Origin of the sequence: Pseudovibrio sp. Alg231-02 (genome assembly GCF_900143565.1) — a bacterium.
In the GTDB taxonomy this organism is placed as follows: Bacteria; Pseudomonadota; Alphaproteobacteria; order Rhizobiales; family Stappiaceae; genus Pseudovibrio.
The window spans coordinates 288,358-346,028 of the sequence record NZ_FREX01000007.1; the positions used below are offsets into that span (position 1 = coordinate 288,358).

Consider the following 57,671-nt stretch of genomic DNA (forward strand, 5'->3'; position numbering starts at 1 on the left):
CCTGATCCCCGTCACTACATCGCAACCCGCTGGTCGCAGGATCCTTACACAAAAGGTGCTTTCTCTTACGCCAAAGTTGGCTGTAATCCCTATGATTTCAACGTGTTATCCGAACCTGTCAGCAGGTGCCTGACCCTAGCCGGAGAACACACAAATTTCCAGTACCACGGAACCGTTCACGGCGCTCACCTAAGCGGTAAGAAGGCAGCAAAAATCGCAATGGAAACAATGATGTAGAGGAATGCTGTTTTCTGACAATCTTGAGTCTAAACGCAAAAAAAGCCGCAGGAGAGCAATCCCGCGGCTTTATCTTTTTCAAAAATTACATTGTTAATACAGTGCCTTACGCCTTCGCGTCAATCTCCTCGAGCACGTCCAGAAGCTGGTGCGGAAGGCCAATTGTGTAATCCGGCTCTTCATCCGCATTTGCTGGCTCTGTCGGATAGCGCGGTGTCCAGTTGATCCAGACAGATGTCATCCCCAGGCGGTTGGCGCCGGCCACATCACGCTCAAGGTTATTCCCTACCATGACGCAGCCTGCGTGGTCCGCTTCTTCCAGCCCCAAAAGCTTGACCGCTTCAAGGAACATCCGCGGATCCGGCTTGTGGCAACCAACGGCTTCTGAGATCGACCGCGCATCGAATTTATGCCAGAAGTCCATAGCCTTATGGACATTCTCAAAGCTCTCCACCAGACCGTCAGCAACCAGCGCAACCATGTAGCCGCGCTCCTTGAGCCAGTCCACCAGCTTATCCCCGCCCGGGATAGGTTCCGCAGAGAGCACTAATTCCCCCTCAACGAAAATCTGGGAGCCCTCGTCGATCAAAGTATCCCCGCTGTCGAGGAACACAGCCTTCACGCCTCTCGCCTCTTTTCGCAGCTGAGCCAGAACAGAGCGAACCCGAGACGGAACAGAAGCCTTCAACTCTTCCCAGGGCATCATCTCAACAGAGCGCAGATCGAAGATCTGGTCGAAATGATAAGACGGTTTGAACGCCTTAGATTCCATATACTTACGAGCGACATGATGATCATAAGGCTTCAGGTCAGCCAGCTCTGCAGCAAACATATCCTGCACAAGAATGGTGCCTGATCCCGCCCGCTCACCACAGCAGATGCAAGTCACCGCAAAGTTCGCCCGCAGCGCTTCAGAACTCGCTGCAAAGGCGTGTTTTCCCGGTTCAGAATAAAGGGTTATCCGCCCTTCTTGCAGCGGCACCTGATGATCCCAGGAGCTCAATTCTCCCGCACAGCCATGCGCACTGCCTTCAACACGCATCACCTCACCAGCTTCGGAAAGGTACACCCAGATGTGCTCCAGCTCATACAGGTGTTGGATATCCCAGTCCCACCAGATGGCATATTCGATCGCAAGCACAGCGCCATTTAGCTTTATTTTATGGGCACTTGAGACGGATATGCCGTCCTGATCATAGAGCGTATACCCCAGTGCTGACGGGAGGAAAGGTTCTTTGTCGTCAAACCGAATAACAGGCGCATGCTGCTTCACCAGCTCTGCAATATCTGCCGATGTTGCCTCAGAAAAAGACAGAGGGGCTGCGGAAATATTCAATTGAAACTCCTTGTTCTTCTTGTCCTGCAAGAAAGTTGGCGCCTTACGCAGCACCTTTAGAAAGAGGAAGAGAACCCTTACGGGGATGGGAAACGGAACGCCGCTGTTTCAGCTCAACCGGCTTGGTCTCATGCAAACGCTTGCTGGAAGGATTGCGTATCTTTTCAATGATATAGCGGGCGGCAGACGCGCCCATTTCAGCAATCGGTTGCTGGATAGTGGAAAGCTGCGGTGAGGTGATGCTGCTAATCGGGATGCCATCGTACCCGAGAATGGAAATGTCCTCTGGCACACGCAAACCACGGTCAAAGCACGCATGCATCGCACCAATGGCTGCAGTATCCGTAATCGCAAAAAGCGCAGTAATCTCAGGGTTTTGGTCCAGCAATTCATTGGCTGTCGCATACCCCAGATCATAACGCTTACGCTCATTAGGCTCTGGCAGGTAGACAGACTTCTCAATCTGATATTCGCGGGCAACTTCCAGTATGCCGCGCATACGTAAGTTACCAACGCTCTCGCGGCGCGGATCATGATCGGCTTTGGTTGCAAGCACGCCGATATGTTTATGCCCCAGTGCAACGAGGTAGCGCATGCCAATCCGGCCACCCTCGGTGTTGTCGCAAACCACAAAGGATTCAGAGCGGCGCCCCGGAAGAATGTCCACGTAGACCGTCGGAATATCATTGGCTTGCAAGCGCTTAACGTTCTTCAGTGTCTCAGCTGCCGAGTTGGACGGGCGAACGATTGCACCTGCCACCTGCATCTCGATCATGGTCTGGGTGTACTTGCGCTCCCGCTCCGCTTCTCCCCGTGTGCAACAGGAGAGGACCTTGAAGCCTTCATCATGCAGCGTCTTCTCAATGGAGGCATAAAGCATGGTTGCGAACGGGGATTTCTGGTTCTCCAGGAACAACGCCACGAGATTGGAATCCTGCCGGCGCAAAGAAGTTGCCAGACGGTTGGGGCGATACCCCAACTCATCAATGACAGCTTGAATCTTTGCGCGGGTTTCATCCTTTACCCGCTCATCCTTGTTCAACACACGAGAGACGGTTGCCGTTGAAACACCTGCTTTTTCTGCTACATCCCGGATACTTGCCATCAGTGCTACCCCGCCATCGCTTCAAGCTGGTCTACTGGCGTATTTTGCACCACATCGGGATGATGGCAAGCAAGCAGATGGTCCGTGCTGATCTCACCAAGTGATGGATCAGAACTCTCGCAAATACTTGTGGCATAACGACATCTTGGCGCGAATGGGCATCCCTTTGGCAAGTTGGCCGGGTCCGGTACATTGCCTTCCAGACGGATGCGCGTGTCATCCGCGTGGGCATTCGGCACCGGTTCCAGAATCGCACTCATCAACGCTTCGGTATATGGATGCCTTGACGCGTTGAAGATCGTCTCCGTTTCTGCCAGCTCCACAATCCGCCCTGCATACATCACAGCAACACGGTCACTGATATGGGCGACAACGCTGAGATCATGGCTGATGAACAGGTAGGTAAGGTTCAACTCTTCCTGAAGGTCTTTCAGCAGGTTGAGGATCTGCGCCTGTACGGAAACATCCAGTGCAGAAACCGCTTCATCCGCAATAATAACCTTCGGATAAGGAGCCAAAGCACGTGCAATACCAATACGTTGACGCTGACCACCACTGAAAGCATGCGGGTAGCGTTTGAGGAACTCTTTTGAGAAGCCAATTTTATCAAGCACCTCAAGAACACGATGCTCAATGTCCTTTGAGCTCTTCAGCTCCTGTCCAACCCGCAGCACTTCAGCAATGATATCATAAACCGCCATGCGAGGGTTGAGTGAGGAGTTCGGGTCCTGAAACACCATCCGAATATCCGCCCAGTATGGACGCAACTGACTGTCCGTTTTGCCAGTCAGCTCAACGTCTTCCTCGTTTGGACGGAACACCACCTTGCCCGTGGTCGCCTTGTGCAGGCCGATAATCGTCTGACCCAATGTGGACTTGCCGCAGCCAGATTCCCCAACAAGACCAAGGGTTTCACCACGCCAGATGTTGAGCGAAACATCATTCAGCGAGCGCACTGTTCCCGTTTGACGGTTGAAGAAGCCTGAGCGGATCGGGAAGTGTTTGCTCACGTTCTGTAGTTCAAGGATTGGCGCAGCTGTGCGGTCTACCGGGTTTGGGACATGCAGGCAGTCATCAACTTGGGAGGTCGACGCATGTAGTGGGACAAGTTCTGCCTGTGCCCCAAACCCGTGACAGCGGACGCTTTGCACCCCACTGATCGCGGTGAGCTCTGGTAGTTTTTCGTTACAAAGACCGGTGACAAAGTGGTCACAACGCTCCTGAAATGGACAGCCCTTGGGCCGGTTCTGAAGGCTTGGCACAACGCCCGGAATAGCATTGAGACGTGCACGGCGTTTGCCATCTGTGTGAGGCAGGGAGGCCAAAAGACCTTTTGTATAAGGGTGTTGCGGGTTGGTGAGAATCTGCTCAACAGGCCCCTGCTCCACCACATTGCCCAGATACATGATCACCACCTCATCGGCGATATCTGCCACCACCCCAAGATCATGGGTGATGAACAGCATGGACATATTGCGGGTCTTCTGCAGATCACGCATCAGGTCCAGAATAATAGCCTGCGTGGTCACATCCAGCGCGGTGGTTGGCTCATCGGCAATGAGAAGGCGTGGGTTACAGATCAGGGCCATTGCAATCATGGCACGTTGGCGCATACCACCAGACAGTTCAAAGGTGTAGCTGTCGAACCGGTCAGCAGCAGAAGGAATGCCCACCAGCCGCAACATCTCAATCGCCTGAAACTTGGCTTCTTCCTTGCTCAGATTCGTATGCCAGCGCAGCACTTCTACGATCTGGTTGCCAATGGTGTAGAGCGGAGACAGCGAGGTCATCGGCTCCTGATAGATCATGGAGATCTCGTTGCCCTGAATGGCGCGAATATGCTTTGCTTTTGCAGGACCTTGGGCAAGATCAAGCTGATCACCACTCGCACGCTGGTACTCTATGCTGCCGCTTTCAATGGCAGCGTGGTTGTCCAGAATACGCAGCAGCGCCTTTGCGGTGACAGACTTTCCGCAGCCGGACTCCCCCACCAGACACACAGTTTTCCCCTCGGGAATGGAAAAACTGATGTTGTCCAGCGCGGTTACTTTCCCATCATCTCCTGAGAAGGAAACACTGAGATCCGTGACGTTAATCATGGGTTTCATGGTTTCAATCCTCACTTGGAATACGGGTCGGCAGCATCACGCAAGCCGTCACCAAAGAAATTGAGTGCAAGCACAGCGATCACGACCATCACGCCCGGCCAAAACAACCATGGAGCATTAGCAATAGAGCGGATGTTCTGCGCTTCCTGCAGCAGAACACCCCAGCTGACCACAGGCTGGCGCAGGCCAATCCCCAGGAAGGACAAAGACGTTTCAGCAACAATCATGCCCGGAATGGCAAGCGTCACCACCGCAATGATATGACTGATGAAACTTGGTACCATATGGCCTACCAGAACACGCGGAACAGAACATCCGTCCAAACGAGCGGCTTTTACGAAGTCCTCCGATTTAAGAGAGATAAACTTGCCGCGCACCACGCGGGCCAACCCTGTCCAACCGATGATCGACAGGATTACCGTGATCAGCAAGTAGGTCTGCAAAGGTGGAGTATCCGGCGGAATCGCAGCGGCGAGGCCGATCCAGAGCGGGATACTTGGTAAAGATTGGAGGAACTCAACAACACGCTGCGTGACCGTATCCACCCAGCCCCCGAAGTAGCCGGAAAGACCGCCGATCAGCACACCCAGCACGAGGCTCAAGGCTACGCCTACAAGACCGATGGTCATGGATACGCGCGTGCCATGGATGGTGCGGCTCAGCACATCACGGCCAAGACGGTCCGCTCCCAGCAAAAACATGCGATCACGTTTCTTGACCGGGCCAAACAGGCGGCGCTCAGCAGGGATGAAACCAAACAGATTGTAAGGCTTACCTTTGACGAAAAAGCCTAGCTTCACAACACGGCGCGGGTCTTCAACAAAGGTGCGGCGACCTGAGTTGTAGTCAATCTTGGAGCGGTATCCCAACACATGCGGCTGAAACACTTTACCGTCCTTTGTCTCCAGCAACCAATGAATGCTCTGCGGCGGTGCGTAGGTATTGCGCACGCTGAAATCATTTGGATCATGAGGCGCAAGAAACTCCACGAACACGGCGATCAGATAGATCAGGAGTGTGATGATGCCACCCAGCATGCCGAGTTTATGTTTGCGGAAACGGCGCCACATCAGGCGCCATTGGCCCTCATAAGCGCGTGAACTTGTTGGTGCACCAGCGAAATCAGTAGCGCTCATTACAGCCCCCCATTGTTGAACTGACGGCGGATACGCGGATCAAGCCAGGCAAGTAGAATGTCGGAGAACAATGTTCCAATCACAGTCAGGAAACTGAGGAACATGATAAGGGCAGCAGCCAGGTACATATCCTCCTGACGCAACGCATCAAACAACAACGGGCCTGTGGTTTGCAAACCAAGCACAATGGAAACAATGGTGGAGCCAGACACGATCTGCACAAACAGTTCGTTGAGACTGGACACGAACGGGTTTAACGCATGACGAACCGGATACTTGGTGAGCACCCAGTGCTCCGGCATGCCTTTGGCGCGGGCGGTGACCACATAAGGACGGTGCAACTCGTCCAGCAAGTTTGCTCTGATGGTGCGGATCACGCTTGCAGTTCCAGCAGTCCCTAAAACGATCATGGGAATCCAGATGTGGGCCATCAAGTCACCAACACGCGCGAAGGACCACGGCGCATTGACGTAATCCGGTGAGAACAGTCCACCGACATTTTGACCAAAATAGCGGAACGAAACATACATCAGCACAAGCGCCAGCAGAAAATTTGGCACAGCGAGGCCGATAAAACCAAGGAAGGTGGCGACATAGTCACCAAGGGAATATTTGCGAACAGCGGAGAAAATGCCAACGGGAATGGCGACAGTCCAGATGAAGACCATGGAGCAAATCGAAAGCAGCGTCGTCATGCCCAGACGGTCCCAGATCAGCTCTTCAACCGGCAACTCATAACTGAAAGAGCGCCCGAGGTCTCCATGCACTACCATCTTCCAGACCCAGTCAAAGTACTGGGCCAGAACAGATTTATCCAATCCATATATCTTCCGCAGACCTTCGGCTTCAGCAGCAGTGATGTAATCTCCATCCAACGATGCTTCCAAAACCAATCGGTCAATATAGTCTCCAGGTGGCAGCGTGATCACCAAAAACGCGACGAGCGAAATCGCGAGCAAGGTTGGGATCATCAGCAGGACTCGTTTGACAACAAACATTCCCATTTAAAGCAGATATCCTAGTTGCAAGGCTCTGCCCCTCCACACAGGGAGAGGCAGATTGGTTCGGGCGATCGATTACTTCTTGGAAGGATCGATGTAGAAGCTGGAGAAGTTCACGGGTGCAGGACCCGGATACAGCCAGCCTTCCAACAGCGTGTCAGGCACATTGCGCAGTTTGTTGCTGATGGAGCGGAAACCGCCGCCCGGCAACGCAATACCCATGGACAGGAAGTTGTCTGCAGAAAGCTGCATAAACTCTTCCATCAGCGCCGTTTGCTCATCACCCACCTTGGTTGGTACCAGGTCAGTAATTTCATACATGCGCTTCACGCCGGCAGGTGGCTCGGTTGGCACAACGCCTTCACGAACGGTTGCGTTGGCATCCTTTTTCAGGTCATGCCATGCATCCCAGCCTTCCCAGTTGCCGTGCTCTTTGAAGTTGGTCAGGCGCTCAAGGTTCACCAGCGGGAACTGGCCGCAGCCATTCTCACCCACCCAGATGGTGATCTCTTTGTCAGCACGACCCAATGTTGCCATGTGGATCTCATCACTGGCCACGCTCACCACAACCTCAAGACCCTGCTCCTGCCAGTCTTTCGCGATGATCTGCATCATATCCACCCAGTCCGGACGGAAGCCTTCGTTCACATGAATAATGAACTTGAATGGCTTGCCATCAGGACCAACACGTTTTCCGTCCGGGCCCATTGGCAGAATCTTATCGAGATGCACTGCTGCCAGTTCAGGATCGAACTCAGTGTACTGACGCGCCAGCTGATCATTGTAATACGGCGATTCAGGACGCGGACTGACCTGATATGGCTCCCCTTGCCCCAGATACACGGCATCAATGATCAGGTCCCGGTCCACTGCAAGAGACAGACCGATACGAAAGTCTTTGCTTTGGAATACCTGCGCCTTGATCGGGTCAGGATGGTTCATGGCGAACATGAACTGCGCATTGTTGTAGTTACAGCTGTTCGCCGTCACGAGGCGATAGTCACCCCGCTCTTTATTATCGAAGAAGACAGAGCGGTTTGGCGGCGTTGAGATGTTGCGCGGAGAGATGTCAATCTCACCCTGAACGGTTTTCAGCAGCGCAACTTCCGGATCTTTCGCCAGCACCCATGTGCGTTTATCGATGTAAGGCAACTGGTTACAGGAGCTGTCGACTTTCCAGTAATACGGGTTGCGCTCAAAGGTGAAACGCTCTTTGCCAAGAACTGCTTCAGTCGGACGCCATGCCAGCATGGTTGGGCGGTTGGGATCGTTGTGCTCAGCATTTTTGCCGTAAGTTCCAATACGGCCAAGCCACCATTTTCCGAAGTCAGCTTCACCTGAATCTGCCATCATCTTGGCAACGCCGTCCGGGTTCAGGTCTTTCATGAAGTCTTTGACGTAATGCTCAGCAAACTGGACGACACGCTGACCGTAGGGTGAAGCCATATCCAGCATGAAGACACCGTTTGGCTGGCTCCAGGAGAAGCGCACTGTCGTGTCGTCCAGCGCTTCGACTTTCGCTTCTTCACCATTGACGATGAACATCTTGCGAGGACCCTTGGGGTTGATCTCACGGTTGGTTTCAATGTGATCCCACCAGAACTGGATGTCCTTAGCAGAAAACGGCTTGCCATCAGACCATTTCAGGCCTTCGCGCAGTTTGAAGGTGTAGGTGGTCGCATCCGCCGAGATGTCCCAGCTCTCGGCAATGTTGGGCAGAACCTCGGAACCATCCGGGCTCCAGCGCACCAACGGGTCGTATCCATAACGACGATAGTCACCGATACGGGACCCGGCATATACATCGGTCATCTCACCGCCATAGGTACCGATACCCTCAACCCCTTCAACAACGAGTGGATTAACCGGCAGGCGATCCGCGACGGCTGGCAGGCCGGACATCTGATCCAGAAGTGGTGCCTGATGATACACTGAACATTGATTGGCAGAAGCTGCTGCTGTGGCTGCCACAAGGGCCAGCGCGCTGACTGCTCCGCCCAAAACCATCTGCCGACTACGTTTCAAACTCATTGCAAAATTCCTCCGCAAGCTTTGTGTAAAGACTACCAGCAATCGGAATCACTGTAATCCTTTTCACTTTTTTGCTTCTACACATGACACTCATATGACGAATCGGCGTCTTATATTGAAGCTTGCCAGCAGGTCTCCTCCCATACCGACACCCCTAGGTGATCTACATTATTCGCAGAATTGCAACAGTTGTGAGTTTCAATTTCACTTGTTACGCCCCGAAAATTAGTATAAACCCATAAATCACAGTCATGAAACATCAAAGTGTAACGTTTACATGTTTTTGGTCGTATTTTTACATTACTGTTTTATGAAACTCTGATTCATAGAGACCCGCTCCCACACTCTTATGAGTGTTACATAATAATATATTTTCACGAGGACTTTTTTGGCATGACAGATATTCGTCGTGTAGCTGAGGTAGCAGGCGTATCCACGGCCACGGTGTCGCGGGTCGTCAACAACACTGGCCTAGTGAATGCCAAAACCCGCGAAAAAGTTCAGCATGCCATTCTTGAGTTGGATTATCGGCCCAACAAGATGGCAAGCAGTTTGCGGCAAAAAGAGACCCGCATCGTCGGTATTTTGCAAACCGACCACAGCACACATTTCAGCTCAATATTCGCAGATGCTACGGAAGATACGCTCTTCAATCATGGCTTTACTACGATTATGAGCAACACCTATGGTGAGCGGGCAATGGAAAAGGAGCAGATTGAATTTCTGCTCGACATGCGCGTGGGCGGTATTTTACTGCGTCCGTTTAAGGACACTTCGCACATCCCCTCTCTTATCCATCGTCTTGAACAGGCGAATGTGGCCTGCGTGCTGGTGGAAAGCTATCCTGTCGATCCGCTGCAGTTTCATGCCAATCTCAACAATGTGCAAGGCGGACACATCGCTATCCAGCACTTGCTCAAACTGGGCCACCGGTCCATAGGCATGTTGCTGCCGTTTGAACCGTGGCATACGGAAGGCCCGCATGACTTACGCCTGGCAGCCGTTCAGCGCGCAATAGCTCAGTTTCCAGAGCCTGTTGAGCTTCACATCAGACGGGATAATGCGAAAGATCAGGTCGCTTTTGGATTTGAAGCAACGCGTGCACTGCTACAGACTTCACCTGACATCACTGCAATTTTCGGGACAACTGACCTACTCGCTGCCGGAGCTCTTCATGCAGCCCAGGAGATGCACCTGTCTGTCCCCTCAGATCTTTCAATCATTGGCTATGACGACAGCTATGTCGCCTCATCCATGCACCCCCGCCTGACCACGGTTTCCCAACCCATTGATGCGCTTGGAGAAGCGACGGGGAAACTGCTGCTTTCAATCATTGAAGACCCCACAATCCCACCCCGCTCCGTTTCCATTTCCAACATTTTGAAGGTTCGCGACAGCACCGGACCTGCCCGTACTTCATAGGACATTTCATCGTGATTACAGACTTCTTTCCAAACGCTGATCCCGCTCATACGCTCTGGTACGATACACCTGCTGCCCACTGGAACGAGGCCTTACCACTCGGAAATGGCCGTCTTGGCGCGATGGTCTATGGCAGCCCAATAAACACCCGCATTCACCTCAACGAAGATACGCTTTATTCGGGTGAACCAACTCGTATTTATCCGGTGCCGGAAATAGCAAATCAAATTGCGCATGCAGAAAAGCTTTTGAGAGACGGAAAGCTCTTTGAAGCGCAAGAGTTCGTGCGCAAGAACTGGACGGGACGACAAGGGCAAGCCTACCAACCAGTCGGCAATCTATTCATCACAATGGCAGACCAAGGCGAAACATCAAACTACTGCCGCGCGCTGGATATTCGTCATTCTTTGCATCATGAGAGCTATGAGCAAGGGGGCGTGAAATACGAGCGCACCACCTTTGCCAGCTATCCGGATAATGTCATTGTCGTTCGCCTGACAACAGACAAGCCGGGCACACTCTCCCTCAGTCTGCATTATGACAGCCCGCACCCGACATGCCGTACAACGCAGGAAGCTGACAACACGCGCTTGCATCTTCGCGGCCAAGCACCCGCCTTTACCAGCAGCCGTGTGATTGAGCACATCGAGCATGATCAGGAACAGGCCCGGAATCCCGAGATTTTTGGCGCAGACGGCAAACTCCGTCCCTTTGCTGAGAATGAGCAGGACGGACATCGCGGCGGTATTGTTTACAGCGAAGATGGCCTGGGGGAAGGCACGTATTTTGAGGCCGGCCTTTCTGTTGAGTTGGAAGGTGGGAATATTCGCCCAGAACGCGGTGAACTGCATGTTGAAGGCGCAACAACCGTTACCCTTCGTATTGCGATGGCAACCAGCTTCAACGGACCGGACAAAAGCCCAAGTCGTGAAGGAAAAGACCCCGCTCCTATCGTAAGAGAGGCGTTGGAAGCTGCAGGCTCTATTCCTTATGAGGGCATGCTGCAAAAACACATGGATGATGTGTTGAAGCTGTTTGACCGTGTATCGCTCAAACTAGGCATTGATCCCATTCCCGATCTGCCAACCAGCACGCGTCTGGAGCAGTTTCAGGACAAAGGCGATCCAGCGCTTGCCGCATTGCAGTTCCAGTATGGCCGTTATCTGTTGATTTCGTCTTCTCGTTCAGGCAGTCAGCCACCAAACCTGCAAGGCATCTGGAACAACCTACGCCGGCCGCAGTGGTCCTCCAATTATACGATGAACATCAATCTGGAGATGAACTACTGGCCTGCCGAGATCACAGGCCTTTCCGAACTGCATGAGCCGCTCTTCATGCTAATTGAAGAACTGGCAATCTCAGGAGCTCGCACAGCCAGGAAAATGTTCAATGCTCCTGGATGGTGTGCGTTCCACAACACCACCATCTGGCGTGACAGTGTACCATCTCCGTGTGACCCAGCCTCTGCGTTTTGGCCCATGGCAGCAGGCTGGTTGCTCTCTCATATGTGGGAGCACTTTCTTTACACTGGCGACAAAGAATTCCTCAAGAACCGCGCTTACCCTTTGATGAAATCTGCAGCGGCATTCTACGAATGGTGGCTCTGTGAGAACAAGGATGGTTATCTGGTTCCGAAGGTCAGCACCAGTCCGGAAAACCGGTATCTGGACGAGGATGGGCACGTCATCACAGTCGATCAGGGCAGCACCATGGACTGCGCCATTATTCGGGAGACCTTCACCAACACCGCCGCTGCGGCCCGACTACTGGGACTTGATGACGTTCTTGCAGAGACATTAGAGACAAAGGCTGCACGGTTGTTGCCTTACCAGATCGGAGCACAAGGTCAGGTGCTGGAATGGTCTCAGGACTTTAAAGAGTTCATGCCAACGCATCGCCACTTGTCTCACCTCTATGGCTTGTTCCCTTGTGATCAAATCGGCAAAGACACACCAGAATTGCTGAAAGCTTCCGTACGCTCTCTTGAGATCCGCGGAGATCTGGCAACCGGGTGGAGCATGGGGTGGAAGATTTGCCTCTGGGCCCGTGTCGGTGACGGTGATCATGCTTACAAGATCATCCATAACATGTTCAACCGCGTGGAGAATGAAGCACCGAAGAGTGAAGACGGAGGCCTTTATGGCAACCTCATGATCGCGCATCCGCCATTTCAGATCGACGGCAACTTTGGTTACACGCGCGGCGTTGCCGAGATGCTGATGAACACGACCCACAACGGCATTGAGCTCTTGCCTGCTTTGCCAAGCGTGTGGCCGAAAGGAGAAGTTCGTGGTCTGCGTGCCCGCGGCGGTTTCGAGATCGATCTTATCTGGGAAGATAACAAGCCCACTCAGGCCCAAGTCATCAGTCATCAGGGAGGCGATCTGACTGTGCTTTGTAAGACGCCATTTGGGGGATCTACTTTTGATCAGACCCTACAACTTTATGTGGCGAAACAAAAAACTGTCGCGGGAGAAACGTTGGCACTGGCCTTTGACGAAGCCCTACTGGCCTCCTAGTCCGTAAAATCTGCTAGAAAATGAAGTGACTAATTGTAGAATTCGACTGAGAACTTCGCGTTACTTAGACGGATTCTACAGTTCGCAGTAAATCGGTTGCACTGCAACAAATGTTTCGGTGAATTTCTTGATATTTCATTGGCATTTCATACCAAAGTTGAAGCAGAGTTGAAGTCAACCGCGTTCTGCGGTCCCAAGACGCGATAGCATCGCACCTACAAAAATGAACAAGTCCGCAGTCTTTCTCGCAATGGGGAAGGCCCTTTCCATATCTTCGTTTTGTCTGGTCCTCAGGCAAGACACTCCACATCTATCGGAATACGCCAATGATTAAGACCATTGTCTGGGGCGAAAACGTCCACGAGCAAAAGAACAAAGTTGTTGCCGACATCTATCCTGATGGGATGCACAATCACATTGCTGCTGCTTTGAACAATGATCCAGAAATTTCTGCAACCTCCGCAACTTTGCAAGATCCAGAGCACGGCCTGACCGAAGAACGTCTTGCAGACACAGATGTTCTGATCTGGTGGGGCCATGCAGCGCACGGAGACGTTTCTGACGAAATCGTTGAACGTGTGTGTGAACGTGTCTGGTCTGGCATGGGCATGATCTTCCTCCACTCTGCGCACTTTGCAAAACCTTTCAAGCGTTTGATGGGCGCACCTTGTAACCTGACATGGCGCGAAGCTGGCGAGCGTGAGCGTCTTTGGGTTACATCCCGCAACCACCCAATCACTGCAGGCATTCCAGACAGCTTTGAGCTGGAAAATGAAGAAATGTATGGCGAGCCATTTGGTGTGCCGGAGCCGCTGGAAACCGTCTTCATCAGCTGGTTCCAGGGCGGTGAAGTCTTCCGTTCCGGCCTGACCTACAAGCGTGGCGCAGGTAATATTTTCTATTTCCGCCCAGGCCATGAGACTTATCCAACATACCACAACGAAACCGTACAGCGCGTCATCGCCAACGGCGTGAAGTGGGCCTACAACCCGCAACCACGCATTGCTGACCCGAATGCGGCTCCAAATGTGCCAGTAGATGAAGCTCCGGAGAAAATTGAAGAACGCGGACCACGTCTGCACGAAGCAGGCGAGGAAGGGTATCGTTGATGCGTCTCGTTATTATAGGAACCGGCGGCATGGCAAACAGCCATGCCAACAAGTTCGGTGAAATCGACGGTGTTGAAATCGTTGGTGGCGTTGATCGCAACGAAGAACGCCTGATAGCCTTCTGCGATGAACACAACATCGCCAAACGCTTCACCTCACTGGAAGACGCTCTTGCATGGGGCGAATTTGATGCGGTAGCAAACGTCACGCCTGATGCTGTCCACCACCCAACCACAATGCCGCTTCTGGCAGGTGGCAAACACGTCTTCTGCGAAAAGCCACTGGCAAGCAATTTTGCCGATGCTGACGAAATGGCAACTGCAGCCGAAAAAGCCGGTCTGATAAACATGGTCAACCTGTCTTATCGCGACGTGTCAGCCCTTCAGAAAGCTCATGAGCTGATTGCAGCAGGTGAAATTGGTGAAGTTCGCCATTTCGAGGCCTCTTATCTGCAAAGCTGGCTGACCCAACCTGCATGGGGTCATTGGGACAAAGAAGAGAAATGGCTCTGGCGCCTTTCTGAGGCGCACGGGTCACTGGGCGTTTTGGGGGACGTCGGCATTCACATTCTCGACTTTGCCGGGTTTGCGATCGGAGCGCCGTACCAGTCTATCTCCTGCCACCTGAAGACCTTTGACAAAGCACCGGGCAATCAGATTGGAGAGTACAAACTGGATGCCAATGACAGCTTCACCATGATGGCAGAAACCACATCTGGCGCTGTTGGTGTTGTTCATGCCAGCCGTTTTGCTTCCGGGCATATGAACGACCTGCACCTTCAGGTTCATGGTACCAAGGGCGGCATAAAAGTCACCAACACGGGTGGTCTGGGTGAGTTGTTCGTCTGTTCAGGCCCAAACCTTGAGAAGGCTGAATGGGAGCAGATTGAGCTTGCTCCAACACCAAACAACTACCGTAAATTTGCAGAGGCCGTGCAATCTGGTGTGAATGGCCACCCAACCTTCCGCCATGCGGCGAATCTTCAGCAAGTCCTTGACCTTGCCGTTGAAAGCAGCACGGCCGGCGGGCGCCGGGATATCCCGATAACCGCACAGCTGCAGAACGCATAATCAACAAAAAGGAGAGTAATTGCTCTCCTTTTTTAATCTGCAATCTACCCTTGTATACTCCGTGAAAACTATGGACAATAATTAGAACTAAAGCTCTAGTTATAAATGTAGTGGTAAATATTCTTTTCCAAACACCCAATGAAACATCCGTACGATGTTGAACGCAAATTCTATTTCAACTCAAATGCCCCATAAGACTTAATGTTGCGCAAAAATGCGCCAAGCAGTACTAATACATCAACAAAATTTATAATATAAATACACACCAATACTTACGCATACTTCGGTGTTTAGATTTCATTATTCCTAAACGAAACATTAAAGACAATTATAACTAAATCTTTCCCTTAATTATCTGCAGTGAAGCATTGCGATTATCTTTGAGTTTAATTATTCAGTGCATGCAATTTTATTTCGAGTCTAGCCGAGGATCTTGTGCCAGTACCTCCTGAGCTTCTTTCAGTTGCAGTAGAGCAATGTTCTGAAACCATCATGGTTGCAGATCATGAAGGTACAATTGTCTATGTGAATTCGCAGTTTGAGAAAGCGACCGGATACTCCGCAGAATACGCTGTTGGTCGAAATCTGGACTTCCTGCGCTCCGGTAAGACACCACGCGAAACCTTTGATGATCTCTGGACAACCTTGAACCATGGCAAGCCATGGGAAGGTGAGTTCATCAACCGGCGCAAGGATGGCTCCGAGTACGTCGAGCACTCCAAGATCTCTCCGGTTGAATGGCAAGGTGGCAGTGCGAACAAGAAGTACTATCTGGCGATCAAGAAAGACATCACGGCTAAAAAAGAGAGCGAAGAGGAGCTTTCCAAGCTCGCTTACACGGATGCTCTGACTGGCTTGCCAAACCGCGCGCACTTTCTGCAAGAGTTGGAAAGCGCTGTTGCGACGACTAAAGATGGTTCAAACCAGTGCGCTGTCATTTATATGGATCTGGATCGCTTTAAAGAGATCAATGATACATTGGGGCATGACGCTGGCGATCAGTTCCTGGTACAGGCCGCTAAGCGCTTTGAGAGCGTCTTGACCGAGAATGCCCTGCTCTCTCGCCTTGGTGGTGACGAGTTTGTCATTTTGCTGCGAGATACTTCCAACGCCGAAGCCGAAATGACGGTTCACCGTCTGGAGACAGCAATGGTCGCCCCGATTGATTTGGGCGAGCAATCTCCAATTCTTTCTGCAAGTATCGGCGTTGCTGTGAGCCAATTGGCAAGTGCGTCCAGCAGCACCATGCTCAAGCAAGCCGACATTGCCATGTATCATTCCAAGTACAACAACCTCGGCTTCAGCTTCTACACCTGTCAGATGGAAGAAGCCGTCGTTCGCAAAGTTCTGATTTCCGAAAAGCTCACAACTGCGATCGAGGAAGGCAACTTACGCCTCAAGTATCAGCCAATTGTAGAGCTGAAGAACGACAAGCTTTACGGCGTTGAAGCGTTGATGCGTTGGGAAGACCCGGACCTTGGTGCGATCTCCCCCTCCGAGTTCATTCCGATTGCCGAATGTCAAAATATGATCGACGACATTTCAGACTGGCTCTTCCGCGAGACGGCCTGCCAATATCGTCAATGGGTTGCTGAAGGGTTCGAGTTCGCAGGCCGCATCGCAATCAACCTTTCGGAACGAGAGCTGGCAAAGCCAAATCGTGTGGTCGAGATTCTCGCTCTGCTGCAGAGCCTGGAAGTTCCACCAGAAATCTACGAGATTGAATTGAGTGAGTCCGCATTCATCAACGAAACAGGCCATACTCAAACCAATCTGGATGCCCTTGCCAATGCTGGCATGATCATCGCCATTGATGACTTTGGCACCGGCCACTCTGCACTTTGGCAACTACGCACCCAAAAGCTGGACAAGCTCAAGATTGATCATAGCTTTGTGCAGAGGATGGAAACAGATCAGGCCACACGCGATATTGTTGAAGCAATCACCGCGATGGCCAGTCTGCTCGACCTGAAGGTTATTGCAGAAGGCGTTGAAAACCTGACGCAAGTTGACCTGCTCAAAGATATCAAATGTTGCTATGCGCAAGGCTATCATTTCGCCAAGCCTCTAACGGCAAAAATCTTTGCCACTGACTGGCTTGGAAAGGCTCAGGCAGTCGCCTAAGCCTTCAGTTCCGCGAGTTCAAACTCACGACCATCTTCACCCAGAGAAAACTCCGCATAATCCTTGATGGCTTCAGCCACGGCAGGTCTGGACGCGTCATCAATGTGGTACAGCAGCCAGCGACTGCCTGCTTTTCGCGGCAAGTCTTTTACATCTGCCCAGGAGCCATGCCCGTTTGCAGCAGTCATGTATTCGCATTCTATGAAGGCAAGGTCCGCCTGTGCAGCAAGCAGCTCCCCTTCTGGAGACAAAAGGCCATCGCCTGAATAAAACAGGGTTACAGTTTCGCTTTTGAGCTGCAGGCTGCGATTTGGAACTGAATGATTGCTGGCGGTGGTCGCCGCATTCCAAGGCCCAACGACTGCCAAGTCCTCAGAATCTTGCCAGTGGAGGTCAAACCCCAGGTCTTTTTCTGGCCAGTACGCAAACTCCATAAGCCGATACAAAGCCTGATGCTGAGAAGCCTGACGAAAGATGGTCAACGGCTTCGAGCGCTTGAACGATTTCATGTAATTGAGCAGCGTTGTTAAACCAAGACAATGATCCGGATGGCAATGCGAGATGTAGATGCAGCTGATATCTTCAGCTGTCATGCCATTTGCAAACAACGCTTGAGGCACGGTTGGGCCGCAATCAATAAGAAGCTTGAACTCACCTTCTGAGATCAACAAAGATGAGTTCGTTTTTTGCGGATCATACGCGTCGCCACAACCAAGCATTTTCACATGCATACTGTTCCCCCTCGCAGTGATCCCCCAGTTTTAAAGCAGAGAGTTTTAACAATCAAAGCATTATGCCAAACTGGTGGCGGATCTACGCCGCTCCCCCCAAGACTTTTTCCCGATGCCACATATAAATGGCGGACCCAAAGATGACCGCAGCGCCAACAAGAGTCAGTCCGTCAGGAAACTCACCAAAGAACATCAGTCCGATCAGCATCGCCCAAATAAGGCTGCTGTAACTGAAGGGTGCGATGGTTGAAGCCTCCCCAAAAGAAAACGCCTTCACAATAGCGTAGTGTCCAAAACCAGACACCGCGCCGATCAATGCCAGCAGAGCCCAGCCCTCCAAATCAGGTGCCTGCCAGAAAATTGGCGTAAACAAGGAAGTGACGACAGCTCCCAGCAGCGCGGTATGAAACAGCACAGTCGAGGGACTATCAAATTTACTGGCGTACCGCGCCACGATATGACCTGCGGAATACACCACAATGGTCGCCACCGCGATCAGTGCACCAAGATCAAGCACACCAGCACCTGGTTTTACAATCAACAGCGCTCCGATGAACGCCACGAGAATTGAAGCCCAACGCCGCAAACCTACCTTTTCGCCAAGAATTGGAACAGACATGGCCGTCACCATCATGGGAGAAAGCAAGGCAATGGCATGAAGCGTTGCGACGGGGATCAGTTGCGCTGCAGCGACCGAACCGATTGTCATAGCCAAAACAAGAATTGCACGCAGATACACGACTGACCCGTTGTTGGGTGTGATCATGGTTTTCACGCGGGGCGCCAAGAAGATCAGCATGAACAGCAGATGGAAAAACATCCGGCCCCAGACCACCTGCAGCACCGGATAGGACAAAGACAGATACTTGCCGACACTATCGACAATGACGAACATAAACATGGCTGCCACCATCCAGAGGATACCAAATTTAACGTTCCCCTGAGCTGGGGCATGCGAAACCATCTCACTCATAACTGGCCTGCGAATTCCGGGATTGTGCCGTTGTTCCCGCAGAAATTAGCCAGCGAGCGACACATCGTTTGATTTTGAGGGAAGGTGCTGAAACTTATGTCCAGGCACCAAAGAATAGATTGCCACCTACCGCAGTTTTTCTTGGTTTTCTATGGCTTTCTGCCGCTGAATGTTGAATAAATTGCAGCGTTTGGCAGATCTATTTTTTGGGCACCAATTGTTATTGTTTATTACCAAAATGACGCGCAGATATATTTGTAAATTACTCAGCCTGTGAGCAACTTTCTACGCCAATCGCTTCCATAGACACCTTTCTCTCCCAAACAAAAGAAGATCCTACAATACGTGAATCAGCCGTGCGGGTTGACGAAGCCCGAATCTTCATTTAACAATTACGTTAATTAAAGAGATGGTGAAATGAATACACAAACCAACTTGCCGAAAGTTTTTGGCGCTTTGGCCGACCCGACGAGGTTTGCCATTGTCGAGCGACTTCTCAATGAAGGAGACTTGCCAGTCGGACAACTGGCTGAACCCTTCAAGATGTCTGCTCCGGCCATATCCCGGCATCTTAAACTGCTTGAAAGCGCTGGCCTCATCGAACGACGCGTCGAAAAGCAATGGAGGGTGTGTGCATTGAAGAAAGAACGTTTTGCAGACCTGCATCAATGGATCGAGCGTTACCGAGCCTTCTGGAACACCAGTTTCGACCGATTGGAAATGTTACTCGATAAACAGCAAGGGGAAGACAATGACGGCAACCGATAGCATGACACAGGACGAAACCATACTGCGCATCACACGGGACTTCAAAGCTTCTCCCGCAAAAGTCTTTGATGCCTGGATAAATCCAGAGATGCTCGTTCAGTGGTGGGGCCCTGAAGGTATGACCACACCAGAATGCGAAATGGATGTACGCACAGGTGGCAAATGGAAAACCACCATGACGTCCACCAAGGAAGGCGGAGCTTATACGGTTTCGGGCATCTACAAGGTTCTGGATCGTCCTAACCGCCTTTGCTTCACATGGAGCTGGATAAATGATGGCGTTCGCGGCCACGAGACAGACGTTGAAGTCACCTTCGAGCCGATCAAGGATGGCACCCGGATGATCATGTTACAAAAAGTATTCACCGATCCAGAGCAGACCAAAAACCACAACCACGGCTGGAGCAGCAGCTTCAACGACCTGCAACGCTTCGTCGAAAGCTAAGACGCTCTCCCCTCCTAAAAAGCGCCCATTCACGATCCGATATCGTGGGTGGGTGCAGCTAGTTAACCTTCACAATTCATCCCACTAAAACTAAATCACAGCTTAGACAAGGTAGCTTTCATGTTGATATGCCTGTTAGAAACCCAGCTCAGAGTTAATCAACACATCGAATAAGACGACCCATCACCAACTTTTCTTTGCAAAGTACGAGCAGCCTAAATTTATAAGTGCATTACAAAACTGTAGTAACTTTATAGTTTGTTGCAAAACTGTCGTACAAGATGTATCGCAAAAATAAAATCCGACTTGAACCTTAGAGAACAGTCCCTTGAGCAACAACCTGCCAATCTCTGCCTTCATCATTAGCCAAGATGAAGAAGATCGTATCTTGATGGCAATCAATAGTGTGAAAACGTTGGTTGATGAAGTAATTGTTGTAGACTCAGGATCAACAGACAACACAGTCGCTCTTGCAGAAAAAGCTGGAGCTAAGGTCATCTACAATAAATGGGACGGGTACGGTAAGCAAAAGCGCTTTGCTGAAGATCAATGCAGAAACACTTGGTTACTCAACATAGATGCCGATGAGGAAATCACTTTAAAACTAGCTGATGAGATCACAGAAATTTTCACATCAACTCCGCGTGCAGATATCTACAAAGTACATATCGTCGACGTTTTTCCGCATGAAAAGACAGCAAAAAAGTGGGCATATGGTTACTGGCAATATCGTCTTTACAACAAGGAAAAAGGTCGTTTTTCATCCTCGAGTGTTCACGACACAGTGAGACCACATGCGGGAGCTAAGATAGCAAGATTAAAAGGCAAAGTTGATCATCGCTCGCAACGATCAATTCAGTTTACAGTAGAAAAATTCAACCGCTATTCTGATATGCAAGTTCAGGATATGATTTCCAGAGGACGACGAATATCACCGCTGAGATTACTGACAGAATTCCCTCTCGCGTTTTTGAAAAGCTATTTTATACGTAGAGGTGTGTTTTATGGGCTATGGGGCATCGTAGATGCTCACAACTATGCCTATTCCAGGTTCGTTAGACTAGCTAAATATTACCAGTATCAATTGATCGAAAGGGCAAAAAAGGCTAATAAAGAGCGATGAAACATATGTAGGTTTGTACAGGTACCATCGTGAAGCCGCTCATCAGTTATTTATTAACCGTATATAATAAGGAACAAGAACTTCCACAAACAATCCAGTGTTTACAAAAACAAAGTGGTTTAGACGGCGCACAGGTAGAGTTTATCTTTGTAGATGACTGTTCATCTGATCGTTCAATCGAATTTCTCAAGATTGAAGCGGCAAAAGATTCTCGTATTAAGATAATTGAGAACAAGCAAAATCGTGGTCCATCAGTTCGAATCAATCAAGCTGCTAAGCATGCTAGCGGCAGTTACTTAATTCCACTCGACGCAGATGACTTCCTCACTTCCAATGGTACTCGCACCTTACTCAACATTGCAGGAGACACTGGAGCAGCCCTTGTTTTCGGAAAATCAAAACGTGGTTTTCAGACGCAGGCCCTCATCGATGTCAACTCACTTGTCACTGTTGCAAAAGACCCATTGGCCTATTGCGCTCGAAAACAGATCGTACACATGGGCTTTCTTGTTGACTCTCAACTATGGAGAACAGCTGGTGGGGCCGATGAACGGATATTCATCCAAGACCAGTCTTTGCCCTTAAGCTTGAGTGCAGCTGCTAATCGACTCGCTTATATCCATGATGTTGTGTATTGGCTGCGGCCCCAAACGCGCAACAACTTAAGCGCGAACACAACTCAACAGCACCATGATCGTTTCTTTTCTGCCCTCTTCCAATTAGAAAAGGCAAACATTTCGTACCCAGCAAAGCAATATTTAACAAAGCAAATTTTCTCATCTCGTTGGAAGCTGTTACGAGATACAAGAAAGATAAACTCTTATTTTTCTGAAGCTTTTTTGAGCTACATCTGTAATAAATTATCCCCTAAAGCTGAAATATCTAATGAAAAACTACAATATTACATAAAAGAAATGTTATCCCATAACGGTGTCAGACGGCTCAGTTTTTCGTAAAAATTCAATAAAAGAAAGAAAATTCTAAGGCAAATTTATAAAGAATGATTAAGCAGAATCAACCAATTCAACAATGCGGGCATGAGCTGGTGATCGAACTCTTCTGGGCCCTCCATCGCGCCGAATACGTGATCTGTGTTGATGACAGCAAGTTGCTTTGGTCCCGAATGGCGACGCAGCCAGATTTCACTGACGGTTGGTTGAGGGAAAATGACCCGGTCATTTATGGCAGCAACGACCAACATCGCTCCGGCAAAGCCTGATTGTTCCAGAACTGGCGGGACTTCAGGCAGGTCGTGAAAAAACCGGGCTTTAATCTGAATCTTGGTTCCCCATGGAAACTCCGCAGAAACCAATCGATCTGGATCTGATAAGGCCGAACAGGTTCTGACTTTCTCACCAACCAAATGCCGGAACGTCTTCCTCGGATGCACAGTTGGCGCCAGTAAGGCAATGCCATCAAGATCAGGCCGTATGGTTGTTGCGCAGCCAGCTATGTAGCCACCCTGGCTCCATCCAACCAGGATGAGTTTGGAAAATGAAAATTGATTTTGCCTGCGGACCCAATCAATAACTGCAACAGCATCATCTCTCTGGCTGTCGAATGTATTATCTTCCCAAGCCCCGTCACTGTCACCAGACCCACGAAAATCAATGCGCAAGGAAGCATAGCCAACTTCGGCTAGTATACGAGCCATACGAGAGAAGATGCCTTCTTCAGTCCCTTTGATCGCCAGCTCATCGCGGTTTCCATGAAAGCCATGCAGAAGGATCAACAAGGGTGTCGTTGCCTCCGTCGCACCAGCGAGTGTCCCGATAATCTCTTGCTCTCCGATTGGGATCGCGACTGTTTGCTCTTTTAGTTTTACATCCAGCACCTTGCTTGCCCTTAAACTTCCATCATATTGCGGCACAAAGCTTAGTGGAACATTGGCAAAACTATACTGAAAGTTATTCAGCTGCGATCAGCTGCCTGGTGTAAGCAGCTGACCAAGCTCTGCTTTAAAGCTGCGTGTCAAACCATCCTAAGATGGCCGGAACAACGCTCTCATCAATCATCTGCGGGCCTTCAAACGCACTCCAAACATGATCGGTGTCGAGCACGACGAGCTTCTCTTCGCCATCATGATAAACCATCCAGGCCTCACCAATTGCTGGCTGCGGTGTGATCAGAGCATCCTTAAGACCCATCATTACAAGCAATGGCCCGTCATAGTGCGCCATCGCTGCCAATGGACTGGTGACTGGCATCTCCTGATAGAACTGGGCTTTCAGTGTTGTTTCAACACCCCATGGCAAGCTTCCTGTGATCGGCGTTTCAGGATCAGCAGTCATCGCTTTGTTCACCAACTCCGTTCCGAAGAGGCCCGTAAACGTCACCAATGGGTTGGTTGCAGGTGCCATTAAAACTACGGTGTCCAAATCTGGTCGTGCAGCAGCTGCATGGCTGGCAACAAGCCCACCCTGGCTCCATCCAATCAAAGCAATCTTAGTGCCTTTGAATTGCTCTTGGGCACGCACCCAGTCAATGGTTGTGACGGCATCCTTAATCTGCCCGGAGAACGTTGTGTCCTCCCACTTTCCATCACTTTCGCCTGAGCCCCGAAAGTCAATCCGCAGCGATGAAACACCGCCTTCGGCCAGCAAACGTGCCATGCGAGAGAAGACACCTTCTTCAGTTTCCTTTACCGGTAGCTCGTCACGCGTTCCGGTAAAACCATGCAACAGAATTGCGATTGGGGCGTTTTCTTGTGCTGCGGTCTCCAAAGTACCAACCACACTCTGGTTGTCGACAGGAATGGAAACAACACGTTCTGTTGCGCCTGCGGTTTGCATCATAAACAAGTTGATTAAACCAAGGACCCCAACGCTCGATGCAATAAACTTATTCGACAAATACATTTCAACTATCTCCCTCAAAATTCTTAATTCAGAAACACGCAGGAGTATAACCAGTAAATTTTGCTCAGCAATGGTTGAAAAACTCAACGCCATTTAGATCAAGTAAAACACGGAGTTCCTCTTGCTAATCCCGCGACAAATAAGGGAATATAGCCGCGTCAATCAGGGGAGGTGTTTGATATGGCTAACGGGCGCAATGTGCTCTGGATCATGTGCGATCAATTACGGTTTGATTATCTGAGCTGTTATGGTCACCCACATCTGCACACTCCACATATCGACAAACTTGCGGAACGAGGTGTCCGGTTTAACCGCGCTTATGTTCAATCTCCCATTTGCGGCCCATCTCGCATGAGTTTCTATACCGGGCGTTATGTGCGCTCTCACGGCAGCACATGGAACGGCATACCGCTTCGTGTCGGGGAGCCAACGCTCGGGGATCATTTGCAAGAGATTGGCGTGCGCAACGTGTTGGTTGGCAAAACCCATATGCGTGCAGATTCTGACGGCATGGCCCGCCTCGGCATCTCTCCGGAAAGCTTCATTGGTGCCCGCGTTGCTGAATGCGGGTTTGAAGTGTTCGAGCGAGATGACGGACTTCACCCCGATGGGTTATACTCTCCAAATCCGCAATACGACAGTTACCTCCAAGCCAAAGGATACCATGGCCCAAACCAATGGGAGCAATGGGCGAACTCCGCTGAGAGTGAGGACGGTGAGATCCTCTCCGGCTGGTTGCTTGGTCACGCTGACAAACCGGCGCGGGTTCAGGCTGAACATGCCGAAACGCCTTACATGATCCAGCGGTTCAAAGACTTTGTTGCCGTTGCCGGTGATGAGCCTTGGTGTGTGCATCTTTCACTTATCAAACCTCACTGGCCCTATATCGTTCCAGCCCCCTACCATGACATGTATGGAGCAGATGATGTTCTGCCTGTCGTACGCTCAGATGTTGAGAAGCAAGATCCACATCCTGTGTTTAAAGCCTTTATGGGTGAGCGCGTTTCCAAGGCGTTCTCCAATGATGAGACCCGAGCAAAAGTCATTCCTGCCTACATGGGCCTGATCAAACAGATCGACGATGAAATCGGCAAACTCATGGCGTTCCTCGACGAAAAGGGGCTGACAGACACCACCATGATAGTGTTCACCTCCGACCATGGGGATTACTTGGGCGATCATTGGATGGGCGAGAAGGAACTCTTCCACGAACCATCTGTCAAAATTCCGCTGATCATTGTTGATCCAAGAGCAGAGGCTGACGAGACGCGGGGCACCGTCAGCGAAGAGTTGGTCGAAGCAATCGATCTGGCGCCGACCTTTGTCGAGTTCTGTGGCGGTACGCCCAAATCAAACGTGCTTGAAGGCCACTCTCTCTTGCCGTTGCTCGAAACTGTTGAACCTGTTCAGTGGCGTGAGTTTGCCATTAGTGAGTACGATTATTCCATGCGCAATGCGCGGATGGATCTTGGGTTGCCGGTGGCAGATTGCCGCCTTGCAATGATCATGGACAAGCGCTGGAAGTTTATCCATGCGGAAGGTTTCCGCCCTATGCTCTTTGATCTTGAAGAAGATCCTCAGGAGCTGAATGACCTTGGCGCTGATCCCGCATTTGCTGCAGAACGGGAACGTATGAGCGAGGCTTTGTTTGCCTGGTATCGCAAGCACCACACTCGCATTACGATGACCGACGAGCAAATCAAAGCCAACGCAGGTAAAGAGCTTCAGGCCGGTATTCTCATCGGATATACCGACGAAGAAGAGTTGGAAGAGGCCAAGCGCGAGCAAGGCCTCCTCTGATTGCATGGAGAGGGAGCTTCACAGCTCTCTCCGTTTACAGCTTCAAAAAGCGAGCGATTTCTTCAAGAATATCCTCATGGATCTGTGCCCGATCAGTTCCTTCAGGATCATCACATACCGGATCATCATTTTCAGCTGCCAGCACGGCAGGCCCTTCCGGCTTACACTCCGCCAGAAATGTGAAGTGGTGTCCGGGTTTGACGACAGTAAGGCTCGCATTTTCCAGCTTAGCAACCAGATTACTGCCTTCTGGTCCCACATCAGCCGCTTTCCAAAGGTTCTCTTCGCCAATGTTTAGTAAGAGCACAGGTTGCTTAACCGCCATCAGGCTTTGTTCGTCAATGACATAAGTAAAGCCGGGGTCGACGGCAATCGCGGCAGTAACCCGACTATCTTGTGCTTCTTTTGAAAAGCCTACAGGCAGTCTGGAAAAATCAACGCCGCCCTTGGAAAGAAAGACGCAGTCTGCTTGTCCTTTGCCAATACCGGCGCAGTACTCGTTGTACTGATCGCCCTTAAACCGCAGTCCTACCAGGTTCAGTGCGGTCGCCCCTCCCAAAGAGAACCCAAGTGAGCTGATGCGACTTTCATCGATATAGTCTGCAAAAGCCGGATCATTCAGAAGCTCATCCAGTGCTGCAGTCAAATCCTTGGCACGCTCATCAAGGCGCAGCGACCGGCGGGGAGATGAATCGCCGGAGGTGCTACCCGGGTGGTTGACTGCGAGGACCATTGCGCCTTTCAGCGCCAGTCCGGATGACAGCCATGAAAGCCCATCCATGTTACCGCCAGAACCATGCGAGAGCACAACAAGTGGATGCTTGCCCTCTTTGATTGCAGCGCCAACATAGGCGGAGGTGCCCTTAAACACCGCATTGTCGCCAATCACATTGCGGTAGGTTGGTGTTTTGATCGGATACCACACAGACGCTGCAACAGCAGACGTGCGATGAGGAGCCGATACGGTAAGGCGGTCATAGCCCGCAATCTGCTGCTCCGCCAAAGCAGACGTACAGGCCATTGCTAAGAGAGTGCCAAGAACCAGAGTTTTCATGTTGCTATCCTTTGTTGTGATAGCAACGTGGTAGGTGGCTCAGTCTTTTAGAGCGTCCTGAAACACGAATTAGGTCTCTCATATCGTGTTTCAGGACAAAGGAAGTATCAGGTGCGCATCTCGCTGTTGCTCAGCGGACCATTGCGCAGCTCGGTGATGTACTCGGTCACAGCGGAAGACAGCGATGCAATCTGCTGGTTCATCTCAACTGCAGATCCGATCACATGCTCAGCAGCATTTTCCGTTTCATTCGCGTAAGTCGAAACATCCGCTACATTGCTGGCCACAAGCCGTGTACCAGAATAAGCCTCGGCAATGTTCTGGGCGATCTCGGTGGTCGCTTCAGCTTGCTGTCTTGCAGAGAGCGAAATGGAATCTGTGACGCTTTCGATTTTGGAAATGGATTCTGCGACCTGCTTAAACGAGACAACTGTTTCCGCAGTCGCTGACTGGATGGCCTCAATCTGACCGGAGATCTGACCGATTGCATCAGAGGTCTGGCCTGCCAGATCCTTTACCTCACCCGCCACAACGGCAAAGCCTTTGCCCGTTTCCCCTGCCCGCGCTGCTTCAATCGTCGCATTGAGCGCCAGCAAATGAGTCTGCTCGGCAATGGAGCTAATGAGTTCCACAACATCGCCGATGGTCTCGGCGGCGGCGCTCAAGCTGCTGATCTTGGTTTCGCCAGCTTCAACTTCCTGAACAGCTGTTCTCGTAACATCAGCAGTAAATTTCACTTGATTGCCGATCTCTGCGGCAGAGGCAGAAAGCTCCTCAACAGCAGCAGATACGGTCTGCACATTTGCGGATGTCTCTTCAGACGCCACGGTCACGGCAGATGCGCGCTGAAGGGTCAGGTCGGCGGATTGTTCCATCTGCTGCGCGTTGTCGCTCATATTCTGGCCCGAGCTGGAAAGCAGGTCTGTCGCATTGCGGGTCAGCTGTTCAAAAGCATCGGTTTGACCAGAAAAATCGCAGATCCGGTTTTGTACTTTCGCGATCGCCTCATTCACCTGAGTTGCATAAACCAGAAACGAGCCTTGCAGCCCGCGCGTGACGACACGCCGATAATACTTGTTCGCTGACAAAGCGTGCGTGGATGCCACCATTTCGCGAATAAAGGAATCCGTCTTGTCCGTGGAGTAGTTCACACTCGCAAGCAGGTCCTTCAACTCTCCATGATCCATTCCCACAAGCGTGCGTGCTTCCAAATCACCACTTGCCTGCAAGGTCGCGATTTCTGTCACATGCTTCAGCACGCGTCGTACCTTAAGCACGAAAAACAGTGAGAGCAACGCTGCCACACCAGCCAGACCAGAGAGGATTGAAAGCAGGCTGCTCTCCTCTCCCATTCCAAGAAGCGCAATACCAACGCAGATTACAGCCGTCAGGCAACTCAGGAAGACACTCTTAGAGAGTGAGGATAAATTCATCATAGGTCACCCGATTATCGGAGAGGTAGTTCGCCAGAAACTCAGAGCTATTGTGTTGCCCGTCTTTCCGGCTTTTTGGAGCCTGCTCCATCTCAATGAGCTGCTGGTAGAACGGAATGATCGCGTCATTGAGGATCTTTCGCTCTGGCACTCTGCGTGTTGAATGATATCCGATGATCTTTCCTGCATTGTCGAAGGTGGGAGTGACGTGGGCGAACACCCAGTAGAACTCACCGCCCCGGCAAAGGTTCTTCACATACGCAAAGACCTCATGCCCATCCGCAATCCGCTTCCAAAGAAGCTCGAAGACGCACCGAGGCATGTCTGGATGACGAATAATGCTGTGTGGCTGACCTATGAGTTCCTTGTAGGAGTATCCCGCAATCTCGCAAAAGATCTCATTACAGTACGTAATGCGGCCCTTTAGGTCAGTCTTGCTAACAATGATGTCTGCCTCACTGAATGTTTTTTCAGTATCGGACAGATGTGCACCCGGCGACATAGCTGCCTCTATGTTTTTCTAGTTCGTTACTTAAGTGAATAAAATTCAAGCAGACAGAATATGTATTTCATAAATTGACGAGCAGTTAATATAAAAAACGATTGTTATTAATTCACCAAGTCATTCCCTAGTATATTCAGCATGCATATGTTATTCTATACATATATATCAGCGTTTTGTATTTATCTTTGCGACACAACAAAGACAAAATACTTACGTGTAATTCTATAAATTCGAACTATTACAACTCTAAAATGCTATTCCTCCTGGAAATATATAAATGAAATCATTTTGTTTAATCAGGACAAAATAAAAGGCAGCTTAGAATATCTAAGCTGCCTTCCAATTTTCAGAATTTTGAGTGTGTTAGCCGACTTTCGCGACCGCAGTCAGGAAGTCATCAACTTCTCTGCCTAGCGCACGCGTACTTTCAGTCACCTCTGTAGAGGCTGTCAGCACACGTGAGGACGCGGTATTGGTTTCACTCACTGCATCAGAGACCAACGTCATATTCTCGTTTACGCTGGATGTTCCCACAGCAGCTTCCTGCACGTTGCGGCTAATCTCAGTTGTCGCAGCCCCCTGCTGCTCAACAGCCGTCGCAATTGCAGAGGTAAATGCAGTAACCTCATCCATTGTATGCGAGATGCCCTCGATGGAGGATACAGCATCTGTCGTGGAGTTCTGAATCGCGGAGATCTGGGAACTAATTTCCTCTGTAGCCTTGGACGTCTGGTTGGCAAGTTCTTTCACCTCAGCCGCAACGACTGCGAATCCCTTACCAGCTTCTCCAGCACGCGCCGCTTCAATGGTCGCATTCAAAGCCAGCAAGTTGGTCTGCTCGGCGATCGCCTGAATCAGCCCGACAACCTCACCAATCTTGACTGTGGCATCGGCCAGCTCATTGATGCGGTCGTTGGAAACGTGCGCACTCTCAGTTGCTTTGGCAACAACGGAGGTTGTCGCGCTCACCTGACGTGCAATCTCCTCAATGGAACTGCTCAGCTCTTCAGCTGCGGCAGAAACCATCTGCACGTTGTTCGCAGCATCAGTGGAAGAGGCCGCTGCCCGCTCTGTCTGATCAGAAGTTCCACGAGCAAGATCTGCCATCACGCTGGCTGTCTCACCCATCTCACCCATGCTGTCATTCACAGAGGTCAGCAAGTTTGCGGCTGTATTTCTGAAGTCAGTGATCAGCTGCTCAATTTCACGCTGCTTTTCAGCGTCCTTTTCAGCAACATGTGCCTGCTCTTCGCGCAAACGTGCACGTTCCAAAGCGTTATCACGGAAGACCTGAACCGTGCGGCTCATATCACCAATTTCGTCTTTACGCTTTGCGCCGGCAATCTCAACATCGGTATCGCCATTTGCCAGACGTTCCATGATGCCGGTCAGACGCTTGGTCGGACGAGTGATGGCAAGAGACAGACCCAGTGCAATCAATGCACCAAGTACAAGACCAACAGCAACGGTTGTCGCAATCAGATTGGTTGCAAGGTCACCAGCTGCACTCGCATTTTCAGCCTCAGAGGCTGCAATGTCGATGATCTGACCCTGGACTGTTTCAGATTGCTCAGTGAGCTTTGTAACAAGACTGGCAAGTTCTTTCTTACCGTTTGCCATTGAGCCGAAACCGGAACGGATCGCAGCGATTTCTTTGATGGCATCTTTAGAGGCCTTCACGCCACCTTCAATGTCCTTCACACCCGCTTTAAACTCGCGGCCTGCTGCACCAAGCTGGTCAATCTCCTTGGAGACTTCCTCAGACTTCACACCAGACCCTGCACGCAGGAAGGAAAGAGAAGACGAGCTCACAGCCAGTGTCTGGCGTGTGATGTTGGAAACTGAGGCCAATGCGGCATCAACCTGCTGCTTACGATCAACCGCTTCAGCCTGCTTCCTGTTCGCATCATCAATAGAGCGATAGGTAAAGCCGATGACCAGCTGAGCCGTTTCGCCGAGCACATCAATACTTGCAGTGATGTCCTGACGCAGCGAATACATCTCGGAGAAGTCCGTAGAATCGCGCAGGGCTTTCAGTTTATCAACCAGCGTATCTGAAACGCCTGCCAGACTTTGAAGAACCTTGGCATCCAGATGTGACAGCTGGATTTTTTGCAGTTTCTTGATCTCACGGCGCGCTTTCGCAGCGCTGAGCAATGTTTTGCGCAGTGCGCCTTCTTCAGAGCTTGTTGTCGCCTTCACGAAGAAGTAGCGCATGTTCAGGGCCTGGCTCTGAATAGTCGCAACAAGGCGGCCTGCTTTGTCAGCTTCTTTCAGCTGCTCTTTGGCCAGCTTGTCCTGCTCGGTTGCCGAAGCCGCAATCTTTGAGATGTCAGCCTGAACCTTTTTGCCAATCATCTGAAGATTGGCAACAGCAGACATCATCTTGGCAACCTGAGATTCCTGAATATCAGTCGACATACGAACACGACTGAACAAACCTTTCAGAGCCCGCACATTTTCGTGGGTCTCTTCAAAGGCGGTACCATCTTTGCCATCTGCAACAACCTGCTCATGAAGAGCTTCCAGATCTGCGCCCAACAGATTCAGCTCATCAGCCGCAGCGGTTGCATCATACTTGCTCAAGCTGCGCAAATAAGTTTCGCGCGCTGATGTCGTATCATGCAGGCCCTGCATTAAACGCATGGTTGCATTTGTCATCTCTGTTTGCTTGGTGAGCTGAGAGATAGAAAAGATTCCGATCCCACCAGCTGCAGCGGAAAGCAAGAGTACAATAATGAAGCCACCGCCGATTTTCATCGACAGCTGCAAATTCGTAAATAGCTGGAGGACCCGCCTCATGACCCGATTTCTCCCGAATAGAAGTCATTGCCCATGACTTGGCGGCATCCTAAGCTTGTAAATCTCAACCAGTGGTTAACCCGTGGGTATTTAAGGCATTAATTGAGTAATTTCTGAAAGTTTTATCGTTTTATGCGTTCGTCATCTATTTATTATAAGTGCAATTAATCATTACATTTTTAACAATCAAGAATCAGCAACCTGTAGTAGAAGCGCCTCAAGTGCAGTACGCAGATTGCCGGAGAGCGCTTGCGGCCTGCGTGTCGCACGATCTACGTACACATGCGTAAAAAAACCTTGTGCGGCGGCTCTCTCGGCATCTTGCGCAAACAAGGCCAGCTCGTATCGCACGGAGCTGTTTCCCAGGTGCCCGACACGCAGCCCAATATCGATCTTTTCCGGGTAGGCGATCTCAGAGAAGTACTGGCAACCAGATTCCACAACCAACCCGATCTCATCCCCCTCATGAATGTTGAGGGCATCGTTTTCGATGAGGTAGGCGTTCACAGCACTATCGAAATAACTGTAGTAGACCGCATTATTAATGTGCCCATATACATCGTTGTCTTCCCAACGGGTCTGAACATCACTGAAGAACGCGTAATGTGCACGAGTATGCGCAGCCGGCTTTTTGGGTTTGCTCATAGTCTATGGTCTCCGCTTCAATCCGTTCTCAAAGAGCCTGCTGGTAGATCTTCAAGGCGCTATCCTCGTCAACCTCACGTGGATTATTCACCAGCAACCGCGTTTGCTTCATCGCTTCACTGGCCAGCTTCACGACGTCCTGTTCGCCAATACCCACTTCGCGAAGCGTTGTTTCAACGCCCAGAACTTTGGAAAGCTCCGCCAACCGGTCTGCAAATACGCTGCCTCGATTATCCGCCGGAATTTCTGAAAGTTCCGGAAACACCAGAGGGGCAAGCTCAGCATAGGCCTGCGCACAGGTTGGCAAGTTGAACCGTATCACATGCGGCAGAACCAGCGCATTGGAAACTCCATGAGGCACATGGAAGATGCCGCCAATCGGATAAGCCAGCGCATGCACAGCCGCCACCGGAGAGTTGGCAAACGCCTGCCCTGCCAACATGGAGCCGAGCAACATATTAGAACGTGCCTCTTTATCCTGCGGCGTGTTCACGGCTTTTTCGATATTCGCACCCAGCAAACGCAAGGCTTCCTGCGCCAACACTTTAGACACCGGATTGTTGTTTGCAGATGTCGACGTGTAGGCCTCAATTGCATGCACCATCGCATCAATGCCTGTTGCAGCTGTGACATGTGGTGGCAGGCCAACCGTGAGATCCGCATCCAGCAGCGCCACGTCAGGCAATAGGGACGGAGACACAACGCCCTTTTTCTCAGCTTCACCGGTCGTGATGATGGAGATAGGTGTCACTTCAGACCCTGTGCCAGCGGTTGTCGGGATAAGGATCAGCGGCAACCTTTTCCCCTTCGCCATTCCAACACCGTAGATGTCAGTAAGCTGTTCGCCTCCCCCAACAAGCAACGCAACAAGCTTGGCAACATCCAGCGAGGACCCACCACCCAGGCCGATGACACCATCCACATCAGTCGATGTAGCTAAATCTGCAGCTTGCAAGACGATGGCTTCTGGCGGGTCGGCAACAACATCATCAAACAGGGTAACGTCTATTCCAGCAGCTTCCAGCTGAGCGATCACAGGGGCAACAAGACCTGCTTTCATCAGTCCTTTATCACTCACCAGAAAAACGCGTTTACCGATGATCTTCAGTGTAAGCTCATCCAGCTTTTGAACCGCGCCCGGCTCACATACAACGCTCGCTGCCGTGTTAAATACAAAGCCTGTCATTTCATTCCCCCCTCATTGCTCAGCGCAAGTGGCAAATTTGAGCAATGCAGCGAGAATGCCTCAGCCAACAAGCAAGGTCGAGCGCAATTAAAGTCGTAACGGCTTGATGGAACGCTTAGACAACTTCCTCTGAAATCACCGGTTCCGCATCAGGCACTTTGCCGAGGTTGAGCACGGCAAACAGCCCAATCACCGCTCCACCACACATAATAGCACCGCCCGCAAAGAAGGGCATGGAGACAAACCATTGCTCGGCCAGAAAGGCCCCAATCGGGATGGCAATCAGCATGAGACTCGATTGCAGCATCTCCCCAACTGAAGTGATACGCCCCAACAGATGTTCAGGCGTTTGCTTAACAACGATTGCCCCAAACGGCACTGTAATGAGGCTAGTAAATGCGCCACCAACAAACCAGATAGCCATCTGCTCCTGCATTCCGATAGGTACCGGACTAAACGGAAGCCAACCTGCTACCATGGTAAGAGCGCCCCCGAAGAAAGAACCAATCACCATCAGCAGGTGCAAGTTGATACGATCACCGATCTTGGCCGTCAGATAAGTTCCAACAAGCCCGCCAACGCCAATAGAACCCAGAATTGGTCCCGCAGCGGCTTCTGGTTGCCCGGTTTCTTTAATGAGCAACAGCAGCACAGCCTCGTAAAGAAACACGCTGAATATAAAGAGGCAAATGAGCGCCATGCCTAAGAGGAGACGCGGTGTTTTCCAAAGATAAGCCAGTCCGACCTTGGCATCATTCACCACACTGCTTTTCTCGGTGCTTTCCTCAGAGGCATCTTTAGCGTCTTTTTTCAGCACTCCTAACAAGCTCAGGCAAATCAGAGAGGCTACGGCAAAGCTGGCGCCACCAAGTAGAAAGACAATATGTGGGCTCCACACGGCGAGCAAAGCACCCCCCAAAACCGGTGCAAAGATCTTGGTAGATTGAATGACGAAATGGTCCACGCTGACCGCCTGTGTCAGCATGTTTGACGGCACTATCTTCTTCAACGCCAACTGCTGTGCAGGCATAAAAGCGGCAGATACTGTGGCTTTCAAAAACACAAAAGCAATAAGAAGCGAAAGGCTGGTGGCAAAAAAGAACATTCCAACCATCAATCCCGCTCGGATGATCAACCCGGCTATTAGCACAGGCCCAGCCCCAATCCGGTCAACCAGAACACCAGCTGGCAGGCCGAAGATCACACGGGGTAAAGTTGCCGCCATGATGACACTGGCAACTTCAGTCGCTCCCATGTCCCAACTGTAGCTGACCAGCACCATGATCGCGATAAAGTCGATCCAGTCTGCAAATGCTGCTGGAACAAGAACACCAAAAAATCGACGAAACGCGTTCAGCTTAAACAATGCCAACACGGAAGTATTTACTGCCTCACTCTGCGCCACGAAGCCCGCCCCAATTTCAATTGATTGATAACACCAGAATAATCAGCGCACAAAATATCGCGCTCACCAAATTTGCAATCCCGTCAGCTTAACCGAAGCCAACCCAGATACAAGGCGCGTATAGGTGAAGAAAATTGGCTGAAATACAGAGAGCAAACGAACTGCAGGTGAGAAATGAGGCTGGCTTTTCTCAATCAGTGGCCAGTTTAGCAAAACAAGCCCCTCAGCTTGGCCAGATCAAATCTTGTGGCCGTCGCCAGAGCTCTCGCCACTTAATATATCGAGGTGACGATCTAGCCGCCGCCTGATCCGCTTCTTGTAAAGATAGTCAATCTTATGAAGAGGCAGCAATTGATGGTTCAGGTATGGTTTTACGTCAAAGCTCTTGATGTACTTATTGCCTGCAGCATCGAGAACTATGCCCATGTTTTCCGGTCTGTCGGCGAAACAGGAAACGTGGTTCTGACGTAAGATTTTAAAGTAATCAATCAGAGCGCGAATAAGTTCTTTGTCCTCAACGCGACCATGGCGACTGATGTAATCCCGGATACTGCGGATTTCCGGGTGCCAAAAGTTGTCGATCTTCTCGGTTAGCAAAGCAGGTCCGCGATCAGTCTCCACAATCCCGTAGACTTTCGCGAAAGACTGGTGTTCATCCAAACCAACGTCTTGAATGTGCTGCCACCCCAGCAACTCATCCTGATTGCCGCTTAGGCGCTGCTTCTTGTAACCTAGTTTCGCACGCACTGACCGAAACAGGTCTTTCAAAAATCCGCGGCTTTTGACTTTGCGCTCACCAGCCTCGTACCGGTCAAACTTCAGGAGCTTCGTTGGGTCAGACGCACATTCATAGGTGTCGCGGAATCCGCCCCCACGAATGAATTCTCCCACCTGAAACACCTGATCTTCCTGAAACACAGTCAACTTTAAGCCAGTCTTTTTTGTAAATTTGAGCCACTTACATAACAAATTATAATGGTTTGAAAAGCATCTTTCTTGCCACACATACTTAAAGCATTGCTTCTAAAGATCTTTATTTCATCCGCATGCGCCTTAACCGGACTTTTCAGGGTTTGAGGGATAATTGGCTCAAAGACAAAACGGACACAAACTCCGGGAACCAGCAGGATGCAGATCTGCAGTGCGCGTGAAATTGCGGCTTTTGTGGAAGATGGCGACACCATTGTCATTGGCGGTTGTGGGTGGGGCCTTGCAACGCCAGAAGCTTTGCTGGAGGCCATTGAGCAGCGGTTTCTTTCAACAGGGCAACCCAAAAACCTATTCATCATCAACTCGCTCTCCATCGGAGATGGCGACAAGCGGGGGCTGAACCGGTTTGCTCATAAGGGAATGCTGCGCGGCATTATCACCTCTCACTTCATTCTCACTCCTTCCCTCCAAAAACTGATCTCTCAAGACAAGCTGGAAGCTTATTGCCTTCCGGCTGGGGTTATTCAGCAGTTGATCCGCGAGATTGGCGCGGGTCGTCCCGGTCTCTTCACCCGCACCGGACTGGGGACATTTGTTGATCCCAGACATGGCGGCGGTAAATGCAGCAAGTCTTCAAAGCATGAGCTTGTGGAACTGCTTCACCTGCATGGTCAGGAATACCTCCGGTACCGCCCGTTCAAGATCGACCTTGCTTTGATTTGCGGGTCTGCAGCGGACACGAAAGGCAATCTCAGCCTTGATGAGGAAGCCGTCACACTTGATTGTCTCAGTTTGGCGACGGCTGCGCATAACAGTGGTGGCCATTGTTTTGCGCAGGTTAGAAACGTGGTGCAGACCGGAAGTCTGCCAGCCCGTTCTGTTACCGTTCCCGGCGTTTTTCTGGATGCAATTGTCGAAGCTCCGGGCCAGACCATTGCCTATGACACGCCGTACAGCCCTGCTCTCAGCGGGGATATCAAACCCTCTCATGCCAGAGTTCAAAACGAACCCAGCGAGATTGCCCGCAAGGTGATTGCACGCCGGGCTGCAGAGGAGTTGATTGAAAACGCAGCCGTAAATATTGGCTTTGGCGTTCCTGCTGGCATTCGCTTTGCTGAACAGCGCAAGCAGTTGGCAGAAAGGATCTGGCTTTCTTGCGAACACGGGCATCACAACGGCCAGTTCCTGGGAGATTCTCTTTATGGCGCAGCTCTGGGATCCGAAGCGCTGCTTTCTTCACTGGATCAGTTTGACTTTTATAGCGGCGGCGGGCTGGATATTGCCTTTCTGGGCATGAGCGAGGTGGACCGGCATGGGAATGTGAACCTGTCCAAAGTGAACGGTAAAATCGTTGGACCGGGCAGCTTCATAGACATCTCACAAAACGCCAGAAAGCTCGTGTTTTGCGGTTTACTGACGGGCGTGGACTCACAGGTTGAGTACCGCAAAGACAAACTCAAAGTGACGCGCAATGGAACCCACACAAAGTTTGTGGAGCAAACAGACCACATCACCTTCAACGCCTTAAATGCCAAAACCAATGGGCAGGAAGTGCTTTATGTGACCGAGCGAGCCGTCTTCCAACTGGGGCCTAACGGGCTGGTGCTGACTGAAGTTGCCCCTGGCATAAAGCCCAAACGGGATGTGCTGGCGCATATGGGGTTTGCCTGCAAAGTGGATGTGCAACGCAAGATGCCGGAGCACATATTCAACGCATTGTAGCCGTTACAAACACGAATAGCACCGCACGGCTATGCCGGCAGTGTTGGCGCTTAAATTCCCGAGAAACGGGAGGAGCAAGGCGAGCAGGCAACACCTGCGCTACTTGTTGTAGTTAGTTTCTTCGGCATTGGCTGTCGCCTTGCCCGGGCATTTTGGTATGGACAACATCGCCTCTTATCCTGAAAGACACGATAGCCAGTTTCCTGGAAGGACAATGGCTTTTTCCAGCAAGTTTCCTTACTAAAACAGTTCCTTCATCCCTGACACGCAACCACTCTGACTGGTTCGTGCCACCGCGTGATGCCCTTCAGACTTGGGCCCTTCCTCTCAAACCATGCGGTCACGTTTGAAAATCGGTTCCACCGGACCTTTGAAAGATACGTTACTTCTCTCAAAAGCCCCACCCAGCCTACGACAAACTGACGGACGGTCCGCCAGCTGCCCGTTACGTAGGCATAAATTCAGAGTACGGGAGAAATTGGAAAGGGGAATAAGTTTTGGCTATCAGCAGCCCGCTTCAATGCAGGAAAAACAGCGGTTTACTCGCCGATTAAGCAGTCCGGCACGCCTCTTGCTAATTTCCAATAATAGGGGGGGCACACTTGCATAGTTGGGTGTTTGGAGCTGCACCGTTTGGTCGAATGTATCCCCCAGTCGTCAGCTCCAAACGCCTGCGCGTTTTAGTCGTAAGCCGCTGTTACGATGACTTCCACGAGCAGTTCCTGAGAAGCAAGGCGGGCTTCACCGCACGCGCGTGCAGGCGCATGCCCTTCTGGCACCCATGCATCCCAAACTTCGTTCATTTCAGCAAAATCACGCATGTCAGAAAGCCAGACGATGGCTTGCAGAATCTGCTCGCGGCTGGAGCCCGCTTCAACAAGCAGTTCATCAACACGGCGCAGACATTCTGCAGTCTGTTCTTTGATGCTTTCACCGCGCACGCCAACTTGGCCACACAGATAAACTGTGCCGTTGTGTTTAACGATCTTGCTCATACGCTGCTTGGTGTGCATGCGTTCAATCATGTTGTTATCCCTTTGGTTTCGGGCTGAAGGATGCAGAGATCAACATCCGCTCCAACGCCCAATTTCAGCTGGATAACATGACTGAAACTGCTCTTAATTTCACTGTGACATTTGCGAGTGTCCAAGTATTTTCAAGAGGGCTGCGTTAAACTAGCTCTTCCTGCACCCGATTTTCCAGGAACCACTGATAGGTATGGCGAATTCCCTTATCCAGCGAGATGGATGGCACCCATCCCAACTGTTGCAGGCGAGCTGAGCTCATCAGTTTTCTCGCAGTTCCATCTGGTTTGGAGGTGTCCTGCGTAATGGCGCCTTGATAGCCCAATATTTTGGAGATGCGTTGCGCAAGTTCCAGAATTGAAATGTCTGCACCAAAGCCAACATTGATGTGCTCTTCTGCGGAGTAAGTCCTCAGCAGATGCACCAGGGCATCCGCGCAATCATCACAGTGCAGAAACTCTCTGCGCGGCGCACCTGTGCCCCAGATCTCAAAGGATTCAGCTCCGCTCACTTTCGCCTCGTGCACCTTGCGCATAAGAGCGGGCAACACGTGGCTGCTTGTCAGATCGAAGTTATCGCCGGGTCCATACAAGTTGGTTGGCATGGCTGAAATAAAATCACAGCCGTATTGCCGCCTGAAGGCCTGACATAATTTGATGCCTGCAATCTTGGCGATGGCATACCATTCATTGGTGGGTTCCAGAGGGCCAGAGAGCAAAGCCCCCTCCTCTATCGGCTGTGGTGCATGTTTGGGATAAATACACGATGACCCCAGAAACAGCAGTTTTTGAACGCCAGCTGCGAAGGCTCCGCGAATGAGGTTGGTCTCGATGGCCAAGTTTTCATATAGAAACTCGGCGGGGTACTCATTGTTTGCCCAAATGCCTCCCACTTTGGCGGCAGCAACAATCACGACCTCTGGCTTCGCCTTCTGCAAGAATGCGAGGGTTTCTGCCTGCATGGTAAGGTCTACTTGCCCCCGGTCCGCAGTCAGAAGAGTGCAGTTTTCCCGCGCCAGCCGCTTCATGAGAGCACGACCAACCATGCCCTTGTGCCCGGCTACGAAAACCGTTTTTCCAGTCAGATCAAAGTCAACAGGTTGCAGATCAGGCATCTTCAAGCACCTTGCTGTCTCTCACTTCCAGCAAGTCTGCCTGCACCATCTCCTCAATCAGTGTTTCGAGAGTGGTTTTTGCCTGCCAACCGAGTTTATCCCGCGCCTTGCTGGCATCCCCCAGCAGTTCATTCACCTCTGAGGGGCGGAAATAGCGTGGGTCGATCTCAACAAGAGTGCGACCACTTGAAGAACAAATCCCCTTCTCTTCAACACCGCTGCCCTGCCATTCCAGTGTGATGCCGCATTTTGAAAACGCCAGTTCTGCAAACTTGCGTACTGACGTCATGGTGCCTGTTGCCAGCACATAATCATCCGGCTCATCCTGCTGCAGCATGGCCCACATGCCTTCAACAAAGTCGCGCGCATGCCCCCAATCCCGGGTCGCCTCAATATTGCCTAGATACAGCTTGTCCTGCTGCCCCAGACTGATCGCTGCTGCGGCGCGAGTGATCTTTCGCGTAACAAAGGTTTCACCGCGCAGAGGGCTCTCATGATTAAACAAGATGCCATTGCTTGCATGAATTCCGTAGGCTTCCCGGTAGTTGACCGCAATCCAGTAAGCATAAAGCTTGGCAGCAGCATAAGGGGAGCGCGGATAAAACGGTGTCGTCTCTTTTTGGGGCACTTCCTGCACCAAACCGTAAAGCTCTGAGGTCGAGGCCTGATAAAACCGCGTTTTCTGCTCCAATCCGAGGATACGGATCGCCTCCAGCAAGCGCAAAACACCCAGTGCATCACTGTTGGCGGTATATTCCGGTGTTTCAAAACTCACCTTCACATGAGATTGCGCCCCAAGGTTATAAACCTCATCGGGCTGCACCTCCTGCATGATACGGATGAGGTTGGTGGCATCTGTTAGGTCACCATAATGCAGGATGAAACGGGCATCATCCTCATGGGGCCCCTGATAAATCCCCTCAATCCTTCCCGTGTTGAAGCTTGAGGAGCGGCGTTTAACGCCGTGCACCGCATATCCCTTATCCAGCAGAAAGCGGCTGAGATACGCTCCGTCCTGTCCGGTAACACCTGTTATCAAAGCGGTTTTCTGCAAGGCCATGGCACGCTCAAAAATTTGAGGGAAACAGAGCATGAACCTAGAAGCAGATTGGTTGTTGTCGCAATTCTGAAAACACGCCCCTGTATTCTTTGGGTGTTTCTACAATCTGATGTTTTTAAACGGGTTTTGATTTTCACCCACAAAGATATCCAAGTCCCGTCAAAATTCACTGGCAATCCCGTAAAGCAGCGTGTATCAAGCTCGCCCTCCCAAATGCCTAGGGAGGTATCCCGAACCTGAAAACCCATTGGTGCCGCCAATTGCCTGGCAGCCGTCCACCTTTGCCTGACTTGAGGCATGATGAGAGGTCTAAAAAATGAACAGCGCATTCGCAGGCATTGATTTTGGAACCTCCAACTCAACCGTGGGCATCTTTTCCGGCGCAAGCCCTGAGCTTGTGATGCTTGAAGACGGCCACAGCGAAATGCCTTCTGCCATCTTTTTCAATTTTGAAGACGAGCAGATCGTTTATGGACGCAAGGCCAAGGAAGAGTACATCAGGGGCGATGAGGGCCGCCTTATGCAGGCGCTTAAAAGCGTTTTGGGCACATCCCTCATTCAGGAAAAAACGGCTGTCATGGGTGGCCGTATGGCATTCAGAGATATTATTGCGCTCTACCTGCGCCAACTAAAACGCAAGCTGGATACACACATGCAGGAGAACGTTTCCAGCGTGGTTCTGGGGCGTCCGGTGCATTTCATCGATGGCAATGAAACCGCTGACCGTGCAGCAGAAAAAACGCTGGAAGGGATCGCCCGTCAGGAAGGGTTTGAGCACATTGCCTTTCAGTATGAGCCGATTGCAGCGGCGCTGGCTTATGAGCAAACAGTAACGCGCGAAGAGCTTATTCTGGTACTGGATATTGGCGGCGGTACCGCCGACTTTTCCGTCATTCGCGTTTCACCAGAGCGCAAAAACGCAGCAGATCGCACCAGTGATATCCTCGCCAATACCGGTATTCATATCGGTGGTACCGACTTTGACCGGTTGCTCTCACTTGCGCAGGTTATGCCGCATCTGGGCTATAAAACGCTAACCAAAGATGGCAAGCGCGCCCTGCCCTCAAAATACTATTTTGATCTGGCAACCTGGCAGTTCATCAACCAGCTTTACTCGCCCAATATCCTGCGGGAATTGGGGGAAGTGCGCCGCGAAGCAGCGCAGCCTGATCTGGTGGAACGCCTGCGCGAAGTGATCCGCGCAAAAGACGGCCACATGCTGGCCACCCGCGTGGAGCAGACCAAGATCGACCTGTCCTCTGCAGAGATTGCAAGCCTGAAGATTGAGCTGGAGGAAGAAGACGTTCTGGTTGATGCAACCAACGCTGATTTCCATGCCGCCATTGGCCCATCCGTTGGCAAAATCGAAGCCACCATTCAGGAAGCGTTGAACAAGGCTGGCGTAACCGCAGATCAGATCAACAGCATGTTCCTCACTGGCGGTACAACCCGCATCCCGATGCTGCGCGAACACTTCAAGTCCTTGATGCCAAACGCGTCTGTGGTTGAAGGCAACGTCTTTGGCGCTGTTGGCCTTGGCCTTGCAGCAGATGCCCGCCGCAAGTTTGCATAGGGTTATCGAGCCAGAACCATGCTGAGTGGGCCTGCGCTTTGCTCAGGATGTTTGAGCTGCTGACCAACGCGCATACCGCTTCCCAAAATGCATCAAGAGGCCACCGGGCCTCTTTTTTCTTGCCTCGTCTCAGCATGAACGAATACCCCCTCCCCCACGGCGGCGTATGCACAAGATCCTTTGCCTTGCAGAAGGCGCTCCCTCAAAAACAACACCCCTATATTTAAATCCACATCATCTCTCTACCCTTATTTCGGAATTGTCACTTTCAACCAATTCAGGTTCCCTAGATGCAAATGTTAATGAATTCTTAAGAGGAGAGGTGCTGCCGGAGGGTGGATTGGGCGCCTTGAGGGGGCGTCATGAAACAGTGGCAAAATTGGTGTTTCAAACATGGTTGGTTTTACCAATTTGCCAGCATGATGGTTGCGTCCTTCATGGTCACATCCAGCGGTGCAACCACGCTTCGCGACGCAGTAGAAGATAGCTTCCTCTTCACCTCAGCTGAAACTGGCGGGAGTTGGATCAAGGCATCAGAGCAAGAGAAGAACGACCTTTGCCTGAGCGTTCTTGAGGCCTATCTGGCGCTTCACCTGAACACCCGAACTCTTGAGATTTACAGCAAATCTGAGAGTGAGTTGAAGGCATTTACCAGCACGCTAACAGATACTGAAGGCGTCCATTCTCCTGAGGCCCTTGAACTTGTTGGGAAAGCATCCGAGCACACCCTTAACACATTGAATAAATTGAGTATTTCAGCGAAAAGTCAACTCATTACTGCACATGCAAAGTACGTTGAGCTGACTGGAGCGCGCGCATCAAATCTGCAGTCTTCCCTCGGTCCGTCTCTCTTCAGCGGGTCCACGCTCACCAGAGACAATCGCAGAACTGAGAAGCGTTTTCAGCGCGCCGTTGACCAGCACAAACAGCTGCAATTTCACTCGGCTCGGCGGGCACGTGCCTATCATCAGGCCCGCGCGGCCAATCTGGTTGATCCGGCATTGTTTGCGGAGTTTCTGAGTACCCTCAATGATCTGCAAAAAGCAGACCTGCAGCTGGCGGTCTCTGAAGCTGACCTCGTGCGCCTGTATTTTCAGGCGAGAACCAGACAGTCAGACATACTGTTGCATCTGGGGCTTTCCCCCCGGCTGCTTGAAAAGAAGAAGCTCGCCCGCAGGAAGCATCTGGCACGCCAGCACGTCAAATAAGCACAGAGTAAACCGAAAGAAAGAGGAGACGCAGCCATGACGAACCTGACCGCAACGCCCGCGACTGCACCTTCTCAGTCCGCACCACCGCCAATCTTGCTTGCCGAGCCGCTCGCGCCCTCCCAAACACCAATCTTGATGGTGCGGGAGCAAGGCCAGCTTGTTGACCTCTCCAAAACCATCGGCACAGCAAAACTTATCCGTGATGGAGACGAGCTTCATATTTTGGATGGGAATGGGCAGATTGTTGTCATTGAACAGTTCTTTGGTGGACCTGCCAATGAATTCTTCATTTTGATGCCATCAGGTCCGCTCACAACACAGAGCCAGTTTCTGAAGGTCGTTGAAGTCGAGACGGCACCAAGACTTGGCAGCTTTCAAGTTGACCTCCCCTCCCCTGCCCAGAAAGAAACGGAGGATGCTGACAAGTCCTCAGAAGAAACCAGTTGGCAGCCCATATCCAAAACAAGCTTGCAGAATGTTCACCACGAACCAGCGCTTGAAAAGCTGAACAGTCTTACGCAGTCTGATCAGCTTTCTGAAAACACGCAGGATAACTATCAGGCTGCTCCACTTGTAAGCGCTCTTAATACACAATCAGAGAACATTATCGTTCCGCGGTTATCTGTCTCTGATCTATACGTCCAACCAAACAGCACAGTTACCCGGGCAAGTGATCTTCCTGTCCATTCTGTTCAGGAAGCATCCTTTCGCACATCCACCAGTATTTCAGTCAGCGATAGCCTCGCTCTTGATTTCGGCGTGGATGGAACCAACTCCCGCGCACTGCTCTTTACACTTGATGCAGCCGGACGCCCACTCGGCCGCTCAGGTGATCCGCTCGATATTACCTGTGGCGGTGCGCGGGTTCTTTTTCAATCTGAGTTTGGACCGCAAGGCCAACACATATTGAAGGGTTTGAAAGGTGATGGAACACTTGTTTTAAAGGTCACGCTGGACCCGAATACACCAAACGGCGCCTACAGCTATGAGCAGTTTGCGCCGTTGGATCACACGGGCAGTGCGCTGGATCTCTTAATGAGCTTCCGTTTCATTGCAAAAGATGCAGATGGTGACACTCTTGTTTCTCATCTGGACATCCGCGTTGAAGATGATCCGATGCCGACCGAATGGAATCTGACGGCTACAGTTTCAGAAGCCGGACTTCCAGGAGGGTCAGAAGGCGATCCCGCTGAAGCCACAGCCTCAGGAGTCTTGCCAATCAATGCTTCGCAAGGCCCTGTCGTCTTATCCTGGAACACAGCATCTCCGGTGGAAGGATTCAGCTTTCATCAGGAGGGGCAAACGCTCCTGATCTTGCAAGGCAACAAAGTTGTTTTGTCAGTCACACTTAACTCAGCAACGGGCACCTATAGCGTCACGCAACACAGCGCGATCAATCATGGAGCTGATGCAGACGCCGTCTTCAATCTCAGTTTCAGTGCAACCAACACGCAAGGCCAGACGACAGAAGGCAAGCTTCTGGTCTCTTCGCTGGATGATGCGCCAAAAGCATTTCCGCTCAACCAGATCAGCTTTGACGAAAGCCAGTTGAGTACCCAAACCGAACTGAGCTATTCCTCTGAGTACCTGCCTCATTCAGCAGGAGCAGACACTGCCACGATCAGCTGGCAATTACCTGATGATCCCGAAGGGCTGATCTACATTATTGAGGGGCAACAGCTCAGCGTTCTGCAAGGCGATACGCTCATTCTCACCGCTCAGTTTACAGAGAGCAAAGGCGCTTACGCTGTTCAACAGCACAATCCTTTGCAACACCAAAATGGCGTAGACCAGCAAACAATCAGCCTTCCCTATGTTATTACGGATGGAGATGGCGATACCGCCGCGGGTCACTTTCAGGTGTCTATCAAAGACGACAATCCGGAAGTCGGGGAACCGGTCCACCTCAATTTAAGTGACGACGCACTCGCTTCAACAGGGGCAGCCCATGCACTTGCTGAGGATACTCATGCCTTAACCGGTGTACTCCCCATCTCAACTGGTGTAGACGGAGGGCAGGTTTCATGGACACAGTCCGCTCTCCCTTCTGGCTTCAGTTGGGATTTGAATGGCGAGAAACTGACGCTTTTCCAAAACACGACGGCAATTTTCACTGCGACGCTGAATTCCAGCAGTGGCGCGTATTCTGTCGATCAACATGCGCCATTGAACCATGCTCGGGGCATTGAGCAGTTTCAACTGCATTATGTTGCAAGTGATGCAGATGGCGACAGCGTTAATGGTCAGCTGCAAATCACGATTACAGACAGCACGCCCGTCCTCAGTTCCGCACCTGAAGCACTTAGCCTTTCAGAAAATGCTCTCTTCGAAGCGCGTATGAACGATAAAGCCTCGATCGTTCAAAGCGGTGATCTGAACATTCATTGGGGCGCCGACACACAGTCTGCACCGACGCTCACCTTCTCTTCCAGCATGAGCGGCAGTCTTGCTCCCTTCACTGTCAACGGAGCTCAGGTCTATTACTCCATTGAAGGTACGGGCAATCAACTCAGCGCAAAGACGCAGGATGGCACGCTTGTTTTCACGATCAAACTGGATCCAACCGGATCAGGGAACTACGAGGTCGAGTTTTTCACACCGATTGACCACACATCTGCAAGCGAGGTTTCACTGCCGTTTTCAGCAGTAGCTTCCGATGGTGACGGAGACACGATCCCTCTGGACTTCACCTTCAGCATCTTGGACGGAAAATCATCGGCGTCCCCCGATCAGTTTTCTGGTACGGAAGATACTCCGCTTGTGTTGGACCTGTTAGGCAATGATACTCTTAGCAGTGAAGGCTTCACTGTTCGCATCGTCTTGGCACCTGCCAAGGGCCACCTCTCTCAGAACCCGGACAACACGTTTAGCTACACGGGTCACCCCAACGCCAATGGCTCAGACAGCTTCAGTTACTACATTGAGGATGCGGATGGAGAGCGCAGTGATACCGTCACCGTCTCTATAGAGCTATCGCCGGAAAACGACGCACCGATCTTTTCCGGCGTCGGCCAGGATACGCCGCTTCACATGAACGTGGAAGATGACGGTCCCGATACTGTGTTCACGGCAAATGCTTCAGATGCAGATGGAGACCCGCTCCATTTTTTTCTCGAAGGGTCTGACAAGGCCCGTTTCAACATTGACGAGCAAACCGGCCAGATAAGCTGGAAAGAAGATGTATCCTTCGAAGCACCCATGGATCTGGACGGTGACAACATCTATGAGATCACTGTAGTCGCGAAAGATAGTTCTGGCGCGGAGGCTGCGCAACAGTTCCGCATTGAAGTCAGCGAAGGCACGAGTGCGCCCGCTGCACCGCCCACCATTTTCCTTCACACCCGAGAACCTGGCAGTTACCAAGTCAGCTGGACTTTCGATGAAACCTCGTATTCTTCTGAGCTAATGGGCCAAATTCAATCCACGTCTTGGGCAGAAAGTGGAGATGATGGAGAAGCCAAAGACGCCAGTGATGGTTCCTCAGATATCTACATTGACGCCGATACTGGCGAATTGGTTCTCTCAGATCGATCCGGTTCGTCTTCAGAGGGAGACGACAATCTTGCCTGCATCAGCAAAACGTTTGACCTGACAGGTGCGCAAAGTGCCTCAATCCAACTCACATACGCAGCAGAGTTCGCAACGAACGGTCCGGCGAAGTCTTTCTACATTGAAGCCCTGTTGGCTGATGGGTCCGTCCACCAGATTGGCGAGATTTCCAGTCTGATCAGTCACACTCAGTCTCAGACGATCAACCTTGATCTAAGCGATTACATCTCATCTGCGACAACGATCCGTTTGGTTGCACCAGCGGATCTCACTGCTGCAGACACATTGAGAATTGAGGAGTTGACGGTTTCGATAGTCCAGCCAGAGCCACTGGAACAGCAACACTTTGAGGCATCCTTTCAGCTTGGAGATGACGACTTGGCAATTGCCAAGTCTGCCAAGATCGATGGAGTTCAGGATGAGATTTCGGGCCTGACCCTCAAACTCTTCAATGCGCAGAATGGTGATCATCTCAATTTCTTGGATGTCGACGGCGTCCAGAGCCAGTTGGAAGACAACGTTAGCGGAGTTATGACACTCACGTTCTCTGGAATAACCGATGCTTCCACCTATCAGAATTTGCTGAACTCAATCACCTTTACAACCACATCTGAAAGCTTGCAGGCGCGTAGCCTCTCAGTCGTTGTTCACTCCGAGGATGGGAACTCCAACCCGTCCATCACCAGTATTCAAGTTCACCCCAATCCAGATGATGGATCCACTGATGCGAGGAACCAGCTTGACGGGACAGCCGGCGACGATATTCTGAAAAGCACCGATGAAGATGATGTGATCAATGGTTTTGAAGGCAACGACCAACTGACTGCCGGAGCCGGATCAGACGAACTTACAGGTGGTGAAGGCTCTGACATCTTCTTCTTCGAGCAGCTCGACGGAGCAGCAGATCACATCACAGACTTCCAGCTGAAAACCTCTGCCGGAGGAGACAGAGATATCTTGGACCTCTCCAAACTGCTCGACGACTACGGCGAAGGTGGAACCAGCCAATACTATAATTTCACTAACCAATACGTCCGCATCGTGGAAAATCAAGACGGTCAATATGCCGTGCAAGTCGATTTGGACGCACGCGATGATGACCAGACATGGGAAACCGTCACCACATTAGACTTCCAAAACGCGGACGCAGTTGGTGCCACCTTAAGCGTTGACGTAAAAGGCTATATGCCGGAGGTCGAGCTACCAATTGAATATGCATTCCCGATGTCCTAGGCAATCTTACCAAACTTGGCAGCTGCCAAGTCGAGAATTTTGAAATAAAATCACTATTCTGCTTTGGTAGAGCTTGTTCTCCCATACGGTATGACTACACTTCTTCTGACATTGCTGCAGAGGAAATTCTATGCGTTCAGATACCCCCATTCAGAAGTTCGTCCATGCAGGAGATCATAAGATCTGTCTTCACGAATGGGCGGGCGAAGGTCCTACATTTTTGCTTCTCCATGCCACGGGATTTCATGGTCGCGTCTGGGATTACATCATCAAGCATTTTCCTGGTCGCCATGTCATAGCATGGGACATGCGCAGTCACGGGCAAAGCGACAATGCTGCCTTACCGAAACTCTGGACTGATCTGGGAGACGACTTATTCGCAGTGATCGAGCAACTCGGGCTCAATCAAGTATTCGGTGTCGGCCATTCTTGTGGAGGTCATTTGTCTATCTTGGCAGCTGCCAAGTTTCCTGAACTCTACAAAAACATTCTTCTGTTGGATCCAGTCGTGTTTCCTAAACCGCTGCTTCCGTTCTTCAAGCAAATTGCAGATCAGGACCATCCGGTTGCCCGGCGACGAAACCAGTGGACGGATGTAGACGAGATGTATGAGCGGTTCAAAACCCGCAAACCATACAACAGCTGGCTGCCTGAAATTTTGCAGGATTACTGCGACCACGGATTAGTCGCTTCAGAGCAGGGCGAAGGATACCAACTCGCTTGTCCACCAGATGCTGAAGCCGAGGTTTATCGCACTTGTTACGGAGACCACATTTATCCGCTTCTGGATGCTGTGACCATGCCAACGACAATTGTGCGCGCGCGTCGTCGGCAACCAGATGAGCCCTTGCATGATTTCTCACCATCGCCCACCTGGGAGCTGCTGGCAGAGAACATGCCCAATGCAAAAGACATTTACGTTCCTGATCACACTCATTTCCTGCCAATGGAAAATCCAGCCGCCATTTTGAACATGATGGCTCAGATGGAGAGGGGAGAGGAGATCCGGTGGCAGGGTGATGGAGCGATCTTGAACGACATGTAAAAACCAAGTTTGGCAGTGGACCTGAGGGAATTCAGAATCTGCCAAGTCAGGGGAGGGGAATATGGGGAATTTTGAAATACACGGCGCGTTGGGCTCACCATACTCAATGAAGGTGCGTGCAGCGTTCCGAGCGAAACGCATTCCACACGCATGGAAGCTCTGCGCACCTATGGGACCGAACAGCCCAACCAAGCATGTGAAGATTCCAGTCATCCCTGTCGTCAAGTATCCGGATGAGACGTGGGTGAACGATTCCACTCCGCTGCTTCTGGACCTGGAGGCAAAAGGGGAGGGGAGGTCGCTTGTTCCAGACGATCCACTGATACGGTTCGCGTGTTACCTGATTGAGGACATGGCAGACGAGTGGCTTGTGAAAGCCATGTTCCATTATCGGTGGTTTTATGAGGAAGACCGAAAGATCGTGCCGAGCTGGTTGCTTTACGACGCTTGTCTTGGTCTGGATGAAAAAACCATCAAGGCAATGGGTCAGCAGTTTGGTGCCCGCCAGATCAGCCGCATGCCAAAGGTTGGATGCACGCCGGAAACAGCGCCTATCATTGAAGCATCCACCAAGCGTATGCTTTCTATTTTGGAACAAGCGGTTCTGTCCAAGCAGCATTTCCTGTTTGGTGATATGGTCTCATTGGCAGATGTGGCTCTCTTCGGCCAGCTCTACCAACTCAAAGACGACCCAACCCCGTCTGCCATGTTGCAAAAGGAGTTCCCTTTCGTCTTCCGCTGGCTCGACCACATAGATGACGCCTCCGGTTTTGAAGGTGATTGGATCACCGAACTTACTCCGGCAGTCAAAGAGCTTCTTAAGATGGCAGGCGATACTTATCTACCGTTCCTGTTAGCGAACTCCAATGCCATCGACAAAGGGGAGGCAACCTTCACAGCAGATCTGCCAGAAGGTTTCTTTACGCAGGACATCTTCAAATACCAGAAGAAGTGCCTCGACCGCCTGCGGGATGAGTGGGTGAAGCTGACGCCTGAACATCGTGAAACACTGAGCGAGTTCCTCATTGGAGGGACAGAGATCCTCGACGTCTCACTGGTGCAGCCCGCCTCTTAATAATCGGACTTGGCAGCAATTGTTGGCAGCTGCCAAGTCATCCGCGCCCTGCCAAACTCACCTGCTTGTGCGTTACTTTTCCCCAAAATCGGCAGAAAACTGCGATGGTGTGCATCAAAATGTATCCATCAACGACGCTTATCTGCCCAAATTGTAACCGAGTTTGTCAGAGTTCAAGATGAGCGACAGCCGATTACAAAACTCAAATTGCTCTCTTTCAACTGATCCCCGATAGTCCCTTCAACGCAATCAAACAGTGTCTTTACCCCAAACGGACATGTTGGACGACCGAACCACCGGAGATCAGAATGAAAAGAATTGCTATCGCAAGCGCCGCTCTCGTTACTCTTTCTGGCGCAGCTTTCGCCGATGCTTTGACTTTTTACGACAGCAACGGCACCAAGACGATTATTCAGACAAACTCATTAACCGGATGCGTTGCCATTTATGACTCCGGACGCAATCCACTCCAGATCTGCCGAATGAATGCGGCGCCTGCTGCAGTTGTTGTACCAGCCCCAACCACAACAGTTGTCACTCCGGCCCCGGTCGCTGTCGCCCCCAAAGCATGGGACCGCCGTCAGGACAGAGCAACCGCGCGCCGTGTCATTCGCAGAACCGAAGCACGTCAGGATCTTTTTGACTAAGCTTCACCTTTAAGGTTGCCTTAAATCCCAATGCTGGCAACGGTGCCCGCCTCCTACCCGAGGCGGGCATATCTTTATGAAAATGCGAGATAACCTGAATAGAATATTTCCCAATAATTTTAATGGGTTAGTGAAAGTGTAACGACCTGTCACAAGGATCGGAACGAAGACGTTCTCTTACACTATTTGGTTTGCACTTAACGCTGCGTCCACGCACTGTTTTCATGAGCTATCGACTTACAAAAAAAGGAGCCCCCATGTTCAAGGCAATCGCTCTCTCCCTGTCTCTCCTCTTTGCAACACCTCTCATCGCTCAGGCGGATCCTGGCAAGGGTCAACGTTTGGAAATGATGGCTGAAAAGCTGCAGCTGACGGATGAGCAGAAAGAAAAAGTCCGCCCAATCATGAAGCAATCCATGGAAGAACGCCGCGCGATCCTGAAAGATGCTGGCATTGAGCGTGGCAAGAAGCCAACCCTTTCACAACTGCGCGAAGTTCGCGGTCCAATGCAAGCGTCCAGAGAAAAGATGAATGAGCAGATGGCTCAGGTTCTCAGCGCAGAGCAGATGGAAAAGTTCAGCGCGATGCAGCAGGAAATGCGCGATAAAATGAGAAAGAAATTCAAAGAAGGCAAATAAGACAGCGCGCCTACAAAAAGGGAAGGGGAGCATATGCTCCCCTCTCATATCAACCAAGTATGGTTTCAACTTTCCGCTTCAGATCAACCATTGCTTCCCGATAAGGCCCTGGTCCAAAGCTCACCCGCGAAACGCCAAGCGTTCCAAGCTTAGCGATTTCAGGCATGCCCTTCATCATGTAAGCATTCACAGGCAGTGGCACGGCCTCGCAAATCTGAGCGATCAGCTCAGGATTAGTTAAGGCCGGAATGAAGAACCCGCTGGCGCCAGCTTCGGCATAGCGCTGTCCACGCAGCACAACTTCTTCCACCAAGGCAGCATGTTTGCTTGCATCTGGTTCCTGCAAAAACAGATCAGTTCTCGCATTGATGAAAAACGGAATGCCTGCTTCATCTGCAGCGTCCCGAAAGGCTGCAATCCGCGCACATTGCTCATCAATCGAGTAAAGGCCGGAGCCGTGGACCTTCTGATCCTCAAAATTGACGCCAACTGCACCGGTTTTGATGATCCGGGCCGCATTTTCCTTCACATCCGCAGGGCTATCTGCATAGGCGCCTTCAAAATCGAGAGAGAAGGGGACATCCACGCTTTCAGCAATGCGGCTTGCGATGATTTCAACCAGGGAAAGCGGAATTTCTTCGCCGTCTCCATACCCATGCGCCGCAGCAACTGATGCGCTTCCCGTTGCAACGGCCTTGGCACCTGCCTTTGTGGCGGCCTGCGCAGTGCCCGCATCCCAAATGTTGTAGAGGACGATTGGCTCACCTTTTTTATGCAGAGCGGCGAACTGTTTTGCTTTATCAGCCTGAGACATCAATAAGGCCTTTCGATCTTGCTATTTTCAATTCAACGTCAATCAATTTCTGTTTTCGCCAGAGACCGCCGCCATATCCGGTGAGGCCTCCGTCCATCCCAATCACGCGGTGGCACGGAATAACAATGGCAATCTGGTTTGCTCCATTGGCGCGGGCAACGGCGCGGGTGGAACTGGGCTTTCCCATCTGCTTCGCCAGCTGGCTGTAGCTTTTGGTGGCCCCAATCGGAATTCGGCGCAGTTCGCGCCAGACATCCTTGGTAAACTCGGTGCCATGCATCATCAAAGGCACATCAAAATCCAGTCGCTTGCCCTCAAAGAACTCGCGCAGTTCTGACGCGATCTGATCGGTCGGCGCAGTCCGGCCAAGGCCCAGATCTCCCTTTACCTGTTTGCGCAATCGGGCAAGTTCTGCAGGCAGGGCTTTTCGGTCAGCAAACTCCAGCAGATGAAGTGCGCGGTCATCGCTCACGGCAATCATCGCGCCGAGCGGAGTATCGAACCAATCCGCCTTGAGCAGACCATCGCCTTTCAACTCTGCCGGTTTACATCCCAGCAACCGGGCAAAGGCCTGCCGGAAAGCATCTGGAGACGAGAAGCCCGAGGCCAACTGCGCATCAACCACCTTGCCACCGTCGGAAAGCGTCTCAAATCCATCACGTAACCGAGAAAGACGCGCCATTTCCAGAAACGTAATTCCGAACTGTCGTTTGAAGCTGCGGCAAACGGTGGAAGGATCTAACCCAAGCTTCGCAATATCGGACTCGGACCATTTATGGTGCGGTTTAGCTTCAAACTCACACAGCAACCGGGTCACGACTTCATCGTTCTCGGCAGACGTGCCCACCGGATGGCAGCGTTTGCAAGGGCGGAACCCAGCTTCAAAGCATTCGGAAATGGTCTCGAAGAAACAACAATTCTCAAACTTTGGCTTACGGGCGGGGCAGGTGAGGCGGCAAAACACTCCGGTTGAGCGCACACCAACATAGGCCCGGCCATCAAAGTCCGGATTTCGGTCAATCAGCGCCTGATAAAGCACTTTGTTATCTGGAAGTTCAAAAAGCATAGTTTCTTATAGATCTAGTTGCCCCCAAATGCGCACGGTTTTCGGGCGTCTATTAAGGACATCTGCTTTCATGTTACCTCAGCATCTGACCAAAGCTAATCAATAGCAGGATAGAGCAAAGCGCCGAATGCAGAAATTATGCAGTACCAGTCGGGCTCCCGATCAACCCAAGTTCAGGTTTGCAATGCGAACTTGCATAACGCGGGCAGGGGTGTAGGTGTCGGCGATGACCTCAAACTCAGCCTCGCCGCAATCAATGAAGCCGAGCTTTTGGTAAAATTGCTTGGCTTCCTCGTTCCCTTCAAGCACATAGATTCCGGCGACTTTATCCTCGGGGAACTCAGAGACAGCCTGTTTCATCAGAGCTCGGCCCAACCCTTTGCGCTGAAAGTCGCTGGCCAGATAACACGCCCAGATAAAGACCACTTCGCCGCGAAGGGCACAGGCCAAAGACCCGACGATCTTCTGCTCGCTCTTGGCAAGGTACAGATACCCGTATTCTCCAGGAACAACGCCGCCCAGATCTTCGCTTTCCAGCCTTGCAACCAATTGTTTGGTCAGCTCAGTGCCCAACTCATCCTCATGGGCCTGTGTCCAGGCCGTCGTCAGAAAATCACGAAGCTCCTGTTTGTCGTCCTCCTGAAACAACGTGATCAGAGGCATTTGCGTTGTAGCTGATCCATGAGCCATGAGTTTCACATCCAATTCTAATTGCTAAGGGCAAACCACCCAACCCAGCGCTAGTTATCTGCAACAGAGGACCCGGAGGCGGCCAGACCAAACAACGTGCGGTGCAAGGCCAGCTTTCCATCAATTGCCCGGTCAACACAAGCGCGGAAATATCCAGCTGGTCGCGCAATGCTTTCCGGATCGCGCAGGGCTTTCTCAACCGTGGTGATCAAAACCGCAGAAGCCGTATAATCGCCAACCCGTTTTCTCGCATCAAACCAGCCTTTTTGAGAGAGGCCAATCAGCAAACGCATGTCATCGGACGCGTCAATCAAACTGTTCCAGCTGGAAAGATCGAGCCCAATTGCAGCTTGAGTTTCTGCAGTTGCTGAACTGATCAACCCAAGGGAAACCTCAGACAGGAGAGGGGAGAACTGATCGCTTTCATGAGGATCAACATGTTCTGACCAGTTCAGACTTTCAGCTTTGCTCAGCTTTTGGCTTGTGGCACGAGTTTCGCTTTCTGGTTCCTCTTCAGGAGCCATTTCAAATCGGGTGTAACCTGATTTGCTTGTATTTATGGATGCGTCGTTAGACGCGTTCCGCTGTTGCTTACTTTTTTTCCAAGAGTCTTGAGAGGTTGTATTATTATATGGGGTGACATGATTGTCTTCTGCGCATGACATTTCTGAGTTTCTATCAAAAAAAACATCATGTTCAGCAACATCAGCATCACCCTTTTCTGTTGGTGTTTCCCTCATATCAAAGCGAGCTACTAAAAGCTCATGAAGCATGGTCAATGCCTCAGCGCGGTCAACAACACCCATTGGCTGATCCATCAACTCATTGAATGCGGATGCGATCTCTGAGACTTCCAGTTCTTCAAGGCTGGCAAGACGGAAAAGGTCTGCCATAGCTCTTGAAAGCCGGCTTATTGTACGCTTGGCTTCCTTTTCCTGGGCAAGACGGGCTGCAAACACAGCACCAATCTGCTTCAGTTCAGTCAGACGTTGACGTGCCGGAGAGAAATCCAGCCCATAGCCACGCTCAATCTGACGATCTTCACCCGCGCGGTAGATATAACGACGTCCCGTTGGGCTATCTTTGTAAGCAAGAACACCAGCTTCCACCAGCCTGCGTAACGAGCGCACGACAGTACGAGAGGAGCGGCTGACATACTCAGCGAGTTTTTCATTGGAAATTGCGACAAGCGGACGGCGGTCCTGTGACCAGTCCTCTGCAGCCGTCAAGCCAATCAGAATATCGAGAATATGATAGGTGGTCCCATCAATTCCCAAAGCAGGCGCGGCCTTCTTCAAAGCCATTGCGACCTCTGATTTTGTCGTCTTCACAATGTCATTGGCCATCGCCAGTTTTTGACTGGCAACCATTGCCGGCGTCAGTTTTCTGAACGACGCCACTGAACCAACAGATTGCATAGCTACACCGTTCACCTACTAAGTCTAGTAGGTGTTCTCATGGGTCAGGACGCAAAACATCCTCCCCAAACTGAGGATAAACGGGACAAACTGGCGATTAGCATGCAGAAAGACGCTTCAACACCTTGGTGAAGGGTTGATTCGTACCGCGTCTCGAAGTAATTTGAAGATGCAAAAAAGGGTTACATCGAGCGCTATCGTTTGTTTGTACCCAAGGAATTTCGGTCTTGTTGATTGCCGTCAGCAGGACCGTTTTTCTTTGGAAGAGACGTAACTAGACCGTCATGCATCCTCCTTCAGAATTTCTTCTTCAAACTCATCCATCAGATCCGGCAGGCGGCGCTTCAAAAACGCGGCAAGTTCAGGCTGCTTTTTCGCATCCACCTGAAAGCTCAGCGCATTCGGACCATCCTTCATCAGGATCTGCTTGTCGCCAATCCAGCTCTTAGCGGCTGTGGCGATAGAACCAGTTGTGACTGCTGCCGTTGTCTCGGCAGACTTGCAGGCAGACAGGATCGCGCTGAAGCGCTCGTCACTTGCAGAAAGCTCAAAGTCGGCGCTGATCATCACGGCATCAACATGGGCCTTGAATGGGTCAGGCAACTGGCCGTGATTGAAATGACCAGCAAGCTCTTCCCATCTTGGACGCCCGATCTTTGGCGCAGGGCCAATCTCGCGGACAAATTCTTCTGGCAGGGCATTCATGAGCTTGAGCAGCTTGGATACGGTTGTCGCGTCCTTACCAATCGCCTTGGAAATGACCGTCTGCGGGAATGTCTTTGCCAGACGTGAGGCAAACAACGCTGTCTCGATGAAAGACAGGTTCTTCCGCTCATGGTTTTCCTGACCCTGAGCAATCAGAAGGGCTTCATCGGAAAGCTCTTTGATGATCCCGCGAACCGAGATGCCAAGGTCTTTACAGGCGCGCCAACGACGGTGACCAAATGCGATCTGATAACGATCCGGCAGGTCCGGATGCGGGCGCACCAGAATAGGCACCTGCTGGCCGCTGGCAGAGATGGAGGCCTTGAGCTTCTCAAAATCCTCATCATTGGCCACAACCATTCGGTCAGACACAAAGGACGGGTCAAGGTCTTCCGTGTTCAGCTCATGCGCGACACTGCCGTCCTCGATCATCTGACGCAGCTTTTCGTTCTCCTTCTCCACGTTGGAGAAGGTGTTGCGCATAGACTTGATCGCCCCCGGAGAGACGCGTTGCTTCGTTGTCGCCGTCATGGACGGGGCAGGGCCGGGCGATTTCGCCAGCTCAGCCGGATCAACACCGCCAAACATGGCACGCATCTTCTTGGAACGATCAGTTGCCTTGTTCATGGACGACCCCATACCTGTTTGATCAGTTGGAACACTTCCGTATTGGCTGCATCGACCGATTCAAGAGCACGATTGAGGGTATCGCGGGTCATGTTTCCGCGCTCAACCTCGTAAAGGCTCTTCTTTTCCAGTCCCGCATTGGCAATCGCTGTGGTCTCCACAATGGACGCCGCCAACACATCCTCACCAAAAAGACCTCTCAAAAGCGCTGCAACGTTCACCTGCGGCACGTCATGGGGTGTATGGCGTGTGAGCAGGTAACGCACAAAATCGTGGCTCAGGGTGCCGCCAGCCTCTTCAATCACCGCCAGCAGTTCTGAGGTCATGGAGAGGAACTGGTTCATGGATGACACGTCCAGCATGGCTGGATGCACGGTGATGACGATTCCGGTTGCTGCATAGAGCGCGCCAAGGGTGAGATACCCCAGCTGTGGCGGCGCATCGATAAGCACAACATCATAATCATCTTCCACCTCCTTCAGGACGGTCGCCATGCGGCGGAAGAACATGCCATCGCCGCGCGAAAGCCCTTGAGCAATTGCCTGCGGGGTTTCGTGCTCATATTCCATCAGTTCCAGGTTACCGGGGACAAGATCGAGTCCA

General features: G+C 51.3%; 46 protein-coding genes (2 of these 46 only partly in view). 19 read left to right on the top strand and 27 right to left on the bottom strand.

Annotated elements, in window-relative coordinates; all coding sequences use genetic code 11:
* Positions 1-237: the 3' end of a flavin monoamine oxidase family protein gene (locus DHN43_RS18935; RefSeq protein WP_108819724.1), read on the top strand. Its footprint begins 1,146 nt before the window's first position; 237 of the gene's 1,383 nt are visible here — the last part of the coding sequence; its start codon lies beyond the left edge, outside the window; its stop codon occupies positions 235-237.
* Between the two features lie 106 nt (positions 238-343).
* On the opposite strand, the gene DHN43_RS18940 is transcribed toward DHN43_RS18935, so the two are convergent.
* The 6 genes from DHN43_RS18940 to DHN43_RS18965 all read right to left on the bottom strand — a co-directional run bounded on the left by DHN43_RS18940 (position 344) and on the right by DHN43_RS18965 (position 8,954).
* Positions 344-1,573, bottom strand: coding sequence for an HAD family hydrolase (locus DHN43_RS18940; protein ID WP_108819725.1), 1,230 nt, complete (start codon positions 1,571-1,573; stop codon positions 344-346).
* Between the two features lie 43 nt (positions 1,574-1,616).
* Positions 1,617-2,678, bottom strand: coding sequence for a LacI family DNA-binding transcriptional regulator (locus DHN43_RS18945; RefSeq protein WP_063293509.1), 1,062 nt, complete (start codon positions 2,676-2,678; stop codon positions 1,617-1,619).
* 5 nt (positions 2,679-2,683) lie between these two features.
* Entirely contained in the window at positions 2,684-4,786 is a 2,103-nt protein-coding gene (locus DHN43_RS18950) for an ABC transporter ATP-binding protein (protein ID WP_108819666.1), read from the bottom strand.
* Between the two features lie 11 nt (positions 4,787-4,797).
* Positions 4,798-5,922 (bottom strand): ABC transporter permease, encoded by a 1,125-nt coding sequence (locus DHN43_RS18955; protein WP_108819667.1) that lies wholly within the window; start codon positions 5,920-5,922, stop codon positions 4,798-4,800.
* Positions 5,922-6,926: an ABC transporter permease gene (locus DHN43_RS18960; RefSeq protein WP_063293506.1), complete on the bottom strand. Its 1,005-nt coding sequence runs from the start codon at positions 6,924-6,926 to the stop codon at positions 5,922-5,924. The genes DHN43_RS18955 and DHN43_RS18960 overlap by 1 nt, the downstream gene beginning before the upstream one ends.
* 72 nt (positions 6,927-6,998) lie before the next feature.
* Positions 6,999-8,954: an ABC transporter substrate-binding protein gene (locus DHN43_RS18965; protein WP_108819668.1), complete on the bottom strand. Its 1,956-nt coding sequence runs from the start codon at positions 8,952-8,954 to the stop codon at positions 6,999-7,001.
* A gap of 393 nt (positions 8,955-9,347) precedes the next feature.
* On the opposite strand from DHN43_RS18965, the gene DHN43_RS18970 reads away from it, so the two are divergent.
* The 5 genes from DHN43_RS18970 (at position 9,348) to DHN43_RS18990 (ending at position 17,198) form a co-directional block, all read left to right on the top strand.
* A complete protein-coding gene (locus tag DHN43_RS18970) occupies positions 9,348-10,376 on the top strand; it encodes a LacI family DNA-binding transcriptional regulator (RefSeq protein WP_108819669.1) in 1,029 nt (342 codons plus the stop codon).
* 11 nt (positions 10,377-10,387) lie between these two features.
* Entirely contained in the window at positions 10,388-12,895 is a 2,508-nt protein-coding gene (locus tag DHN43_RS18975; RefSeq protein WP_108819670.1) for a glycoside hydrolase family 95 protein, read from the top strand.
* Between the two features lie 326 nt (positions 12,896-13,221).
* A complete protein-coding gene (locus tag DHN43_RS18980) occupies positions 13,222-14,004 on the top strand; it encodes a ThuA domain-containing protein (protein WP_057461049.1) in 783 nt (260 codons plus the stop codon).
* Positions 14,004-15,074, top strand: a complete 1,071-nt coding sequence (locus DHN43_RS18985; protein WP_108819671.1) for a Gfo/Idh/MocA family protein — start codon at positions 14,004-14,006, stop codon at positions 15,072-15,074. The genes DHN43_RS18980 and DHN43_RS18985 overlap by 1 nt, the downstream gene beginning before the upstream one ends.
* A gap of 435 nt (positions 15,075-15,509) precedes the next feature.
* Complete coding sequence (locus DHN43_RS18990) at positions 15,510-17,198, top strand: putative bifunctional diguanylate cyclase/phosphodiesterase (protein WP_063287668.1); 1,689 nt, start codon at positions 15,510-15,512, stop codon at positions 17,196-17,198.
* Here the strand turns inward: DHN43_RS18990 and DHN43_RS18995 are convergent.
* Both DHN43_RS18995 and DHN43_RS19000 read right to left on the bottom strand, forming a co-directional pair.
* Entirely contained in the window at positions 17,195-17,929 is a 735-nt protein-coding gene (locus DHN43_RS18995) for an MBL fold metallo-hydrolase (protein ID WP_063306886.1), read from the bottom strand. The genes DHN43_RS18990 and DHN43_RS18995 overlap by 4 nt on opposite strands.
* 82 nt (positions 17,930-18,011) lie before the next feature.
* Positions 18,012-18,902: a DMT family transporter gene (locus DHN43_RS19000; RefSeq protein ID WP_108819672.1), complete on the bottom strand. Its 891-nt coding sequence runs from the start codon at positions 18,900-18,902 to the stop codon at positions 18,012-18,014.
* 417 nt (positions 18,903-19,319) lie between these two features.
* Here DHN43_RS19000 and DHN43_RS19005 point away from each other — a divergent pair, with 417 nt between their 5' ends.
* From DHN43_RS19005 to DHN43_RS19020, 4 genes are all read left to right on the top strand, one after another.
* Entirely contained in the window at positions 19,320-19,670 is a 351-nt protein-coding gene (locus DHN43_RS19005; RefSeq protein ID WP_108819673.1) for an ArsR/SmtB family transcription factor, read from the top strand.
* Complete coding sequence (locus tag DHN43_RS19010; protein ID WP_208995490.1) at positions 19,654-20,115, top strand: SRPBCC family protein; 462 nt, start codon at positions 19,654-19,656, stop codon at positions 20,113-20,115. Before DHN43_RS19005 ends, DHN43_RS19010 begins: the two co-directional genes overlap by 17 nt.
* A 328-nt stretch (positions 20,116-20,443) precedes the next feature.
* Positions 20,444-21,238 carry a glycosyltransferase family 2 protein gene (locus DHN43_RS19015; protein WP_108819674.1) on the top strand — a complete coding sequence of 265 codons (795 nt, stop codon included), beginning with the start codon at positions 20,444-20,446 and terminating at the stop codon, positions 21,236-21,238.
* A gap of 29 nt (positions 21,239-21,267) precedes the next feature.
* Positions 21,268-22,194, top strand: coding sequence for a glycosyltransferase family 2 protein (locus DHN43_RS19020; RefSeq protein WP_108819675.1), 927 nt, complete (start codon positions 21,268-21,270; stop codon positions 22,192-22,194).
* A gap of 35 nt (positions 22,195-22,229) precedes the next feature.
* Here the strand turns inward: DHN43_RS19020 and DHN43_RS19025 are convergent, their stop codons facing one another.
* Positions 22,230-23,072, bottom strand: a complete 843-nt coding sequence (locus tag DHN43_RS19025) for an alpha/beta hydrolase family protein (RefSeq protein ID WP_108819676.1) — start codon at positions 23,070-23,072, stop codon at positions 22,230-22,232.
* Positions 23,073-23,196: 124 nt separating this feature from the next.
* The gene (locus DHN43_RS19030; protein WP_108819677.1) at positions 23,197-24,096 is read right to left on the bottom strand and encodes an alpha/beta hydrolase family protein; all 900 of its coding nucleotides are present in this window, start codon (positions 24,094-24,096) and stop codon (positions 23,197-23,199) included.
* A 180-nt stretch (positions 24,097-24,276) separates the two neighbouring features.
* Between DHN43_RS19030 and DHN43_RS19035 the strand changes: the two genes are divergently transcribed.
* Positions 24,277-25,896 carry an alkaline phosphatase family protein gene (locus DHN43_RS19035; RefSeq protein WP_108819678.1) on the top strand — a complete coding sequence of 540 codons (1,620 nt, stop codon included), beginning with the start codon at positions 24,277-24,279 and terminating at the stop codon, positions 25,894-25,896.
* Between the two features lie 34 nt (positions 25,897-25,930).
* Here the strand turns inward: DHN43_RS19035 and DHN43_RS19040 are convergent, their stop codons facing one another.
* The 8 genes from DHN43_RS19040 to DHN43_RS19075 all read right to left on the bottom strand — a co-directional run bounded on the left by DHN43_RS19040 (position 25,931) and on the right by DHN43_RS19075 (position 35,844).
* Positions 25,931-26,950 carry an alpha/beta hydrolase family protein gene (locus DHN43_RS19040; RefSeq protein ID WP_108819679.1) on the bottom strand — a complete coding sequence of 340 codons (1,020 nt, stop codon included), beginning with the start codon at positions 26,948-26,950 and terminating at the stop codon, positions 25,931-25,933.
* Between the two features lie 107 nt (positions 26,951-27,057).
* Positions 27,058-28,383 (bottom strand): methyl-accepting chemotaxis protein, encoded by a 1,326-nt coding sequence (locus DHN43_RS19045; RefSeq protein WP_108819680.1) that lies wholly within the window; start codon positions 28,381-28,383, stop codon positions 27,058-27,060.
* The gene (locus DHN43_RS19050) at positions 28,361-28,885 is read right to left on the bottom strand and encodes a PAS domain-containing protein (RefSeq protein ID WP_057462945.1); all 525 of its coding nucleotides are present in this window, start codon (positions 28,883-28,885) and stop codon (positions 28,361-28,363) included. Before DHN43_RS19050 ends, DHN43_RS19045 begins: the two co-directional genes overlap by 23 nt.
* Positions 28,886-29,251: 366 nt before the next feature.
* Entirely contained in the window at positions 29,252-31,648 is a 2,397-nt protein-coding gene (locus DHN43_RS19055; RefSeq protein ID WP_208980592.1) for a methyl-accepting chemotaxis protein, read from the bottom strand.
* Between the two features lie 228 nt (positions 31,649-31,876).
* Positions 31,877-32,335, bottom strand: a complete 459-nt coding sequence (locus DHN43_RS19060; RefSeq protein ID WP_063310547.1) for an acyl-CoA thioesterase — start codon at positions 32,333-32,335, stop codon at positions 31,877-31,879.
* A 28-nt stretch (positions 32,336-32,363) separates the two neighbouring features.
* Entirely contained in the window at positions 32,364-33,521 is a 1,158-nt protein-coding gene (locus DHN43_RS19065) for an iron-containing alcohol dehydrogenase (protein WP_108819681.1), read from the bottom strand.
* Positions 33,522-33,636: 115 nt separating this feature from the next.
* The gene (locus DHN43_RS19070) at positions 33,637-34,926 is read right to left on the bottom strand and encodes an MFS transporter (protein WP_108819682.1); all 1,290 of its coding nucleotides are present in this window, start codon (positions 34,924-34,926) and stop codon (positions 33,637-33,639) included.
* A 237-nt stretch (positions 34,927-35,163) separates the two neighbouring features.
* On the bottom strand, positions 35,164-35,844 hold the full coding sequence (locus DHN43_RS19075) for a YrbL family protein (protein WP_108819683.1): 681 nt from the start codon (positions 35,842-35,844) through the stop codon (positions 35,164-35,166).
* Positions 35,845-36,054: 210 nt separating this feature from the next.
* Between DHN43_RS19075 and DHN43_RS19080 the strand changes: the two genes are divergently transcribed.
* Positions 36,055-37,578, top strand: a complete 1,524-nt coding sequence (locus tag DHN43_RS19080) for an acyl CoA:acetate/3-ketoacid CoA transferase (RefSeq protein WP_108819684.1) — start codon at positions 36,055-36,057, stop codon at positions 37,576-37,578.
* Between the two features lie 680 nt (positions 37,579-38,258).
* Here DHN43_RS19080 and DHN43_RS19085 read toward each other — a convergent pair.
* From DHN43_RS19085 to gmd, 3 genes are all read right to left on the bottom strand, one after another.
* Positions 38,259-38,603, bottom strand: a complete 345-nt coding sequence (locus tag DHN43_RS19085; protein ID WP_063287656.1) for a RidA family protein — start codon at positions 38,601-38,603, stop codon at positions 38,259-38,261.
* Positions 38,604-38,748: 145 nt separating this feature from the next.
* On the bottom strand, positions 38,749-39,717 hold the full coding sequence (fcl, locus tag DHN43_RS19090) for a GDP-L-fucose synthase (protein WP_108819685.1): 969 nt from the start codon (positions 39,715-39,717) through the stop codon (positions 38,749-38,751).
* Positions 39,710-40,771 carry a GDP-mannose 4,6-dehydratase gene (gene gmd / locus DHN43_RS19095; RefSeq protein WP_208995506.1) on the bottom strand — a complete coding sequence of 354 codons (1,062 nt, stop codon included), beginning with the start codon at positions 40,769-40,771 and terminating at the stop codon, positions 39,710-39,712. Before gmd ends, fcl begins: the two co-directional genes overlap by 8 nt.
* Before the next feature lie 322 nt (positions 40,772-41,093).
* Here gmd and DHN43_RS19100 point away from each other — a divergent pair, with 322 nt between their 5' ends.
* The 7 genes from DHN43_RS19100 (at position 41,094) to DHN43_RS19130 (ending at position 51,748) form a co-directional block, all read left to right on the top strand.
* Positions 41,094-42,350 (top strand): Hsp70 family protein, encoded by a 1,257-nt coding sequence (locus DHN43_RS19100; RefSeq protein ID WP_063299840.1) that lies wholly within the window; start codon positions 41,094-41,096, stop codon positions 42,348-42,350.
* 362 nt (positions 42,351-42,712) lie between these two features.
* Positions 42,713-43,558: a hypothetical protein gene (locus tag DHN43_RS19105; RefSeq protein ID WP_108819686.1), complete on the top strand. Its 846-nt coding sequence runs from the start codon at positions 42,713-42,715 to the stop codon at positions 43,556-43,558.
* 36 nt (positions 43,559-43,594) lie between these two features.
* Complete coding sequence (locus DHN43_RS19110) at positions 43,595-48,343, top strand: Ig-like domain-containing protein (protein WP_108819687.1); 4,749 nt, start codon at positions 43,595-43,597, stop codon at positions 48,341-48,343.
* A gap of 130 nt (positions 48,344-48,473) precedes the next feature.
* Positions 48,474-49,388 (top strand): alpha/beta fold hydrolase, encoded by a 915-nt coding sequence (locus DHN43_RS19115; RefSeq protein WP_108819688.1) that lies wholly within the window; start codon positions 48,474-48,476, stop codon positions 49,386-49,388.
* Positions 49,389-49,449: 61 nt separating this feature from the next.
* A complete protein-coding gene (locus tag DHN43_RS19120; protein ID WP_108819689.1) occupies positions 49,450-50,463 on the top strand; it encodes a glutathione S-transferase family protein in 1,014 nt (337 codons plus the stop codon).
* Positions 50,464-50,771: 308 nt separating this feature from the next.
* On the top strand, positions 50,772-51,110 hold the full coding sequence (locus tag DHN43_RS19125) for a hypothetical protein (RefSeq protein WP_057462935.1): 339 nt from the start codon (positions 50,772-50,774) through the stop codon (positions 51,108-51,110).
* Positions 51,111-51,367: 257 nt separating this feature from the next.
* The gene (locus DHN43_RS19130) at positions 51,368-51,748 is read left to right on the top strand and encodes an LTXXQ motif family protein (RefSeq protein ID WP_057462934.1); all 381 of its coding nucleotides are present in this window, start codon (positions 51,368-51,370) and stop codon (positions 51,746-51,748) included.
* Between the two features lie 49 nt (positions 51,749-51,797).
* Here DHN43_RS19130 and DHN43_RS19135 read toward each other — a convergent pair whose 3' ends face one another.
* The 6 genes from DHN43_RS19135 to repA all read right to left on the bottom strand — a co-directional run.
* Positions 51,798-52,562, bottom strand: a complete 765-nt coding sequence (locus DHN43_RS19135) for an isocitrate lyase/PEP mutase family protein (RefSeq protein WP_108819690.1) — start codon at positions 52,560-52,562, stop codon at positions 51,798-51,800.
* Entirely contained in the window at positions 52,549-53,628 is a 1,080-nt protein-coding gene (locus DHN43_RS19140) for a bifunctional transcriptional activator/DNA repair enzyme AdaA (protein WP_108819691.1), read from the bottom strand. The genes DHN43_RS19135 and DHN43_RS19140 overlap by 14 nt, the downstream gene beginning before the upstream one ends.
* 162 nt (positions 53,629-53,790) lie before the next feature.
* Positions 53,791-54,318: a GNAT family N-acetyltransferase gene (locus tag DHN43_RS19145; protein WP_108819692.1), complete on the bottom strand. Its 528-nt coding sequence runs from the start codon at positions 54,316-54,318 to the stop codon at positions 53,791-53,793.
* 50 nt (positions 54,319-54,368) lie between these two features.
* Positions 54,369-55,736: a plasmid replication protein RepC gene (gene repC, locus DHN43_RS19150; protein WP_108819693.1), complete on the bottom strand. Its 1,368-nt coding sequence runs from the start codon at positions 55,734-55,736 to the stop codon at positions 54,369-54,371.
* 282 nt (positions 55,737-56,018) lie between these two features.
* Positions 56,019-57,068 (bottom strand): plasmid partitioning protein RepB, encoded by a 1,050-nt coding sequence (repB, locus tag DHN43_RS19155; protein WP_108819694.1) that lies wholly within the window; start codon positions 57,066-57,068, stop codon positions 56,019-56,021.
* Positions 57,065-57,671, bottom strand: partial view of a plasmid partitioning protein RepA gene (gene repA, locus DHN43_RS19160; protein ID WP_108819695.1) — the 3' portion only. It continues 602 nt past the right edge of the window; only the last 607 of its 1,209 coding nucleotides appear in the window; the start codon falls outside the window, past its right edge; it ends in the stop codon at positions 57,065-57,067. Before repA ends, repB begins: the two co-directional genes overlap by 4 nt.

Excerpts from the sequence above, each read along its gene's own strand:
- DHN43_RS18945 (WP_063293509.1), bottom strand. The coding sequence starts at position 2,678 with ATGGCAAGTATCCGGGATGTAGCAGAAAAAGCAGGTGTTTCAACGGCA.
- DHN43_RS18950 (WP_108819666.1), bottom strand. The coding sequence starts at position 4,786 with ATGAAACCCATGATTAACGTCACGGATCTCAGTGTTTCCTTCTCAGGA.
- DHN43_RS18955 (WP_108819667.1), bottom strand. The coding sequence starts at position 5,922 with ATGAGCGCTACTGATTTCGCTGGTGCACCAACAAGTTCACGCGCTTAT.
- DHN43_RS18960 (WP_063293506.1), bottom strand. The coding sequence starts at position 6,926 with ATGGGAATGTTTGTTGTCAAACGAGTCCTGCTGATGATCCCAACCTTG.
- DHN43_RS18965 (WP_108819668.1), bottom strand. The coding sequence starts at position 8,954 with ATGAGTTTGAAACGTAGTCGGCAGATGGTTTTGGGCGGAGCAGTCAGC.
- DHN43_RS18970 (WP_108819669.1), top strand. The coding sequence starts at position 9,348 with ATGACAGATATTCGTCGTGTAGCTGAGGTAGCAGGCGTATCCACGGCC.
- DHN43_RS18980 (WP_057461049.1), top strand. The coding sequence starts at position 13,222 with ATGATTAAGACCATTGTCTGGGGCGAAAACGTCCACGAGCAAAAGAAC.
- DHN43_RS18985 (WP_108819671.1), top strand. The coding sequence starts at position 14,004 with ATGCGTCTCGTTATTATAGGAACCGGCGGCATGGCAAACAGCCATGCC.
- DHN43_RS18995 (WP_063306886.1), bottom strand. The coding sequence starts at position 17,929 with ATGCATGTGAAAATGCTTGGTTGTGGCGACGCGTATGATCCGCAAAAA.
- DHN43_RS19000 (WP_108819672.1), bottom strand. The coding sequence starts at position 18,902 with ATGAGTGAGATGGTTTCGCATGCCCCAGCTCAGGGGAACGTTAAATTT.
- DHN43_RS19005 (WP_108819673.1), top strand. The coding sequence starts at position 19,320 with ATGAATACACAAACCAACTTGCCGAAAGTTTTTGGCGCTTTGGCCGAC.
- DHN43_RS19010 (WP_208995490.1), top strand. The coding sequence starts at position 19,654 with ATGACGGCAACCGATAGCATGACACAGGACGAAACCATACTGCGCATC.
- DHN43_RS19030 (WP_108819677.1), bottom strand. The coding sequence starts at position 24,096 with ATGTATTTGTCGAATAAGTTTATTGCATCGAGCGTTGGGGTCCTTGGT.
- DHN43_RS19035 (WP_108819678.1), top strand. The coding sequence starts at position 24,277 with ATGGCTAACGGGCGCAATGTGCTCTGGATCATGTGCGATCAATTACGG.
- DHN43_RS19040 (WP_108819679.1), bottom strand. The coding sequence starts at position 26,950 with ATGAAAACTCTGGTTCTTGGCACTCTCTTAGCAATGGCCTGTACGTCT.
- DHN43_RS19045 (WP_108819680.1), bottom strand. The coding sequence starts at position 28,383 with ATGAATTTATCCTCACTCTCTAAGAGTGTCTTCCTGAGTTGCCTGACG.
- DHN43_RS19050 (WP_057462945.1), bottom strand. The coding sequence starts at position 28,885 with ATGTCGCCGGGTGCACATCTGTCCGATACTGAAAAAACATTCAGTGAG.
- DHN43_RS19055 (WP_208980592.1), bottom strand. The coding sequence starts at position 31,648 with ATGAAAATCGGCGGTGGCTTCATTATTGTACTCTTGCTTTCCGCTGCA.
- DHN43_RS19060 (WP_063310547.1), bottom strand. The coding sequence starts at position 32,335 with ATGAGCAAACCCAAAAAGCCGGCTGCGCATACTCGTGCACATTACGCG.
- DHN43_RS19065 (WP_108819681.1), bottom strand. The coding sequence starts at position 33,521 with ATGACAGGCTTTGTATTTAACACGGCAGCGAGCGTTGTATGTGAGCCG.
- DHN43_RS19080 (WP_108819684.1), top strand. The coding sequence starts at position 36,055 with ATGCAGATCTGCAGTGCGCGTGAAATTGCGGCTTTTGTGGAAGATGGC.
- DHN43_RS19085 (WP_063287656.1), bottom strand. The coding sequence starts at position 38,603 with ATGATTGAACGCATGCACACCAAGCAGCGTATGAGCAAGATCGTTAAA.
- fcl (WP_108819685.1), bottom strand. The coding sequence starts at position 39,717 with ATGCCTGATCTGCAACCTGTTGACTTTGATCTGACTGGAAAAACGGTT.
- DHN43_RS19100 (WP_063299840.1), top strand. The coding sequence starts at position 41,094 with ATGAACAGCGCATTCGCAGGCATTGATTTTGGAACCTCCAACTCAACC.
- DHN43_RS19105 (WP_108819686.1), top strand. The coding sequence starts at position 42,713 with ATGAAACAGTGGCAAAATTGGTGTTTCAAACATGGTTGGTTTTACCAA.
- DHN43_RS19110 (WP_108819687.1), top strand. The coding sequence starts at position 43,595 with ATGACGAACCTGACCGCAACGCCCGCGACTGCACCTTCTCAGTCCGCA.
- DHN43_RS19115 (WP_108819688.1), top strand. The coding sequence starts at position 48,474 with ATGCGTTCAGATACCCCCATTCAGAAGTTCGTCCATGCAGGAGATCAT.
- DHN43_RS19120 (WP_108819689.1), top strand. The coding sequence starts at position 49,450 with ATGGGGAATTTTGAAATACACGGCGCGTTGGGCTCACCATACTCAATG.
- DHN43_RS19125 (WP_057462935.1), top strand. The coding sequence starts at position 50,772 with ATGAAAAGAATTGCTATCGCAAGCGCCGCTCTCGTTACTCTTTCTGGC.
- DHN43_RS19130 (WP_057462934.1), top strand. The coding sequence starts at position 51,368 with ATGTTCAAGGCAATCGCTCTCTCCCTGTCTCTCCTCTTTGCAACACCT.
- DHN43_RS19135 (WP_108819690.1), bottom strand. The coding sequence starts at position 52,562 with ATGTCTCAGGCTGATAAAGCAAAACAGTTCGCCGCTCTGCATAAAAAA.
- DHN43_RS19140 (WP_108819691.1), bottom strand. The coding sequence starts at position 53,628 with ATGCTTTTTGAACTTCCAGATAACAAAGTGCTTTATCAGGCGCTGATT.
- DHN43_RS19145 (WP_108819692.1), bottom strand. The coding sequence starts at position 54,318 with ATGGCTCATGGATCAGCTACAACGCAAATGCCTCTGATCACGTTGTTT.
- repC (WP_108819693.1), bottom strand. The coding sequence starts at position 55,736 with ATGCAATCTGTTGGTTCAGTGGCGTCGTTCAGAAAACTGACGCCGGCA.
- repB (WP_108819694.1), bottom strand. The coding sequence starts at position 57,068 with ATGAACAAGGCAACTGATCGTTCCAAGAAGATGCGTGCCATGTTTGGC.